General features: G+C 44.1%; 39 protein-coding genes and 3 pseudogenes (1 of these 42 running past the window's edge). 23 read left to right on the top strand and 19 right to left on the bottom strand.

Going from position 1 to position 57,671, the window contains the following annotated elements; all coding sequences use genetic code 11:
* Both L4D76_RS15880 and L4D76_RS15875 read left to right on the top strand, forming a co-directional pair.
* A protein-coding gene (locus L4D76_RS15880; RefSeq protein WP_428441871.1) for a flagellar assembly protein A crosses the window boundary here: on the top strand, positions 1-1,364 show its 3' portion. The gene continues 295 nt to the left of window position 1, outside the view; 1,364 of the gene's 1,659 nt are visible here — the last part of the coding sequence; its start codon lies off the left edge, out of view; its stop codon occupies positions 1,362-1,364.
* Positions 1,365-1,725: 361 nt separating this feature from the next.
* Positions 1,726-4,647 carry an alkaline phosphatase family protein gene (locus tag L4D76_RS15875; RefSeq protein WP_428441870.1) on the top strand — a complete coding sequence of 974 codons (2,922 nt, stop codon included), beginning with the start codon at positions 1,726-1,728 and terminating at the stop codon, positions 4,645-4,647.
* Between the two features lie 71 nt (positions 4,648-4,718).
* On the opposite strand, the gene L4D76_RS15870 is transcribed toward L4D76_RS15875, so the two are convergent.
* The 4 genes and pseudogenes from L4D76_RS15870 to L4D76_RS15855 form a co-directional block, all read right to left on the bottom strand.
* Complete coding sequence (locus L4D76_RS15870; RefSeq protein ID WP_428441869.1) at positions 4,719-6,836, bottom strand: VIT and vWA domain-containing protein; 2,118 nt, start codon at positions 6,834-6,836, stop codon at positions 4,719-4,721.
* A 135-nt stretch (positions 6,837-6,971) separates the two neighbouring features.
* Positions 6,972-7,721, bottom strand: a pseudogene (locus tag L4D76_RS15865) (helix-turn-helix domain-containing protein).
* 98 nt (positions 7,722-7,819) lie between these two features.
* Entirely contained in the window at positions 7,820-9,172 is a 1,353-nt protein-coding gene (locus L4D76_RS15860; RefSeq protein WP_428441868.1) for a sigma-54-dependent transcriptional regulator, read from the bottom strand.
* Positions 9,172-10,986 carry a sensor histidine kinase gene (locus L4D76_RS15855; protein WP_428441867.1) on the bottom strand — a complete coding sequence of 605 codons (1,815 nt, stop codon included), beginning with the start codon at positions 10,984-10,986 and terminating at the stop codon, positions 9,172-9,174. The genes L4D76_RS15860 and L4D76_RS15855 overlap by 1 nt, the downstream gene beginning before the upstream one ends.
* Before the next feature lie 238 nt (positions 10,987-11,224).
* Between L4D76_RS15855 and pdxH the strand changes: the two genes are divergently transcribed.
* The gene (pdxH, locus tag L4D76_RS15850; RefSeq protein WP_428441866.1) at positions 11,225-11,860 is read left to right on the top strand and encodes a pyridoxamine 5'-phosphate oxidase; all 636 of its coding nucleotides are present in this window, start codon (positions 11,225-11,227) and stop codon (positions 11,858-11,860) included.
* Positions 11,861-11,956: 96 nt separating this feature from the next.
* Here pdxH and L4D76_RS15845 read toward each other — a convergent pair whose 3' ends face one another.
* The 3 genes and pseudogenes from L4D76_RS15845 to L4D76_RS15835 form a co-directional block, all read right to left on the bottom strand.
* The gene (locus tag L4D76_RS15845; protein ID WP_428441865.1) at positions 11,957-12,127 is read right to left on the bottom strand and encodes an addiction module component; all 171 of its coding nucleotides are present in this window, start codon (positions 12,125-12,127) and stop codon (positions 11,957-11,959) included.
* A 255-nt stretch (positions 12,128-12,382) separates the two neighbouring features.
* Complete coding sequence (locus L4D76_RS15840) at positions 12,383-13,093, bottom strand: helix-turn-helix transcriptional regulator (protein WP_428441864.1); 711 nt, start codon at positions 13,091-13,093, stop codon at positions 12,383-12,385.
* A 524-nt stretch (positions 13,094-13,617) separates the two neighbouring features.
* Positions 13,618-13,906: pseudogene (locus L4D76_RS15835) on the bottom strand (putative manganese transporter); the annotation flags it as partial.
* Positions 13,907-14,689: 783 nt separating this feature from the next.
* On the opposite strand from L4D76_RS15835, the gene L4D76_RS15830 reads away from it, so the two are divergent.
* The 7 genes from L4D76_RS15830 to L4D76_RS15800 all read left to right on the top strand — a co-directional run bounded on the left by L4D76_RS15830 (position 14,690) and on the right by L4D76_RS15800 (position 24,113).
* A complete protein-coding gene (locus L4D76_RS15830; RefSeq protein WP_428441863.1) occupies positions 14,690-15,475 on the top strand; it encodes a helix-turn-helix domain-containing protein in 786 nt (261 codons plus the stop codon).
* Positions 15,476-15,881: 406 nt separating this feature from the next.
* A complete protein-coding gene (putA, locus tag L4D76_RS15825; RefSeq protein ID WP_428441862.1) occupies positions 15,882-19,007 on the top strand; it encodes a bifunctional proline dehydrogenase/L-glutamate gamma-semialdehyde dehydrogenase PutA in 3,126 nt (1,041 codons plus the stop codon).
* Positions 19,008-19,041: 34 nt separating this feature from the next.
* The gene (locus L4D76_RS15820) at positions 19,042-19,737 is read left to right on the top strand and encodes an aldehyde dehydrogenase family protein (RefSeq protein ID WP_428441861.1); all 696 of its coding nucleotides are present in this window, start codon (positions 19,042-19,044) and stop codon (positions 19,735-19,737) included.
* Positions 19,738-19,901: 164 nt separating this feature from the next.
* Positions 19,902-21,398, top strand: coding sequence for a sodium/proline symporter PutP (putP, locus tag L4D76_RS15815; RefSeq protein WP_428441860.1), 1,497 nt, complete (start codon positions 19,902-19,904; stop codon positions 21,396-21,398).
* Positions 21,399-21,538: 140 nt separating this feature from the next.
* On the top strand, positions 21,539-21,922 hold the full coding sequence (locus tag L4D76_RS15810) for a DUF2784 domain-containing protein (RefSeq protein WP_428441859.1): 384 nt from the start codon (positions 21,539-21,541) through the stop codon (positions 21,920-21,922).
* Complete coding sequence (locus L4D76_RS15805) at positions 21,919-22,677, top strand: alpha/beta hydrolase (protein WP_428441858.1); 759 nt, start codon at positions 21,919-21,921, stop codon at positions 22,675-22,677. Before L4D76_RS15810 ends, L4D76_RS15805 begins: the two co-directional genes overlap by 4 nt.
* A gap of 149 nt (positions 22,678-22,826) precedes the next feature.
* On the top strand, positions 22,827-24,113 hold the full coding sequence (locus L4D76_RS15800; RefSeq protein ID WP_428441857.1) for a tetratricopeptide repeat protein: 1,287 nt from the start codon (positions 22,827-22,829) through the stop codon (positions 24,111-24,113).
* Between the two features lie 22 nt (positions 24,114-24,135).
* Here the strand turns inward: L4D76_RS15800 and yieH are convergent, their stop codons facing one another.
* On the bottom strand, positions 24,136-24,792 hold the full coding sequence (gene yieH, locus L4D76_RS15795; protein ID WP_428441856.1) for a 6-phosphogluconate phosphatase: 657 nt from the start codon (positions 24,790-24,792) through the stop codon (positions 24,136-24,138).
* A gap of 330 nt (positions 24,793-25,122) precedes the next feature.
* Here yieH and L4D76_RS15790 point away from each other — a divergent pair, with 330 nt between their 5' ends.
* Entirely contained in the window at positions 25,123-25,785 is a 663-nt protein-coding gene (locus L4D76_RS15790) for a CatB-related O-acetyltransferase (protein ID WP_428441855.1), read from the top strand.
* Positions 25,786-25,862: 77 nt separating this feature from the next.
* Here L4D76_RS15790 and L4D76_RS15785 read toward each other — a convergent pair whose 3' ends face one another.
* The 6 genes from L4D76_RS15785 to L4D76_RS15760 all read right to left on the bottom strand — a co-directional run bounded on the left by L4D76_RS15785 (position 25,863) and on the right by L4D76_RS15760 (position 33,871).
* Positions 25,863-27,893, bottom strand: a complete 2,031-nt coding sequence (locus tag L4D76_RS15785) for an oxidoreductase (RefSeq protein ID WP_428441854.1) — start codon at positions 27,891-27,893, stop codon at positions 25,863-25,865.
* 186 nt (positions 27,894-28,079) lie between these two features.
* The gene (locus L4D76_RS15780) at positions 28,080-29,105 is read right to left on the bottom strand and encodes a helix-turn-helix domain-containing protein (protein WP_428441853.1); all 1,026 of its coding nucleotides are present in this window, start codon (positions 29,103-29,105) and stop codon (positions 28,080-28,082) included.
* Between the two features lie 670 nt (positions 29,106-29,775).
* Positions 29,776-30,483 carry a type 1 glutamine amidotransferase gene (locus L4D76_RS15775; RefSeq protein ID WP_428441852.1) on the bottom strand — a complete coding sequence of 236 codons (708 nt, stop codon included), beginning with the start codon at positions 30,481-30,483 and terminating at the stop codon, positions 29,776-29,778.
* A 224-nt stretch (positions 30,484-30,707) separates the two neighbouring features.
* The gene (locus L4D76_RS15770) at positions 30,708-31,349 is read right to left on the bottom strand and encodes a TetR/AcrR family transcriptional regulator (RefSeq protein ID WP_428441897.1); all 642 of its coding nucleotides are present in this window, start codon (positions 31,347-31,349) and stop codon (positions 30,708-30,710) included.
* A 550-nt stretch (positions 31,350-31,899) separates the two neighbouring features.
* Positions 31,900-32,922, bottom strand: coding sequence for a linear amide C-N hydrolase (locus tag L4D76_RS15765; RefSeq protein WP_428441851.1), 1,023 nt, complete (start codon positions 32,920-32,922; stop codon positions 31,900-31,902).
* Positions 32,923-33,097: 175 nt separating this feature from the next.
* Entirely contained in the window at positions 33,098-33,871 is a 774-nt protein-coding gene (locus L4D76_RS15760) for a hypothetical protein (protein WP_428441850.1), read from the bottom strand.
* Between the two features lie 620 nt (positions 33,872-34,491).
* Between L4D76_RS15760 and L4D76_RS15755 the strand changes: the two genes are divergently transcribed.
* The 5 genes from L4D76_RS15755 to L4D76_RS15735 all read left to right on the top strand — a co-directional run bounded on the left by L4D76_RS15755 (position 34,492) and on the right by L4D76_RS15735 (position 40,562).
* The gene (locus L4D76_RS15755) at positions 34,492-34,704 is read left to right on the top strand and encodes a hypothetical protein (protein WP_428441849.1); all 213 of its coding nucleotides are present in this window, start codon (positions 34,492-34,494) and stop codon (positions 34,702-34,704) included.
* Between the two features lie 34 nt (positions 34,705-34,738).
* Positions 34,739-35,800: an acetyl-CoA hydrolase/transferase family protein gene (locus L4D76_RS15750; protein ID WP_428441848.1), complete on the top strand. Its 1,062-nt coding sequence runs from the start codon at positions 34,739-34,741 to the stop codon at positions 35,798-35,800.
* Between the two features lie 26 nt (positions 35,801-35,826).
* On the top strand, positions 35,827-37,971 hold the full coding sequence (fadB, locus tag L4D76_RS15745) for a fatty acid oxidation complex subunit alpha FadB (protein WP_428441847.1): 2,145 nt from the start codon (positions 35,827-35,829) through the stop codon (positions 37,969-37,971).
* Positions 37,972-37,985: 14 nt separating this feature from the next.
* Positions 37,986-39,149, top strand: coding sequence for an acetyl-CoA C-acyltransferase FadA (gene fadA / locus L4D76_RS15740; RefSeq protein WP_428441846.1), 1,164 nt, complete (start codon positions 37,986-37,988; stop codon positions 39,147-39,149).
* Between the two features lie 771 nt (positions 39,150-39,920).
* Positions 39,921-40,562, top strand: coding sequence for a TIGR04219 family outer membrane beta-barrel protein (locus L4D76_RS15735; RefSeq protein WP_428441845.1), 642 nt, complete (start codon positions 39,921-39,923; stop codon positions 40,560-40,562).
* A gap of 118 nt (positions 40,563-40,680) precedes the next feature.
* Here the strand turns inward: L4D76_RS15735 and L4D76_RS15730 are convergent, their stop codons facing one another.
* A complete protein-coding gene (locus L4D76_RS15730; protein ID WP_428441896.1) occupies positions 40,681-41,853 on the bottom strand; it encodes a cyclic di-GMP phosphodiesterase in 1,173 nt (390 codons plus the stop codon).
* Between the two features lie 259 nt (positions 41,854-42,112).
* Positions 42,113-43,036, bottom strand: a complete 924-nt coding sequence (locus L4D76_RS15725) for an NmrA family NAD(P)-binding protein (RefSeq protein ID WP_428441844.1) — start codon at positions 43,034-43,036, stop codon at positions 42,113-42,115.
* Positions 43,037-43,140: 104 nt separating this feature from the next.
* On the opposite strand from L4D76_RS15725, the gene L4D76_RS15720 reads away from it, so the two are divergent.
* Positions 43,141-43,674, top strand: coding sequence for a LysR family transcriptional regulator (locus L4D76_RS15720; RefSeq protein WP_428441843.1), 534 nt, complete (start codon positions 43,141-43,143; stop codon positions 43,672-43,674).
* Between the two features lie 781 nt (positions 43,675-44,455).
* Here the strand turns inward: L4D76_RS15720 and L4D76_RS15715 are convergent.
* Complete coding sequence (locus L4D76_RS15715) at positions 44,456-45,352, bottom strand: LysR family transcriptional regulator (RefSeq protein WP_428441842.1); 897 nt, start codon at positions 45,350-45,352, stop codon at positions 44,456-44,458.
* 227 nt (positions 45,353-45,579) lie between these two features.
* On the opposite strand from L4D76_RS15715, the gene L4D76_RS15710 reads away from it, so the two are divergent.
* The 4 genes from L4D76_RS15710 to L4D76_RS15695 all read left to right on the top strand — a co-directional run bounded on the left by L4D76_RS15710 (position 45,580) and on the right by L4D76_RS15695 (position 52,620).
* Positions 45,580-46,674, top strand: coding sequence for an alcohol dehydrogenase family protein (locus L4D76_RS15710; protein ID WP_428441841.1), 1,095 nt, complete (start codon positions 45,580-45,582; stop codon positions 46,672-46,674).
* A gap of 413 nt (positions 46,675-47,087) precedes the next feature.
* Complete coding sequence (locus L4D76_RS15705; RefSeq protein ID WP_428441840.1) at positions 47,088-50,915, top strand: nSTAND3 domain-containing NTPase; 3,828 nt, start codon at positions 47,088-47,090, stop codon at positions 50,913-50,915.
* Between the two features lie 609 nt (positions 50,916-51,524).
* Positions 51,525-51,992, top strand: coding sequence for a hypothetical protein (locus tag L4D76_RS15700; protein WP_428441839.1), 468 nt, complete (start codon positions 51,525-51,527; stop codon positions 51,990-51,992).
* 139 nt (positions 51,993-52,131) lie between these two features.
* Positions 52,132-52,620, top strand: a complete 489-nt coding sequence (locus L4D76_RS15695) for a HEPN domain-containing protein (RefSeq protein ID WP_428441838.1) — start codon at positions 52,132-52,134, stop codon at positions 52,618-52,620.
* 424 nt (positions 52,621-53,044) lie between these two features.
* Here L4D76_RS15695 and L4D76_RS15690 read toward each other — a convergent pair whose 3' ends face one another.
* A complete protein-coding gene (locus L4D76_RS15690) occupies positions 53,045-54,166 on the bottom strand; it encodes a hypothetical protein (protein WP_428441837.1) in 1,122 nt (373 codons plus the stop codon).
* Entirely contained in the window at positions 54,159-55,127 is a 969-nt protein-coding gene (locus tag L4D76_RS15685; RefSeq protein WP_428441836.1) for a hypothetical protein, read from the bottom strand. Before L4D76_RS15685 ends, L4D76_RS15690 begins: the two co-directional genes overlap by 8 nt.
* A 1,203-nt stretch (positions 55,128-56,330) precedes the next feature.
* Here L4D76_RS15685 and L4D76_RS15680 point away from each other — a divergent pair.
* Both L4D76_RS15680 and L4D76_RS15675 read left to right on the top strand, forming a co-directional pair.
* Positions 56,331-56,840 carry a hypothetical protein gene (locus L4D76_RS15680; protein WP_428441835.1) on the top strand — a complete coding sequence of 170 codons (510 nt, stop codon included), beginning with the start codon at positions 56,331-56,333 and terminating at the stop codon, positions 56,838-56,840.
* A gap of 276 nt (positions 56,841-57,116) precedes the next feature.
* Positions 57,117-57,671 (top strand): annotated as a pseudogene (locus L4D76_RS15675) (transposase); the annotation flags it as partial.

The raw sequence follows: 57,671 nt of genomic DNA, 5'->3' as shown, positions 1-57,671 counted from the left end.
CGATTGCCGGTGCTTATGGCGGGGCGCCTGTGACTGGCAATGCCCTGGTTATGGCATTGAAAGAAAATCATATCATCAAAGGTATTCGAAAAAATCAATTACAGGAACTTTTAGCTACAGCTCAAGCGTTGGATCCTGGTGAGAAGTTTACCTTACCAGTTGCTTTTGGCCGTCTACCTGAGAATGGTCTCGATAGCCAGTTCGAGCCATTAGTTGAAGATGCCAGTCACCGTGTATTACGGCCACAGGCGACAGATGATGGCCGGGTTGATATGCGAAATTTAGGTGAGATGGTTACGGTAAAAGCGAGTCAGGCTATTATGCGCCGTATTCCTGCCACGCAAGGTCTTGCGGGCTTTAATGTTATTGGTAACGAGCTTGCGGCCGTACCGGGTAAAGAGGTCACTTTTGATGTGGGTGAAGGTACTGAAATCAGTGACAGTAATGAAAACCTACTGGTAGCGTCAAAAGCTGGTATGCCGATCATCAAAGGTAATGGCATGCAAGTTGATGATGCCCTGATACTTAAAGGGGTCAATGTCAGTACCGGCCATGTTAATTTTGATGGCAGTGTGGTGATTAATGGCGATGTCATGCCTGGCATGAAGGTGATCGCGACAGGCAGTATTACGATCAGCGGCGTGGTTGAACTCGCTGAACTCAAGGCTGGCGGTGATATTGTTGTTGCTGACGGGCTTATCGGCAGGCAACAGCAAAAAGATAAGGATCTGGCCTGTTATCTCAAGGCGGGAGGAAAAGTTTCCGCCAAGTTTGCTCAGTATGTTGAGATTGATGCGGGGCAGGATGTGGCCTTTTCGCTCCATGCGCTTCATTGCCAGATCCGAACGCAAGGAGAAGTGACGGTTGTTGATCCGTCAAAACGCCATGGTACATTAAGTGGTGGCTGCATTACTGCCGGTTATAGTGTTAAAGCGGTAAATATTGGCGCTACTGCGGGTACAAATACCGAAATTACTGCGTTCAATAATTATCATGTGTTGCGTCGCCAGCTGGCTGATACGTATAAGTCTCTTGAGCATGAACGGGAGCAAATGGATAAAATCCGCGATGCGCAGCAGAAACTGTTGAAGATCCCACCATCTCAACGTCCGGCAGAATTAGTGCAGAAAGTTATTGATACGCGAACCCGACATATAGAGAAAATCAAATCGCTTAAAGCGCATTACACTTGTTTGAAAAGCGAGTATGACGAGTTACGCACGACCGTATCAATTACGGCGTTTAACCATATGTATACTGGCGTGAATTGTCGATTAGAAAAATTAGTGATGAATGTGAGCCAGGAACATGGGCCATGTAAAATTGTCTACAAAGAACAGCTCCTTGAATTAGCCCCTTTATAATCTTGCTCTCACATGATTTACACTGTAAATAACGCGAGGGCTGTTTTATTTCTCTTCGTGAAATTTACACTGTAAATAGTCTTCATACTGCCGTTCGCTCGTTGATATGATAGACGAAAATCCCTTCAGAATTTGCTTTATCCTGCTTTTTCAATTGATCCGGAACGTCGTAAGGGCTCATCCGTAACGATTTTCTCGACTATTTTTTCAGTCTGCCACCCATTTATAAGCAAACAATTTACTCCCGACCCGAAATTGGTTTACTGTGCAAATATTCAAGCTGCAGAATTCATTAGCTTTTCGTCAGGCAGCTATTTGGATATATATCATCCGTCATCAAATTCAGCGGCATCGAGTGGCAATGAATAGTCAATTTACTAAAAACTTTACGTCTACTCTTTTTTCTCTCGCGTTTGTCAGTAGCAGTGCTTTGGCCGATATTGGCAGTGCTCCTGTTATCGGTGCTCTCTATAATTCAACCCAGGTTATTAAAGAACACATTGTTGCCGGCATCGACCGTACCGCAACAACAACGCGTGACGCGGCACTCTTTACCATCGGAGGACTGACCCTTGATGCCTATATTTTAACGCTACCCGTAGAAGCTAAGGTAAAAGCGCGGGTGATCAGCCAATTGTCAAATCCCCGCTATGCTATTCAGCTGGGTCATTTTCTCTATCTGTTTTATGATAGATATACCGGGTTGGAAAACACCGATATCTTTAAGCGTGAATTGAAGTCAGTCTATAGCAAGCAAGAGTTAGTACAGTATCAACACTCACTGTTTACTTATGATGATGGCGATGATTCGCCGCATACCATTTCTGAAGCAAGTGAAAAAAATGACAGTATTGCAATTAACTCACAGCTAATTGCTTCAATGGTGACGATTTACGATACCCTTTTTAACAACGATAAATGGTTGTTTGGTGATGAGTTACCCGAACAGTATCAATACCTGATTAAAAACCCAGACGATATTGCCATCATCAACAAAATTCAGCCATTGATCATTGAGCTATTAACCCAGTACAGCCAGACAATTGCAAATGGTGAGATCAAATCCGCTATCGTTGCGATCATTGATGACGCTAAGCCGGAGAACGCGGACAAGATCAACAATAAGGCGGAGGCGATCACCGTTACGCTTATTGATTTTGTCCGACTGAATGCTCTCAAAGGTTATCGGCAATTTGCACTGGAGCAACTGCGTATCGATGCTTTTGATGCGTGGATGAAAAATGCGTTTAACCATCGACCCGATGAGTTAATTCAGTTTTTAACCAGTCAGAATAACAAAAGATATGGGGTTCAAATTACGGTCGATGGCCTGCAGCAAGGTTTACTTAAAGCCCTTACCCGTGAACAGCAAACCCCCTTTATTCAGCACGTTTATCTTAATCATAAAAATCACACCCAATATAAGCCAGAGACAACGCCAACAGTATCACCCGCTCATCAGCAGCAACTGAGCTTCCTTACCGTACTCGCCACCTCGCCTGAAAGTGACGCACAGTATCTGCCATTTTTTAAGGGGCTTTATAGCAACTATTCGCGAAGCATTGCCGAAAACGGTATCTCTTCGACACCGACCATCAGCGTCCGTAATCTGCCTATTATTATGACGGGGGCGAATGTTGCGGGTAAGGGTGGAACGGGTATTCCCAACTTTCACTTTGTTGATCGTACGCTCGACCGCGCCTATTACTTCTTTGGAAATGATGCGCTCCAACTTGATCGCTTGATGGAAGATAACCAGGTACAAACGATGTTTGACCGTTTAAGTTATTTGAAAACCCTGAACTGCAATGCTCAGTATGACTGGAATGCGCAAGTAAGTTACGACGGACTGGTCAATTTGGCTGTCGGTGAGGCGCTCCGAGATTTTGGTGAACAGCGTTGCCTGCGGGAGATCAGCCTGCGGGCAAAGGTAGAAAAAAAAGTTATCAAAGAACGTGCTGAGTTAATTGAAGAGATCACGCAATATCAAACGATCAGCCTCTGGACTCCGATAACGAAATTCACCAAGAAGCAGTTCATCAAAGAAAAGATCCGGGATCTGGCGGAAAGCGCCGAAGGCGGTATGCCCGATTATGTCTTGATCTATAATCCGTGGCCGGATCATTTTGCCCATTTTAAAGGGCCGTTCAGTGATGAAATCATTTCCCCGACCGGTGAGCTCAACCGACTCGACTACTGGCTAACGCAGTATAGTCATGCCTATAAAGACGCCGGTATTTATCACAATACCTTATGGGGAATGGCGGGGGATCATGGTTTAACCCCGGTTTATTACGCGTTGAACCCTGAAAAACAGGTTCTCGCTGAACTTCAAAAAGAGCGGGATCTTTCTTTTAATATCAAGAAAATTTCATCTGACGAAGGTGAAGGCCCAAAGATCACGAATGCGTTAAATTATCCGAGTAATAAAAAGGTTGATGTTGTTGTTGCCTCGACGGCTGGCGGTAACTTTATGATGGACTTTTTCAATTCTGCACAAGGTTGGCAATATCAGCCTCGCTACAGCGAGTTGGTTAAGTGGTTACCTTTAGAGGCGGCAAGAGATTTCACACCGATTGATATGATCAGTGAGATTGCTAATCGCTTAGAAGAGACACTGGATTACCTGGTAGTACGCGAGACAAATTGCAGTGTTAATGCTTGTGATGTCCGTCTGGTTGCTCACCGTGATGGTAAACGTCTGGACGAAATTATTAAGCGCAGTGGTGACCGTCTTTATTACGGCTCGGCCAAAGAGGCGGAAGGATCGCCAAACGCCAGCCAGACTGACTTGCCGCGCCTCCTTGATATTCAGGCCGTCAACCCGTATACCGGCTCATTATCAGCGCAAGAGCAGAATGAGAAGCAGCAGTTAGTCAAAAAATGCCTGTCAGAACCCCAAAGGAAGAATAATCAAACCTGGTGTAATGAGGCTGAATGGCGGCAGTTAACCCGTTTAACACCAAGGCCTGATTCGGTTAACCAGCTTGCTCATCTTTATGATGAAGATCGGGCCGGCACCGTTAACCTTTTCCCTAAAGAAGGTATTGGTTACAACACGATTGTTCCGGGCCGCCATGCAGGAGAGCATTATCTGGAAAAAGATGCCTTTATCGGTTTCTGGGGTGAACCTGTCGGACAGGGAGAACAGCTAAAATCGGTGGCCAACGGCTCGCTGGCACCGACTATTTATGAATACCTTTCCGGCGATAACGTCGTTGTCGGTGAAAATGGCTGGGGATTCCCGTCACTACTTAGTGAGTTAGCGATACAAAACAGATAATTAATGTATTTGGTATAAGCAAGATGAAAAGCCCGTTTAACGGGCTTTTCATTTTCTACTTTAGTTACTGGTTAAGATTGGCTGCGCCATCGTAGACCCATCATGGCCATTAATAGCAGTAAACCACCAAAACCAATACTGCCGCCGCCGCTGTTATTATTGTGTGTTGGTGCCGGAGACGTAAACATAGGCTGCGCTTCATCTGCACGCGTAGATGCTTCTGTTGTTGTCCTTTCTGCAGGTTGTGACTGTTTACGCAGCTGCCGTGCATGTTGTTCGCGTTCAACACGCTGTTTATTATTGCGATCAATACCCAGCTGTTTGAATAGCTCTTCTTCGACCACCAGCAGCGAGGTGTGATCGGTTAGCAAACCATATTCAATGGCAATGTCTTGCATCGCCTGTTCAACATCAGCATCCTTTTCGCCTAAATAGATCATCTGCTGTTCAAGATCGCGAATCGCTGAAAATGCCCACATCCGTTCAAGCTCAGGATTCGAGGTGGCTGTCTCGGGAAAAATGACCCGGGTTTGATATGTCTTCGTTTCACTACCAATGCGGGCAGTTAAGCTGATCTGTGATTCACCGGCTTTAAAGTAGTGACCAAAGACATTGAGCTGCTCACCACGATAAAGGCTGTTGATCGAATCCGGTGTGACATCTTTCACTTTTACCCCGTTAATTTTTAATTCTATGTCTCGTAATGCCTGGTGATTGATCTTGCTGGTCGCGTTTAGCAGATGACCGATAATGTCATCGGAATTAGAAATGTTTTGTGCAAAACCATTAGAGACTTTGGTCATCTGCTCAAGAAGGGGCTCATTCGCACTGTTTCCCATAATAAAGGTAAACAGGCGAACATCGTATTTACTGAGCAGTTTCAGGAAACTCTCTTTTTCTGTTACGCCAACATTAGCGACACCATCGGTGATCAGAACAATACCCGTCGGGCGATCGGCATCGAGTTCGGATACCGCTTCTTCAAGACCACGGTAGAGGTTAGTGCCCCCCTTTACGCCGTCCTGTTCAATTTTGGCTAAAATACGCTGAATGTTTTCGTCAGCCACAGGTTGATAACCGTGAGTAATATCTTCGGCGTGATTATTAAACGTGACCACTCGAAACATATCGCTTGCAGGAAGCTGACTCAGCCCCTGACGAACGCCCTCTACCAAGGTGTTGTACTTTCCTGACATCGATCCTGATTTATCGAGTACAAACACCCAGTTTCGCTCCTGTCTGATGGCAGGAAGATCGTCCCCTGGGGTTAATGTCAGTTTAAATGTACCTTTATTGCTTTGCTTTGGATCTCGATAACTCACCAGATCAACACGGCCCGGCAATCCTTCGGTATGACGCCAGTAGATCACGATATCCTGATCGAGTCGAAAGGCGATTTGTTGTGTTGGTGTCTGATATGATCCTTCTGTGGCCCCTTCTTCATCGGCAGCGGCTTTCTGGGCGCTATTGGAGAAGCTTGAAACCCATACACCGTTGCCGGACTGCTGGACTTGTGCCTGAGGATGTTTCGGTAAGCGCACCCCGTCAATAGGATAGCTGGAACGTAATGTCATAGTAAATGTGAACCGATCCTCAACCGCATCATTACGCTGCCAGAATGCCGCTTTTAGCTCATCGACGCCCCCTTCTTCCATCGGATAGACATAGCGGCCAATACCGTGATCCAGCAATGCATCTTGCATATACACTAAACGTACTTTTACAGTCTGATTAGGCTGAATCGGGAAAACCTGCATCTCAAAGGTTTTATAGCTGTCTTTTTCTGTCAGCGCGGTGGCATTGCCCTGGGCTTTCTGATCGTTGTAGATCTGCTTCGCTTTGGTCTTTTCTACCGCTTCGGCAATAACCGGCTGGTCATTAATCCAGTAAATGAACTCACCGACAACGGCATGTTTGGGGACGGGAAATGAGTACAGGGCTTCAAGTTCATCACTGTTGGGGTTGAAAAACACCTGATCGATGGTCGTGGTCGCGTAGCCGTCTTCAATGACGACGTCGACATGGTGTTCTCTGATCTCTAAATCCTGATATTGGCTGCCTTGCGGTTTTAACAGGCCGCTTGCGTAAGCCTGACTGCTTAATAATATCGCCGCAAAAAAAGCGACAGTAAAACCGGGTAAATTGAAAACCGCTGCAATCATTGATCTTATTCGTTGATATGTCGCCATATGGGTTTCTCCTCTGTGAACGGGTCAAGTAAAACTGACTACGGGCTGTTGAGCGCAAGCATGCAGGGTTTGATCAGCGAGGAAAAGGGCAATAAAAAAGGTCGCATAATATGCGACCTTAAGGTGTATTTGTTGCTACTTCTGAGGCGGTTCTGCTTCAAAGTCATCAAATAGTTTGAATTGCCAACGGCGAATTGCCACGACCATAGAGGTGCCGTGACGATCTTTTATGTCTAACTCGCCATCGTCCTGACAAGCATCGTAAAACTCAGTAATAAGACGCTGCATCCGGGCCTGAATTTTATTATTGCCGACCATCGAGAGTAAGCCCGTTGCCATAACGAGTTTTTCATCCTGATCATCAAAGCGTGATTGGAAAAACTCTTCTTTAACCTTGTGCTGGAAAAATTGCTGGATGGGGCCGCCGGATAACTATGAAAAGTTAGGTGAGATCCGTAATTTAATTTTATTACCTGGCAACAGTTCAATGACATTCAGTCGATCAAGCTGAGCCATTTTCTGGATCAACTCCGTATCGGTGAATGTGTATTGGTGGGTAATTTGTTCGAAGCTATAACCGTTAACAACACAAACGGCAACTAACAGCAGCCCTTTATCTGCGATTATCTGCTGTTCTTGCTCTAGTGTCAGGGCGGAGATCAGGCGCTGTTGATTGGTCGCCAGCCTAAAGAGTTCCGCCATATCCAGCTGAATAAGTTGGCATACCGCTTCAAGCCGCTCAAGCGTTACTGCATTTCCAGACGAGAATAAACGTTTGACGGATGCCTCACTCAAATTGAGTACTTGAGCCACATGTTGATAACTCTTGCCGTGAAGCTTTAACTGACGTTTAAGCTCCGCAATAAGCTGAAGGCTTTGTGACATAACATCCTTATCCTAAGTCATAGCGGGTTTAATACAATCTGAAGCACATTGTTGCACAAGTCCCCGTTAACATTGCGCCCGTTAACAGGGATTGGCCACTAGTGGGTTATCTTGAAATCGTCTTTATCAATACCGTGCTTTTTCATTTTGTCATACAGGGTCTTACGCGCGAGCCCAAGTTCTTCCTGAACTTCTTTTAAACGACCATTATGACGCTTTAACGCATCGCAAAGTAACGTAAATTCGAATTGATTGATCCGATCTGTCAGGGTGAGGTTAACTTGGTCATCACTGATTTGACCATCATCACTCAGGCCTGAGGTATCGCCCATTAAGACTAAACGTTCAGCCAGGTTGCGTAACTCCCTCACATTTCCCGGCCAGTCATGTTCCAGCAATTTTTGTTGTTGTTCCAGACTGATCGCAGGCGGTTCGATACCGTAGCGGGTAGAGGCAGAACGAGTAAAGTTCTGGAATAGCATCGGGATGTCATCTTTACGAGCACGTAATGGCGGGATGTCTACGCTGACAACATTCAGGCGGTAATAGAGATCCTGGCGAAATTCGCCGCGATCACCCATCAATCTGAGATCTTGTTTTGTTGCCGCGATAATTCGGATATCGAGATCGATGGCCTGGTTGGTGCCTAACGGTTCAACCTTACGCTCTTCCAAGACTCGCAATAGTTTTATTTGCAACAGCATTGGCATCGATTCAATTTCGTCCAGAAACAGCGTACCGCCGTTGGCATGAGCAATTTTTCCCACCCGCTTTTTCTGGGCACCGGTAAATGCCCCAGATTCATAACCAAATAATTCGCTTTCAATCATGGTTTCAGGAATAGCGCCACAGTTAATCGCGACAAAAGGTTTATCCTGGCGAATACTGTGATCGTGTAAGAAACGTGCGACGAGCTCCTTACCGGTTCCGGTTTCACCATGGATCATCACATCCGCAGGGGTGTCTTTAATATGGGTCAGGATCCGTCTTAATTGTTTGATTTTCGGGTTGTTACCGAGAATTCGAGGACCTGGTCCGCTTTGTGCCTCCAGTTCTCGTCTTAATTCACGATTTTCCAGTACCAATTCGCGTTTATCACCCGCCCGTTTAACAACATCGAGTAAGTTTTCTGTTGAGAACGGCTTTTCCAGAAAATCATAGGCGCCGTTTCGCATTGCATCGACAGCGGTCGATATATCGCCATGGCCAGTCAGTAAAATGATCGACAGTTCGGGATCAATAGCCAGCGCACGTTTTAAAAAGGTGATCCCATCAATACCGGGCATATTGATATCGGAGATGATAACGCCGGGAAAATGGTTCTCCAGCAACGCTAAAGCCGGCTTGGCACTGGCAAATAGTGTTACGTCGTAGTCTTCAAGTTCTAATGTTTGCCCCAATGCATCGCGGATTGGTTTTTCATCGTCAATAAAAATTACTTGCTTGTTCATTATGCATCCTCGGTACAGCGGGGCAGGGTAATGACAAATTCTGCGCCACCACTATTATGATCCTCAATAGTCAGGCTACCGGAGAAGGAATCTATGATCCTTCTTGAAATGGTCAGCCCGAGTCCTAGCCCCTCTTTTTTAGTCGTAAAGAAAGGGGTGAAAATCCGTTTTTTCTGATCGTCATCCAAGCCCGGACCATTATCCCAGATCCGTATTTCGACCATATCCCCGAAGGGTTCTAACTGAACACCAATTTGCGGGGAGCGTGCATCGCTAAGAGCCTGAATGGCGTTGTGCAGCAGGTTGACCAGTACCTGTTCAAATTGAACCGCATCAGCGCGAACCAGTAGATCGGAAGGCAGCTCACCAAGGCGTAAGATCACTCCTTGCTTGATTAATTTATTACGCAGCAGGCTGACTGCCGAGCGGATAGAGTCGGCCGCCACCGTGCGATTGTTGTTCTCGGTTGTTTTTCGGGCAAAGACTTTGAACCGCGCGATAATGTCCGACACCATCTGGTTCAGGTTGATGATCTCGTCAATGTTACTGGCGACAGCCTCATAACGATTTTTTTGCAACAGTTTTCGGGTATTTTCCGCGTAGGTCCGCATAGCTGCAAGGGGCTGATTAATTTCATGATTAATGCTTGCTGACAGCTCTCCGAGCATCGCAAGCTTGGCCGCTTGTACCAGTTCGCTCTGTGTCTGTTTCAGTTCAGCCTGGCTGCGTTCGTATTGCTCAATGGTATCGCGCAACTGCTGGTTGGTTTCCATCAAATTACGGGTACGTTCAATCACCAGCTGTTCAAGCTTATCATTGAGCTGTGCCAGTTCTTTTTTGGTTGTGAAGGTTTGAAACCAGGACATAACAGCCAGACAAAGCAGCATGTAAAAGGCTGTGAAGACAAACAGTGCCTGGACCACATACTGATAAGCGGCGTGAATTGGGCTAAAGCCATAAATTGTCCAGCCCGCCTGTTCCATATTGTGGCTGGCGATCAGAAAGGCTTCGCTCTGATTGATACCGGGGATGATGATATTGCTGATTTCTTGTTGATTAAATTCAGTCAGGCGAGGCAAGTCACTCAACGGCTCCAGCTTAGTCTGGCCGTATTGACGGGAAGAGAAAATCTGTTGTTTTTGTTCGTCGTTAAGCACGACCAGAGAGCGGTATAACCAACTGTCTTCCGAGCTGTAAAAAATCACGCCGAGTTGATCGGCGATGGCATATTCGATTTGATCGTATTGCCAGATATCTTCAACCAAAGACAGATCAACTTTGATCACCAGAACCCCGATGATCTGCTGGCGTTGGTAAATCGGGGCTGAAAAGTAATAACCGCGCTTGTCTGAGCGGGCACCTAAAGCAAAATATTGACCGAGTTTGCCAGCCATCGCATCTTGAAAGTAAGGACGATAAGCATAATTCTGACCGACAAAGCTATTCTCTTGTTGCCAGTTACTGGCTGCCAGGGTGTCACCGGCACGGTTGAGCAAATAAATTGTATCGGCACTTAAGTTGCTTGCCCATTCCTGTAACAGCAAATTGGTTTGCGGGTTTTGCTCAGCGGCAGGGGCTTTGGAGGGGGTATCTACCATCAATGGTGATATCAGGCGTGGATCTTTGGCCAGTACTTCCGGCAGCTTACTGTATCGTGATAGCTGCGCATCGAGCTTCTCACCGAGTCGGCTGACGTCATTGTTAATTCTTTCTGATAAGTGCTGTTTAACCTGCTGGTAGGTGATGTTGGTGATGAGACCACCGAGGATCAGGCCGAGGATGATAATAAGGCTGAGAAATTTATTCTTTTGCACGGGATCTTTCCGATCATTTTTAGTACTGAAAACTAGGGCCAGACCCTAACAAACTTAGCGATGAGAAAACACGAACTGGCTTGCAGGGATACGATGTTTTTACTTTCAATACAATAAAGTGGACCTGAAATACTTATGTGGTGGCTATGAGAGAGCTTTGCGCTTGTTTTTCCAATAAGCAAAGCGCACAATTTCGGTCAATGCCATATCGGTTCATGTTAAATAAGCGGAGATAACAATGGAATTGTCTGATATTCGTCGTGAGTACACGAAAGGTGGGTTACGTCGTCATGATTTACCAGATGAGCCGCTGCCTTTATTTGCAAAATGGCTTAAACAAGCGATTGCTGCAAAAATTACTGATCCTACTGCGATGACCGTCGCGACCGTGGATGAAAATGGACAGCCTTTCCAGCGTATTGTTTTATTGAAACACTTTGATCATGATGGTTTTGTGTTTTATACCAACCTGGGAAGCCGCAAAGCCCTGCAGCTGAGCCATAATGCTAAGATAAGTCTGCATTTCCCATGGCATGGTATTGAACGCCAGGTACATGTGACGGGAGAAGCGGAAAAGCTGTCGACATTAGAAGTGATGAAGTACTTTTCATCGCGTCCGAAAGAAAGCCAGATTGCGGCATGGGCAAGCAAGCAGAGTAACCGAATTTCAGCACGTCAGGCGCTGGAAGGGAAGTTTATGGAGCTGAAACAAAAATTTGCTAAGGGCGATGTTCCTTTTCCGACATTCTGGGGTGGGTATCGAGTGAAAATCAATTCGATAGAGTTCTGGCAGGGGGGAGAGCACCGTCTTCATGACCGTTTCTTATATTCTAAAGATGCGTCAGAGTGGACGATTGAACGATTAGCCCCTTAAGCGGTTTTGGTTTGAAATAAAAAAAGTGTAGCTTTTGATATAGCTACACTTTTTTTATGCTCATAATGTATCGGCGTTCTATTTGAAGGGCTTATCTTATAAGGCGGCTTCATTGGAAGTAACAATGCTTACTCCCTCAGGGTGGCGAACGGTCAGCGCTTTTTCTGCATCTCGAATGGAGTTAATTTCATTAGTTGCAGTGATTTCGTATTTAAACGGAATATTAAAGTGCGGATGTACAACGTAAGTGATAGTGAACTGTTTCATATCTTCTGCCAAAGTGATTCTGGTACGTAACCTGATTGGTTACGACTGACAACCATGTTTTGATCATGGTTAATTACATTCGCAGCGATTGTATAAATAAACAACGAGCGTTAATTTGATCTGAAAAATGAATTTCTGAACAAATGCTTTCAAAAAGTAAAACTCATTATGCAGAAAACAGACATCGGTACTCATTGTTATACCCTACTAGCTCAAAATGCGAGATTCTCGCCGAACTCTGCACCTTGAGGTGGCCTATTCTTTGAGAATGACCGACAGTTGGCTTTTCAACATGCTTTCAGGAATATGGGAGCCAAAGCCGAGATCTAACGCCAGATCGATGAGCTCTCCCTTCGAATTGGCATTAAATTTTTCGCGCAGACGAAGTACATAGTTCTCAACAGTTTTGACTGAGACATTTAGCACCTTGGCAATATATTGCGGCTTTTTGCCATACAGTAATAAAAATAGAACTTCAGATTCACGGGTGTTTATCGCGACCTTTTGATTATGCAGATCTAAGCTAAAAGATGTTTGGTCTCTTTTATTCAGCCCGGCAGCGCGGCAAATCCAATGTCCCACTTCTAAAATGGCCGTATCTTTTAATTCAACACCAGAAAAGATAGTGCCAACGACATTACCGTCTTCACTTTTCCAGGGGGTCTTAGTGAATAAATGTGCACGCCAGCTACCATCCGAATAAGGATGAATATCAAGTATCCGCATGCGTTGTCCTGATGAGATCACCTGGAAGTCTTGTTCCCGGAAAGAATCGGCGCATTCAATTGTCGGGCTTGGCATATCAAAATCTGTTCTGCCAATACAATCTAAATGATGGTCGACACCAATAATCTTTCCATATTCTTCATTTGCATAAACAAATACAGAGTCTTTATCTTTACACCCCCAACAACCAGGGAGTTGATTAAAAATATGTAGAAGGGATGGATCGACTTTGTCTTTCACTAGTCTCGCCTAACGATATCGCTCAGATTAATCTGATTGTAGAGAGTTTAGTTGACTGGGTAAATGTCACACAATTCGGATGCCGGGTTATTAGACATAATTGTGAATATTGGTAAAAAAAAAGCCGGTCTATAAGACCGGCAAAGACAAGAGTTTGACTCCGAAGAGCACAATCCTGTACGACGTGTAGAAGAGGTATCCAATTAAGTTTAACGCTTTGATATGAGGGTATACATCAAAGAAACTTCATTGGCATGTATCCAATGCTGGATACTGCAGACAGTTAACAGTGAAGTGCGTTCCCTGTCTACGAGAGAAACTATAACGAAGTGTGCTCTAACAAAGAAGGGGGGAAATCACCTATTGACAGTTATCCCTCATTGTGATTTTGAATTTTGCAAGTATTCCCCCTGAATATGCCTTGTATGCTGCTTATTTGTTGTTGTTATTCGCCTTTCCTGGGTTGGTTAAAAAACAAAAGGAGAGATCAAAATATGCTCTTTTTATGCTGGTTATGTGATTTGTTATTCGAAGATAAAATAATAGCCATAAGCGAAAAACAGAACGGGAACGGATGAATAGAGGGTCGCCACGAAGGCGGCTTTAGGCGCCAAAGCAAGGGCTGGAAACAGTGCATCACCATCATTACTAATGGTATTGCCTAGTTGTGCAGACATTGGCACTGCCCCTATATATAGAGGCCGGTTACTAAAATCTGCGGGCCATACACCCCGGTAATAATCCAATAACAACACCCATCAGCGGTAGGAGTGTCGGCCAGTATGAGAAAAGAGCCGCCAGATCAAGGCCTGCCCAGTAAACCGTCAGTTCAACCGGTAAAACAAAGTCATAATCCAGTGATCATTTGCCAATACCGAAGTGATACCCATGAAAGCATGATCAAGTGTTTGCCGTTGGAATATTAAATAACTTGTGAGCCTGGTGAGCACAGGTATACCGTAGTGCCTGTGGCGCGTGATGGATGACCAGGCTTAGCAAAACCGCAGGTCTCAATAGATAATAAGCGAAAGAACATGGCAGCATTGAGACTGATAACGATAACGAAAGGGTATATATCTTATTGTTACATGCTACGGCTGGGCATATACGGCTTGCTTATACTACCGGAACAATGATCAAGCCGAGATAAATAACGGGCAGTGTCATTTCAACTGGAACGATGATCAAGCGGGATCCTGACTGATGATCAATAAGAATATGGAAACATGATCAAGGTATGATCATCGTTACCGGAGAATGCAAATTTGATCTGGCAGTAATAAACCTTTTTCATACGGAAGAATGATCAAGGTTGAGAACGCTGTAAGTTATTGATATTTAAAGCTTGGTGTAATTTAATTCCGCTTTGCTGGCATTAAATGATAGAAATTCGTTAAATCGGATTTATCGCTCTGAAGCCTTATAGAATAAGGGCTGTAGCATGATCAAAGAAATTGAAATGACAAATGCCGTAAAAAATGATGTCTTGATCACTTTTCCGGGATAGAAGCGCTATGTTTAGAGTAAGCCCGCACTGGTGTCTTGCTGCTGTTATTGAGACAATAAGATATCTCCATTTGGATTGTATTGCTTTACATGAACGATAAGTTTAAACCCTCAGAGATTGTCGTGTTACCGGAACTGATGGAACATCATAACCACGGTTACAATCAGGTCGTTATTGGCCTGTCGGGGCAGACAGAATTTGATATTGAAGGCTATGGTAATTTGGTTTATCCGGGCCAGGGCTGTCTGGTGACAGCTGACTCAGAGCATGCGTTTTCCGGAATAGGGAAAAATGAGATCCTGGTATTGAATCTGCCGGTTGAGAGTTTCTCTTTTGATCAAACATTACCCTCTTATGCGAATGAACGGATGGAGCGTTTGTTTGAACAATCAGGCTATTTTCACCTTGATACTCAGGCACAAAACCTGATCAAGGCACTGACCGCCGAAATGATGGCTCACCCGGATGACTTGCTATTGAGCAAAGCCTGTACCGATACCTTGATGTGTATCTTGCAGCGTCATTTTAAGCCGCTGGCATCAGACCGCCATGTCTCTCGCCTTAATATGGATGTTATCGATCAGTACATAATTCAGCATCTAATTCGTAAAATATCGATAACACAACTGGCTGGATTAGTGTTTCTCGGCGAGAGCCAGTTCCATTTATTGTTTAAAGAACAAACAGGGATCACTCCGCATCAGTATGTTTTGAAAAAACGTTTGGAAATGGCGAAACAGCTAATGGAAGAGTCGCAACTCAGTCTGGCGCAGGTGGCACAAAGCTGCGGATTTGCCAGTCAGAGCAGCTTTACTCAATCGTTTTCCCGTTTATACGGTATGCCGCCGGCGCGGTTTAAAAAAGAGCATTTGTAATATCCCTCGCCACACAGTTCATCTTTTTATTTTTTAATTCATGATCTTATGGTTTTGTTGGCGGTCTTTTTTACCGCCTGAAAACGGTCTTGTCTGGGGTGGCCTGGCTTCATACCCCTTGGCTTACCCCTCTCTTCTCCCATGACTCTTTGCGCATGAATATCCCAGCCTCCTCCTTTAGTAACATAATTCATTGTTTACGGAATTTGTGCTGAATTAAACGTCAATCTAGATATTTTGCTGATGATTTGTGTCTTATTTTGTTAAAAAACGGACTTTTTCTAAAAATTATCGGAGAATATAGCAAGACTATCAGAGCTGCGGAAAATAGAATCCCCTCAATAGTAACACTGGTATAACATTTAGACTGAATGAGAATTCAGAATATATTATTGAGGATACGATTATGTTCAATGCGGCAGATGTACTTCAGCCATCGTTTATTGAGCGGCCATTGGATGAAATTTGGCAACTGATTTCACCGCTTTATTCTGCAGATGAGTCACAGTGGCTCGAACAACTGCTTCCTTTGGCTGAGCCTTCAGAGCAAGAACGTAAACAGACCACAGAAACAGCAGCAGAGCTGATCAAGCGCGTGCGCGCAGATCAAAATGCAATTCAAATGATCGATGCGCTGCTGCTGGAATACAGCTTAGATACCAAAGAAGGTATTTTACTGATGTGTCTGGCTGAAGCCTTAATGCGTATTCCTGATGCCGCAACCGCTGATGCACTGATCCGCGATAAGCTCAGTGTTGCCGATTGGAAATCCCACCTCAAAAATTCTGACTCTCTGTTCGTCAATGCCTCAACCTGGGGGCTGATGCTAACCGGTAAAGTGGTCAGTATGGATGCCAAAGAAGATGGCACGCCTTTGCATGCGATCAACCGCCTGGTCAATAAAATGTCTGAGCCGGTGATCCGTCAGGCTATGCATCAGGCCATGAAGATCATGGGTCATCAGTTTGTGTTAGGCAGAACCATTGCGGAAGCGATGAAGAATGCTAAGGACAAGCGTGATCAAGGGTTCACATACACGTTTGATATGTTGGGTGAGTCGGCGCTGACGGCCCATGACGCCCAGAAGTATTTTAAAGACTACATTATGGCGATCGAAGCGGTTGGTCGTGATACTTACCATAGTCAAAAGCAGAGCAATCGGAAATCACCGGATCCGACGGTATCGATCAAGCTATCTGCGTTGCACCCGCGTTATGACGTGGCAAATGAAGCGCGTGTACTGGATGAAATGTATCACTCGGTACTGACATTGTTAGAGCGCGCCCGTGAGCTGAATATCGGCATTACCATTGATGCCGAAGAAGCTGACCGTCTTGAACTGTCGCTGAAGCTGTTTGAAAAACTGTACCGATCTACCGTGGTACGAGGCTGGGGACGGTTTGGTCTGGTGGTACAGTCTTACTCTAAATGCGCACTGCCGGTATTGGCCTGGATAGCGGCGCTAAGCAAAGAGCTGGGTGATGTGATCCCAGTGCGTCTGGTGAAAGGTGCATACTGGGATAGCGAGCTGAAATTATCACAGCAAAAAGGTTTTTCCGCTTATCCGGTCTTTACCCGTAAAGAAGCGACCGACAGCTCTTATCTGGCATGTTCCCGCTTCCTGTTGTCTGAACACCTGCGCGGGGTGATCTATCCTCAGTTTGCCAGCCATAACGCGCATACCGTATCGGCGATTGTGGCGATGACGGATCATCGAGATTTTGAATTCCAGCGTCTGCATGGCATGGGTGACGCACTGTATAACCATGCGATGGAGATGTATCAGGCTAACGTGCGTATTTATGCGCCAGTGGGTAGCCACAAAGATTTATTACCCTATCTGGTACGCCGTCTGTTAGAAAACGGTGCCAATAGCTCGTTTGTTCACCGTCTGGTCGATGCAAACTGCCCGATTGAGACTCTGACGGAGCATCCGGTCGATACGTTACGTTCACGCCCCACATTGCATAACAGTTTGATCCCGTTGCCACCGCAAATTTTTGCTGACAAGCGTAAGAACTCGGCGGGCATTAACATTGATATTGAATCACAGTGGCGTCCGTTTAATGAAGCTATTCAGGCCTTTAGCCAGCATCAATGGCAAGCGGGTCCGATTGTCAACGGCGTAACCTTGAATGGTGAGCTCAATACGGTGACGGCGCCGTACGACCGTGGTGAAACAGTCGGTCAGGTTGCGTTTGCCAGCCAGAGCCAAGTGGCGCAGGCGGTTGAAGTGGCGGCAGCCTGTTATCCAAGCTGGTCGCAAACGCCGCCGGCTGAGCGTGCGCAGTGCTTGCTGCGTCTGGCGGATCTGCTTGAACAACACACCGGTGAGCTTGTTGCGCTGTGTCACCGCGAAGCGGGTAAAACCATTCAAGACAGTATTGATGAAATTCGTGAAGCGGTCGATTTCTGTCGTTTCTACGCGGTTCAGGCGGCAACAGAGTTTGCTGCACCACAATCGGTTGCTTGTTTTGATGGTTCAACCAAACAGCTGAGCTATCAGGGGCGGGGTGTCTTTGCCTGTATCAGCCCATGGAACTTTCCGTTAGCGATTTTCTTGGGTCAGGTTTCTGCCGCTCTTGCTGCGGGTAATACCGTGGTGGCGAAACCGGCAGAACAAACCTCGCTGATTGCCTTCCGTGCCATTGAACTGATGCTGGAAGCGGGTGTGCCTGCCGGCGCGATCCAACTGCTGCCAGGTCGTGGTGCTGAAGTGGGCGCCCCACTGACGTCTGATACGCGTATTTCGGGTGTTGCGTTTACCGGTTCGACAGAAACCGCACAACGGATCAACCGCTCGCTGGTCGCTCGCGATTGCGAACCTGTTCCGTTTATCGCGGAAACCGGAGGTCAGAATGCAATGATCGTCGACAGTACTGCGCTACCAGAGCAGGTTGTGCGTGATGTTGTCCGGTCGGCATTTGCATCGGCGGGCCAGCGTTGTTCTGCATTACGGGTATTGTTTGTGCAGGCTGACATTGCCGATCGTATTGTTGCACTGATCAAAGGGGCGATGGCCGAACTGTCGGTTGGCCGTCCCGAATTGCACAGCACCGATGTTGGTCCGGTGATTGATATTGATGCGAAAAGAAAGCTGCTGACGCATATTGAGGCGTTGAAAAATACGGCCAAGCTGGTCGCACAAGCAACGCTTGGCGATGACTGCAAGGCGGGTGATTTTGTTGCCCCGACTGCATTTGAAATCAGCAGTATTGATATCCTGAAAAATGAAAACTTTGGCCCGATCCTTCACATTGTGCGTTTTAAAGCGAATGAAATTGATCAGGTGATTGACCAAATTAATAACACCGGGTTTGGCCTAACGTTAGGTGTGCATAGCCGTAACGAACGTACCTATTGTCATATTGAGCAACGTGCTCGTGTGGGTAACTGTTATATCAACCGTGATCAGGTTGGTGCCGTTGTCGGGGTTCAGCCGTTTGGCGGTCAGGGCTTGTCTGGTACTGGCCCGAAAGCGGGTGGTCCGCATTATTTGTACCGTTTTACCCAAGACATGTTCAACGCGTAATGGCAGCTAATCTAAGTTGAAAAAGGAATAAGTCATGACAATAGGTATTCAATCGATAGTGGGTAACAGTTTAGCCGCATGGGAAGGCTGGAACGGGCTTGGTTATGAAAAGCGCATCCAGATCCTAAACCTGTGGGCAGAGCAACTGGAGCAATCCGCTCAGGCGATGGTGTCTTTTCAGTGCCGTAATGCATCAGAGCATGTTGGTGAAACCTTACTGATGCCGGGCCCGACAGGTGAGACTAACGAGCTTTACAGTGCCGGCCGTGGCGCATTTATTGTCACCGCCGATGCTGATGTTTCGATTACCGCTGTTATAGGCCAGATCACCGCAGCATTAGTGACCGGTAATACACTTTTAGTTAGCTTGCCGTCAGAGTTTGCGTTGTCGGCTGGCGAATTAGTCGCACAACTGGAGAAAGCGGGTTGTGCACGCGGTGTGATCACTGCCATTGATAATAATCAACTTGCCGATTTTACCAACCATACCGCGATTGCTGGTGTGGTTTATGCCGGTCAGTTATCGACATCACAGTCGCTGGGGCGTCAATTGGCTGCAAATGACGGATTATTGGCTCAATTGATCTGTGAAACAGATTGTGAGTCGTTACCCGTGATTGGCAGCCCGACCTATTCGTTGAGGTTTGTGACCGAAAGGACGCGAACGATCAATATTACTGCCGTCGGTGGTAATGCCACTCTGCTGGAGCTGGGGAGTGGCGAGCACTAATTTCTAAGTAACTGTTCGGCTCATAGCTATTCACTCGAGCGATTAGCGATTGAATGAACTTGCTGTGAGCTGAGCAGCGACGTAAATATGCTGGATAGTAAGTTCAGCAGATAAACAAAGCCCCTGCAATGAACAGGGGCTCAAAAAACTGAGGGAACTCAACAATGATAGAAAATAGCTTTGCTATTACAGGAACGTTTATTGTCTACTTGATTGGCATGATGGCGATTGGATATATTGCATATAAGCGCACGTCAAACTCATCAGACTATTTCTTGGGTGGCCGTACATTGGGACCATGGCCTGCTGCGCTTTCTGCGGGTGCATCTGATATGAGTGGCTGGTTGCTGCTTGGTCTGCCGGGTTATGCTTATGCGGCTGGTCTGGAATCGCTCTGGCTGGCTGGTGGTCTGCTACTAGGGACTTGGCTGAACTGGCTAATTTGTGCCAAGCGTCTGCGTACATACAGTATCACGGCTGATAACTCGCTGACCTTGCCTGAGTTTTTAGCGCGCCGCTTTGACGATAAATCTAAACTGATCCAAACTATTTCAGCATTCTTTATTTTGCTGTTCTTCCTTTTCTACACCAGTTCAGGTTTAGTTGCCGGCGGTAAATTGTTCGAAACGGTATTCGGCCTTGATTACAGCATTGCTGTGATTGTCGGTACTGTTTGCGTTGTATCATATACCTTATTTGGCGGATTCTTAGCGGTATCCTGGACTGACCTTGTTCAGGGTTTACTGATGTCTGCAGCACTGGTTATCGTCCCCATCGCTGCAATGCAAGGTGGTATTGGCGATCTGACGGCTGCACTTGAAATGAAAAACCCGGAGCTGCTGACGCTGTTTAATGATGTGAAAGGTCAGCCGTTGTCAGCGATTGCGATTATCTCTCTGGCTGCATGGGGCCTTGGCTACTTTGGTCAGCCGCACATCCTGGCCCGTTTTAAAGCAACACGTTCTAATCGTGATATTGCGACAGCACGTCACATTGCCGTAGCATGGACAGCCATTTCTATGGCGGGTGCAACCTTAGTTGGTCTGGTTGGTATTTTGTATGTCGATAACCAATTAGCCGGTGAACTGGCTGATGGTGAGAAAATCTTCATGTTGCTGGTCAACTCTATTTTCCACCCGGTTGTTGCGGGTATTTTGCTGGCGGCAATTCTGGCGGCCATTATGAGTACTGCTGATTCACAGCTGCTTGTCTCATCTTCTGCACTGGCTGAAGATTTCTACAAGCAGGTCTTCCGTCCTCAGGCGTCTACGGAAGAAATCATGATGGTCGGCCGTGCGGCGGTGATCATCCTGTCTATTGTTGCCTTAATGCTTGCAATGAATCCTGACAGCACAGTGCTTGGTTTGGTTTCTTATGCCTGGGCGGGCTTTGGTGCTGCATTTGGTCCGGTATTACTGCTAAGCCTGTTCTGGAAGCGTATGAACCGTAATGGCGCGTTGACGGGTATCATTGTGGGTGCGCTGACCGTGGTTATCTGGAAACAGATCACCGGCGGTATTTTCGACCTGTATGAAATCGTACCGGGCTTTATTTTTGCGACTTTATCGGTTGTGATTGTTAGCCTTACAACCGGCGAGCCTTCTGCCAAGGTACAAAAGCAATTCGATGAATTTGAAAAGAACCTTGTTGAGCTGGATTAAGCTTACTTAAACCAGGCGGTTTGAGTTAAAAGGTATTAGTGATAAAAATGCCAGTCCTTCCGGACTGGCATTTTTTTTAAACCAGATTAATGGCTAAGTTGAGCGGGTGGCACCAGACTGAAGATTAGGAGGTGAATACCATGATTTATCGAATTTTGGCGGATCTTGTCGTGATCGTGCACCTGCTGTTTATCATTTTTGCACTACTGGGCGGACTCCTGGCGATTGTGCGAAGTTATCTGGTTTTTGTTCATCTCCCTGCCGTCATCTGGGTTTTTGTGATCAGTTTTAAGGGCTGGATCTGTCCGCTGACCCCATTGGAAAACCAGTTGAGAAATGCTGCGGGTAGCGAGGGATATACGGGAGGATTCATTGAGCACTATATCATCCCCATCATTTATCCGTCCGCGTTAAATTTCAATTTGCAGATCGTGTTTGGCTTGGTTGCCGTGGTGATCAATATCGGTATCTATTCTTTTGTCTATTATAAGCTGATGACAAGGCAAGGCAGGATACGAGAATGAAAAGTGTGCTGGTAACGTTACTGTTGCTCTATATTGCCTTCTGCCTCGTTCTCTTCGCGATGCAACGTAAATTTTTGTATTTTCCGCAACCGGCAGGTGGACTGATCGGTGCGGCTGAAATCCACTTCGAATCGGATGGCGAGCAGCTGAACGGCTGGGTAGTCAATGAGGGGCACCCCAAGGCGTTACTCTATTATGGCGGTAATGCCGAACGCATCGAAGATAACATTCCTTTTTTTGAGGCGGTACTGCCGGACTATACTGTGTATTTAATTCCCTACCGGGGGTACGGCAATAGCACCGGAGAGCCTACCGAAGAGGGTTTATACAGCGATGCGCTGCATATTTTTGAGCAGATCAAAGCCAGGCACGTGCTGATTTCGTTGATGGGACGGAGTCTCGGCTCCGGCATTGCCACCTATGTGGCGGCTAACCGAGAGGTGGAAAAACTGATATTGGTAACGCCTTTCGATAGCATTGAAAGTGTCGCGAAAACGGTCTATTGGATGTTGCCGGTCTCTTTGCTGATCAAAGATAAATTTCAGTCATTACACCGAGTTAAAAACATTACCGCGAAAACATACATCTTCATTGCGGAAAATGACCGGGTGATCCCCCGGGCCAGTACTGAACGGTTAATTGCTCAGTTCACCGATCAACTGGTGACCATTACCGTTATCGCCAGAGCCGATCATAATGATATTTCGCAATATCCCGAATATGTTGCAGGGCTTAAACACGCGCTGGAACAATGATCAATGCAGAGATGATTACATCTCCAGTATCTATCTATCTATTTCTATAGGGAATTTTATTAAAAGCGTCTTATCTGAGATTTAAAAGCTATAGAATTACCGAGATCGGCCGTTACAAAGAGGGAGTTATTCTATTTACCTGGGGCGTTATGTCAGACATTGTGATGGGGTTAGGCCTGCTTGGGATCCCACTGATTTGGTTAGTGATACGATATTTTATGGTGTCCAAAAAACAGCAGGAAGCCGCAAGACTGCAGGCTTTGAAAGATGAAAAATATAGGCTTGTGTTGAAAAAAGCAAAAATATCTGAGCGCGAAGAAAAGGTTTTCAAAGGACAAACCGGCCATATTCCAAGCCAGCTATCTTTAGCTAAAGAGTATGAGCTGACGAATATACGCGAGGCAATTAACTGGTATCAGAAAGCTGCAGATTTAGGCAATGAAATCGGCCAGCATGCGTTAGCTCGCCTGTGTCGTCAGGATGTTGATGATCCACAAGGTGAAGCGAGATCTCAATATTGGGATGCCGTGGTCAGATCGAAACGAAAAGAGCCTGAAGCGCTGTTCAACCTTGGTCACTATTTACTTCAGGGTCATGGCGCCGATGTCGACTTTGATGCCGGCATCGAAAATATCACTGCAGCCGCAGAAATAGAATATATCCCGGCGCAGCTTTTTTTGGGAGATTGGCTTGTGGCTGATCCCAACCCTGTAAAACAACCGCATAACGCGTTTTGCTGGCGTTTACGGGTGGCAAGAAATAATGATGTCACGGGTTTTATGAAAACAGCTTACTGCTATCAGACAGGGGTTGGCGTGAATAAAGATAAGCAGTGTGCCATTTATTGGTTAGAGCGTGCTGCCGAGCAAGGTAATACTGAAGCGCAATATTTAGCCGCTAAAATGCATCTTGGCTCTGATGCCAATGATGCTGCGGTTGCTTATATCTGGTTTTCTATCGCGTATGCTTCCGGTAATAAAGAAGCAAAAAAGGATCGTGACGGTGTGGCGCAAATCATTGGTATTGAGTCGATTCTTAGCGTCCAGAATGTGGCAAAGTCTGTCTATAAAATCTTGCGGAATAAACCGGTGACTGAACATTTTGTGATTCACTTGTTGGATAAAGTGTATGGCCGTAGTGGTTATCATCCTACCGGTGAGCAATTGAATGCACTGATTGACGGAGAGAGTTCCGCAGGTGGTGAACCAGATAACACCGTACAGACGGATGATTTTTCTGCAGAAATATCGGTCAAACCGATCTCTTTACCTGAGCAATCAGAGCAAGAGGATAACAGTTGTACGTCAGTCGTTGGGACAAGTCGTGTAGCGGAAAACAATGCAACAGCAAAGCAGCAATACCAGCAGCAAAGCTGGGCAACATCCTGGGATACATTGATTGCTGATACTGAGACTCAGTCAGATAAGTCATCGTGACTGATATGGCCGTAAACAATCCCTAAATATACTCAAGTAACTGAGGCATTTCGGTAAGCGTCGTGACATTAGGGTGATCTACCCGCACTGACTCCGGTGTGGTCAAAAAATGAAATGTGCGGATCTCGGCGTTTATACCAGCCTGCACACCTTTCACCGTGTCATCAACAAAAGCACATTGCTTGAGTGATACGCCCATATTCATGGCAGCAAAATGCAGTATATCGGGTTCTGGTTTCCAGCTGTTGGCTTCGAATGCACTGAATAGCTTACCTTCAAAATAGGGTAACAGGCTGGTCAGGCGCAGGGCATGCTCAATTTTGCTGACAGGGGCATTGGAAGCGATGCACATTTCATAATCATTCGCGACAAGCGCTTCGAGCAGCTCTGGTACTCCCTGAACCGGATTCAAACCCTGCTCAAATAACCGTGCACATTCCTGGCGATAAAGGGGGTCGAGAATATCAATAGAAATCAATAAGCCGACTCTTTCGCACGTATCTGCCAGAATATCAGCCAATTTGCCACCCTGAAAATGACGTAAGCAGTCATCAAGACTGAGAGTGACACCAAAACGGGCAAAAATATTGACCAATGCCTGATTACATAGCTTTTCACTATCAACCAAAGTGCCATCACAATCAAAGATGATACACCGGATATTATTCTCTCTGTCCATAGCGGTGGATCCCAAGTTGTATTACGTTCTTATATACGGTTAATACAGCACTAGTGTTTCCACAATGTGCATATTGTGTATTTGTTAGCTTAATCGGCTAAATGGACGAGGTAATGTGAAAAATTGAGAGACAGAGCCTGCCATTCCTGCACACATTTCGCTTGAATTGAATCTCCAGAGGAAGCTCTGAATCATGCCTATTGAACTGGTTTGGGTATATACTTTTGGGAAAAAGCAGAATAAACAGGCAATACCATAAAACTCGCCCTGCAGAGCATTGACTATCAGATCTGACTTGAAAGCACTAGGATAATAAAAAAAGGGGTAATTATGTCATCATCAATTTTTCCGACCTGGCTTGGCGGATATGAAATAAAAGAGCACATTACCAACCCGAATATCCAGGTCGGTGATTACACCTACTATTCAGGTTATTACCACGAGAATCATTTTGAAGATCAGTGTGTACATTATCTGTTGGGCGATGCCTCGAGCAATAAGGTATGGGAGTCAGGGGTATTTGGCGAGGTCGATAAATTGATCATTGGCAAGTATTGCTCAATCGCTTCTGGGGCCATATTTATGCTGGCAGGCAATCAGGGACACCGGCACGATTGGATATCCTCCTTTCCTTTTGACTATGAAGTGTTTGGCGAAAAGGTAAAATCCGGTTTTGAGCGCGCTGGCGATACTATCGTCGGCAATGATGTCTGGATTGGCAGTGAATGCGTCATCATGCCGGGTGTCACCATTGGTGATGGTGCCGTAATTGGTGCCCGTGCGGTAGTCACTAAAGATGTCGAGCCTTATACCGTTGTGGTCGGAAACCCGGGAAAAGCCGTTAAGAAACGTTTTACTGAGCAGCAAATCGCGATGTTGCTTGATATGAAATGGTGGTCTTGGCCGCTGGAGAAGTTGCAGGATAATATGGATTTAATGTGCAGTTCTGATATTGAAGGATTGTTTGAACGTTACCGGCAATTTGAACAATAAAAAGGACCGCCCGGTTATAAATCAGGCGGCCAAACTCATATTTAGTCGTCAGCATAGACTAAATAATAGAGACAATTTTATAAAGAACGAGCTACCTCGTAGCCATCCCAAATCGCTGCCATAATGGTGCGTGCCTGCTGGCTGTCACCAATATTGAAGATTTCCTCGGCATCCAGTTCATTAACCAATGTTTCGTGAAGGCTGTTTTCAGCCTTGTAGCCCAGAGCCAGAACGATATGATCAGCCTTCAGCGGTTGGCATACATCACTGTCACCAGCCGGATGAACAACAAGGCCGGTATCTGTGATGTGCTTAAGGAACGTCGAAGTTTGGACATCCACATTCTCTGCCACCAACAACTCTTTTAGCATCTGGTAGTTGGCAAAGCAGGTACCGTGAGGGCCGCCGATGATATCGTCAGCACCTTCGATTAAAGTGACACTCTTGCCTTTTTGTGCCATCCAAAGGGCCGCTTCTGTACCCACCAGGCCACCACCGATAACCACGACTTGTTGACCCGTGATCAGCTCAGGCTGCATCAGCATATCTTCGGCGACGATGACATGCGGTTTGTCTTTGCCTTCCAGCCACTGTGGCTGAACCGGGCGGGAGCCAGTGGCAAAAATGACACTGTCAGGCTGCTCGGCTTCAATGGTCTGCTTGGTCGCGGTAGTATTCATGCGAACATCGACCTGCTTGCGATCCATTTCACCGGCAAACCACTCGAGCAGTTGCTTATCGTCGTGTTTAAATGGTGCTTGGCCGCCAGGGATAACATTGCCGCCGAGGGCTCCGGATTTCTCCATCAGTACCACATCATGGCCACGATCGGCTGCGATACGGGCCGCTTCCATGCCGCCGACGCCGCCGCCGATGACGACGACTTTCTTGCGCTTATACGCCGCCGTCAGCTTGTACTCTTCTTCCCGGCCACAGCTCGGGTTGACAGCACATGAGATATTACCCACTTCCGCCATGCGGCCAAGGCAGCCTAGATGGCACGACAGGCATGGACGAACTTCTTCAAAACGGCCACGACGGATTTTGTTAACGACTTCCGGATCGGCCAGCAGCGGGCGACCCATCGAAATGCCGTCGGCAATGCCTTCATTAACCGCGTGCGAAGCCAATTCAGGATCTTCCATACGCCCAGCCATCAGGACGGGAATATCAACCACTTCAGAAACGGCTTTACAATATGGCTGATACATACCTGGTTTGAAGTAGTTAGGCGGATGGTTCCAGTACCATGAATCGTAGGTGCCGGCATCGACGTTAAGGGCGTCAAATCCTGCATCTTGCAGATATTTAGCTGCTTTCAGACCTTCTTCCATATCACGGCCGACTTCTTCTGCCTGTTCGCCAGGCAGGATCCCCTGACCAAAGCCCTTCATATTACCTTTTACGGAATAGCGCAGTGATACCGGGAAATCTTTACCACAAATAGCCTTGATACCCTGAACGATTTCAACGGCAAAGCGGTAACGGTTCTCGAAGTTGCCACCGTACTGGTCGGTACGCTTGTTGAAGAAACTCATGGTGAACTGATCAAGCAGGTAGCCTTCGTGAACAGCGTGGATCTCAACGCCATCAAATCCGGCTTTCTGGGCAATCACGGCAGATTCGATGAACTTACCAATGAAGTATTTAACTTCGTCTGTTGTCAGTTCCCGGTGGGTGATCGATGGGTCGAAGCGGTTTTGAGCTTCTGACGGGGCAATAGATTTATCTTCCGGGGTGAAGCCCGGAATGCAAGAGCGGCCCCAGCCAGCGGTGAGCTGGGCAAAGATTTTGGTACCGTAGGCATGAACACGCTCGGTCATTTCCTTGGCGCTGCGGATATACGCAGTCGGCTGGTAAGTTGGGCAAGGCAGCGACGGCATCGGGAACTGTTCAAGTTCGTTTTCGACCATCTGGACGCCGGTAATGATCAGGCCAACTCCGCCTTTGGCGCGAGCAACATAGTAATCAACACCGCGGTTGTTATAGGCGCCATCGCCATCCACACAACCCAAGGTACCCATCGGGGCCATGGAATAGCGGTTTTTTAGTTTTAACGAGCCAATATTCATCGGCTCGAATAAAACTTTATGCCCTTCTTTCATCATTGCTAACGCTCCAGTAATTTTACGGCGGCTATTTTGGTTAACCGCACTAACTGGCACGTATTAAAACAATATCTGATAGTCCTGACTTTGCTGTTTGGGACAATGACATTACATTTACCGCCATTGTCTCGTAGTTTGATTCAGATCATGCTTATTCAGTGGCTGCTTTTCTTAAGATTATGATTGTTAGTTATTTAAATGGGTTGGGCTAGTGCCGGTCCAGCGTTTGAATGCGCGCGAGAAGGCACTGAGATCTGAAAAACCCAACTGAAAAGCAATTTCAGTCATGTTGATGTTGGGCTGGTTTAACAGCTGCAGCACCTTCTCAAGTTTATATTTCTCTACCACACTTCGATAGCTGGTATTGACTTCGGCCAGGCGACGATTGAGGGTCCGGATACTGATCAGCATTTCTGATGCGACTTTATCGCCGGAAATATCGGCCAGTGTCGGTAGTTTATCGAGGGTATTATAGATCTGTAATACCATATCGTCGGTTTTTAATTCTGCCGTGCGCTTGCGAAGCAAGGCCCGTGTACTGGGGTAAATTTCAGCATCGCTGGTGACTAAGGGCGCAAACAAGTACTGGCGTTTAATACAAAGCTTCCGAATGGGGGAGCCTAAGCTTACCTTGCAGTTCATGTAGTTTTCGAAACGAGGAAGAAGCTCACGGTCAAACGGCCAGTTGATCAACTGAACTTCCAGATCCGGTATATCATGGGCTGAGGTTTGGCGAATGATCTCGATCATGGTGGCGATGTACAGCGTTACCCCGACATACGTCACGTGGGACTCTTTGTTGAGCGGCTCGTTATTGATCAGCCAAAGTTCAACATCACCCTGGGCCGTTTCGTGAAAACTTACCCGCATAGGGGCTCCGATAAAAATACAGTATTCGCTGATATCTTTTAGCAAGGTGTACAGATTGGGGGCAGTCCAAAGCGTCAGGGTAAAACTACCGAAGGTCAGCGGGTTGACTTTTTTTGCGGCCACTACTGAAAAAAGGGGATCATTGATATCATTCGCCATCTGGTGATGAATGTGGCGGACTGTGCGGACATCCCAGAGGATCGAGTCTTCTCTGTCGGTTTCCAAAGGCGTGAAGTAGTCTTGAACGTTTAGCTCATACTCCTTGGCTGTTTGCTTTAATAGCTGTAGCCACCCCTTGTGTATGGATAGTTTCGGATGCGGGAGTTCGACGTTCGTTTTCATAGCCTATTAAATACGGCTCTTCATAATATCTAAACTGTGCAGAGCCAATTCGTCATCATGACAGGTCTTAGGCTCAAGGTAGATAAGCAATTAATCGTATCAGCGACGCTGACTGACTCCCTTTCGGTGACCTTAACGTTTTGATTGCGCAAGGTTATATGTTGAACAACAAGGTGTTCGAAAAACAATCCATGTATCGCGCTTGTCTATCTCAAGTGAATGAGCAGAGATTTATGAGAACAATATAACCTTTTGAGATATAAAACATATAAGGATAATAATACTTTTTTTGAAAGATTAAAAAAGGTGCGGCTGTTTTTGAGGGCTTGGTAACATTTTATTTTTTGTTTAACCCTGTCCTTATCCGCTGAGACAGCTCTTTCTATCTCACTGGCGCTGATTTCGCTTTGTCCGCAGAATACCCTCATGCGGTATTTAAGATCGAGGGCACCCGTTGGTTAATCGTCATAATGCTAAAGATAATGGGTGCTGAGGAGATCATCACTCAGCACTCCAGTTTGCGACACAACCACATTAAGGCCGTTATTATGTCTCGTTAGGGTGTAAAACAACCCTACGGCTAAAAGACCATAAGTTAAAACGTAAACATATAAGACCAAATTAATATTGTCGATTATTGTTGACATGGGTTCCCTTCCAATTCAGTTGTTTAGTACTTGATAAGAGCCAACCACCGTTCCGCTAGTTGCTGACAAATAATGTGCTGAGTGGAAAACTCCGCAGTGGTAAATTCAAGCATTTGTTGCGCCATGTCATGTCCCTTTTCCCCAAGCGCCTCGCGAACTGAACCTGCCCAATCGCGAACTATTTGCTCGGTAACTTCTGGATGAAATTGAACGCCATAACTCCACCGGCCAGCCCGAAAGGCCTGATTACTACAGTTTTCGCTAGTCATCAGTAGTTGACTGTTTTTGGGTAGATAAAAGCTGTCCTGATGCATTTCGTACAAACGGCACTCTTGTGGCAAGCCGCTGAAAACCGGATCCTGTTCGCCTGCTACAGTCACATTGATATCTGTAAAACTGAGCTCCCAGCCATGATTGGAGCGGAAGCCCGTATCTAAGGCTCTTGCCAACAGTTGGGCACCCAAACAGATGCCAAACACCGGTTTTTGCGCGAGGTGAAACTCGTGAATCAAACTGATCACATAATTTAAGAACGGATTTTGCTGATCATCAAATGCCCCGATTTTGCCACCGAGAACCACCAATCCGTGATAATCAACGGAGCTGCACTCTGACAGACGATCCCCTTGATAGCTGTGTAATGTTTCTAGCTCTGCGCCAGAAGATATTAATGACTGACCAAAGTGTCCAGCAGGTGCCAGTTTGTCATTCTGAACAACTAAAATTTTCACCAAAACTCACCACCGATGTGTTTTCCATTAACCGCTACTTAGTTATCTCCTAAGCAATCAGATCAAATGTAATATTTATCATGTTTATTAAAATATAATATTTATCACATTTGTGAAGTGTTTTTTTTACAAAGATTCAAAAAGCAGAGGCGGTAGTGCACAGATCAGTGTGCACACTTGGTGATATTCGAAGGGGCAAACAAGGTTAATAAGAGTTTGGAGTGTTAGACAGCTGAAGTGGATTTGGTTGGTAGAGACTCACCCAAATGGGTCGTAAGATAACCGATAACGGCTTTCAAAGCTTCATCGTAGTAACCTGGACGGATTTCGTCATACAGTGAAAGACTTCGCTGAAAAGCGGCATCTGCAACATTCACGGAGATCGCAACTGGATCTTTCAGGGCGTCAATATCTTCAATAACAAATCGCTGCTCCAATTCAACGCAAAACCATTGAGAAAAAGTGGTTAAACGGCAAGCTGCGCCCATACGCACATTCAGGGTGGTATCCATCCCTAGAAACAGACGCTCATTGACAATATTTGATGTATAAAAGCGGTAAGAAGAAAGCACTAAAATCTCCGCTAGCTGTTGCCAACGAGAAACAACGGCATTTTCAAGCCGCTTTTTAAACCCTTCCATCAATTCATGAAACTGACGTTCAGCTAATGTCTCAAAGATGAGTTCGCGAGTAGGAAAGTATTGATATACGGAAGCGGCCGGTAGCTTTGCCCGTTCAGCGATCCGATATGCAGTTGTCTCTTGTATCCCCACTTCCGCAATCAGCAACTTGGCAGCAACAAGTATACTCTCATAGCGGGCAATCCCCCGGGGCTGAACCGGTCTTCGTACTTTTTTAAGCTTCACTTTTTCCAAAATTCCTCCATCAATAGGGTGAAGATTGATCAACAGACCCTACAACAGTAGGTTTGCGAAATAAGATAACATGCTCTGCGTAACACTAGTCGTAGAAAATGATAGTAATTACAAAGGTGATAATTATCATGTTTTAAGTCTAGCTTAGAATTTCTCAAGGGTTGACGTGCTCAATTATGCGTTGTTTACATTAAAATCACCTATTGGTCATTTTTTGGTGTACTGCGTTGATCGCCATGTGCGGCCGGCCAGCGTCCTTCTTCAAGCCTGGGCATGTTGCCAAGAAGTATATTTAGAGTCAGTTGTTTGAAAAGTTTACAGAAGATATGGATGTAAAATTAGATGAGCGGTTGGACATCAAGCGCTATCCTAACTTTCAACTTGCTGCCGAGGTGGACGTTACTAACGGCATTCAGTTAAGTACAGTAGATATGACCAGAAGTGGCGAAACACTGTAAAATAGGGCACCAAAGGCGGCGTTGCTGTGTGATGGATGATGTAATGGAAGTAAGGCTGCTGGTATCAGCAGCCTTAAGCTATTTTATTTACCAGAAGCGATGATTTGCGACGTGATGTCACCGCCAAGTTTAGGATCATCCATCTTGAAGCTGATGTCTTTTCCTGATTCTAGAATGTCATAGAAATTAAACTTAACATTGGTCCAGGTATCGCCCCACAGGTATTCCCAAACTGCATCACCAGTGTTGAGGTTCTGGGTCAGAGACCATTCTGTCGCGTAACCGGCCATCACACCATTAACTTCTTTGTTAGAAGCATCATGCGGGATCCGGAATGCCGTTGTAGCCAGTTTCATCATACCGTTGATAGATGAGCTTGGTTGTTTTAGCTGCTCGCTGAAATAAGAAGCGTGCAGGAAGCGGTCACGTGGGTTGGTGTTACCGGTCGAGCCAAAGTCGGCCTGGCTCCAGGTTTTGGTGATTTTGCCAGAAGCATCTTTCCATGCATCAAGGTGAGTTTGCTGGCTTGGCTGGTTGGTCATCACCATCGCTTCTTCGCCGCGATAAAGTGAAACACCATCTTTATCATGCTCAATAACCAGACGGTCGCCTGATTTATCTGTCAGTGACCAGTGGAATGTTGGCGCCGCAGGTATTGCTGGGTGTGAGACTAGTTCTGCTTTAATCTTATTGATGCTATTGGCTATCTCTTCAAGCGTTGCGAAGTTTGCGATCAGGTATTCACCGAATGCCAGCTGAGAGACGCTACCTGCACCTTCATCATTCATGTTCATCGGGGCATAATACAGGGTATTAACTTGCATACCTTCACTGTTAATTCCATCGTGAACCAGACCGCCATATGAAAGAATGGCTAAAATGTCATATTTGGTTTTATAAGTATCACCGTTGCCTTTTATGCCATGGTTAAAACGCTCTGTGCCCGCCTTAATGGTACCAAGCACCGGGGATGTAGGTTCCACCCAGTCATTAGTTCGCGTGGTCAGCACACCCGAGTCGGTATTCCATGCAATAGCGGTACACGCTTGTGAAACAGCAGTGAATGAGGCAGCTGCAATGGCAGTTGCAAGAATAAGTTTTTTCATGTTTTTTTCCTATGGAAATAAATTTACAAATTCAAAACAAGGTTTATTATTTTTATTGATAAATAAACCTTGTTAGTTAAATTACTTATGTTTCTCCCGATTGGTATAAAAAACTAATATACAAAGCTTGTCTAATCAAAGCACCACCAATAAGCCCGGTGAATAGCAAGGTGGATTACAGGTAATATTTTAATCCCATTTCGACACGGGATGTATTTTGCCAGTCATTATTACTATCCGCTATAGTAAATTTTGACTCCTGGTGTTCAAATGTGCTGGTTAACCATAAGCGGCCAGTGTCTGTAATGGGGGTGGCAAGTAGAAGTTTAACCTTAAAACTCTCTCTTTCAATGTCGCCACCGGATAGAGACATATATTCAGGAAATAAACCAACATAGGCACGATTAGATGAAATACGGTGAGTGATATATAGGGCTGACATATAGCCATCTACATCTTCACCATACATTTCTCCTTTCGTATAGGCAATATTTGGGAATGCCATAAATTTGCCCGTATATTCCTGACTAATCATTGCAACCGTACCTAAAGAGATGATGCTCATATCATCACCATAATGCGGAATTTCCGGTAATTCACTGTGAATTAAGTCAGCAGAAAAGCCTATTTTAGGTAAAGCGGAAATACTGGTTGTCTTGGCCTGAAAATACTGCAGTCGGGTATTGCTATAGTCAAGTCCATAATCTTCATCATGAAAGTGAGTATCACCGAAAACAGCTTCACCATATAGTAAGAAGTTGTCACTGTTACTGTATGTACCTGATAATGAACCTAGCGCCTTTATATTACTGTCGCTATCAATACTGGCACCGACCTGAGTGTACACCTTAGTCATATCACCAGGGTCAATACTGCTCTCTTCATTAGCATAAAGCGTATTGTTATAAGATAAAGCCAATAACCCAGTTAATAAAATAGATTTTCTCATTATTTATAATCTGCATTGTTAATAAAATCTGGCGAAAGTCTAATCGTTGAAATGACGAATTTATTTGACCTGCATCGCTATTTGCGTCTCGTGACCTGTCAGGTCAAATGAATGTCTCAAGCAATCAAATGATTGTGTCAACACCAACTATCTTCGGAGTGTAATTACCATTTGGGCTCTCTAATAGTTGGTCGGTTTGCGCTCATGTTGACTTGAAGTTGTCAGCGAGAAAGAGAGTGTTCAAGCATTTATTCATCCAGCATCTTGGTAATCTCGGAACATAATTGGTTAAATGTTTCATTTCTGGTTGATTTTGTTGCTAGGGGGGAATGTTTATTCAGTGATCAATGTCTTATTTGTAATGAATATAAATCATGCATTTATATATATGTGAATAAAGTCTACCTTTCTATTCTTGACGTATGCGGTCATCTGATTGGCCGGAAATGCAAAGTGATACTTCTTGAATGAGGATATATTAGCTGCGTCAGAACAAGAAATTGTTTTCTGACCCCTACATTAACGACGAAGATAATATTACCAACCTTATTTAAAGGAATATAAATAAATTAAAGGTGGTAATAATCATAATGCTTTGTCTTACTCTCTGAGAGGCTGTTATGGCACATTGGCAAACGAACTATGAAAATAAGATAATTCCATTATCTGATGCAGTAAATATAATAAAGTCTGGTGATAAAGTTTGGGCCGGCGGGTATTTGTCTGTACCTGTTGGTTTCTTGATGGAATTAGATAAAAAAGCATTAACGCTTGATGGTACTGATATCTATGCCGGACTTTTAACTTATCCGTATAAGTTTTATAAAACCTGAATATCGAGGTCACCTGACTTATCGCAGTTTGTTTATGGGGCCACTAGAGAAAAAGTTCCAGCATAAAGGTAACGTTGAAATTGTAACCTATCACCTTTCTAACGTAAAAGAAGTGCTTGACCGCGTTAAATGTAATGTGATGGTGGTAGAGATGACGCCGCCAAACGCCGAAGGTTTCATGAGTATGGGCGCATGCGGAGGTGTTGGTAATGAGGTTGTTCTCCAACATGCTGACATGATCATTGGTGTTATCAATAACCAGCAGCCATTTGTTGGTAATGCTGAAAACTTGATCCATGTCGATCAGGTCAATTTCCTGACCGAGGCTCATCACCCGATTGCCGGTCCTAAAGCGGCCGAACCTTCCGACGTTGAAATTTCAATTGCAGAGCATGTGCTGCCTTATATTCAGGATGGCGCAACAATTCAGATTGGTATCGGGACTATTTCAAATGCGCTGGGTATGGGTCTTAAAGACCGCAAGAACCTGGGCATTCATACTGAAATGTTCACCGAATCAATGATGGAACTGTGTAAAGCCGGTGCAATTGACGGCACAAAGAAAAATTATAAGCCGGGTAAAATTATTACGGCTTTTGCGGCAGGTTCACAGGAATTAATCGATTATATTGATGGCAATCCGGATATTGAAATTGGCAATGTTGTTGTCGTCAATGATCCCTCTGAAGTTGCTAAGAACGATAACTTTGTCTCTATTAATACCTGCATTATGACCGATCTGACAGGCCAGGTGGCATCGGAAGGTGTTGGTCATATGCAAATTTCAGGTTCTGGCGGCCAGGTCGATTTTGTCCGTGGTGCCCGTATGTCAAAAGGCGGTTTATCTATTATTGCCCTGTCTTCTACCTATAAAGGAGCCGAAGGGATTGAATCAACCATTAAAGTGTCATTACCCGAAGGTACACCTGTTACTACGTTACGTAACGATGTGCAGTTAATTGCCACTGAACACGGTGTTGCTGATTTGCGCGGTCTGACAACCGTCGAGCGTGCTGCGGCATTAATTGATATTGCACATCCTGATTTTAGAGAATCCCTTCGCAGCCAGGCTAAAGCCTGTGGCCTAGTGAAGTAACCTGATAGCCAGTTGAGGAAATAAAAATGTATGTAGGTCAATATTTTCAGGTTGCAGAACGCGGCCAGTTTGCGGAACTGATTTTCGATGCCAAAGCCGACAGCGTTAACACGCTTCGTAATGATGCTCTGATTGAACTGAGTGAATGTGTTGAGACGATCAGAAGTAGCAGCGCGCGAGGTTTGATCATTCGTTCTGGCAAGAAATTGTTCAGTGCCGGTGCCGATGTGAAAGCGTTTCGTGAGCTGTTTCATGATGGTGAAGAAGCCGTTAGTGAGTACATGCAGTGGGTGCATGGTATTTACAACAGCATTGAAGATCTTTCTATGCCAAAGGTTGCGATTATCAATGGCGTCGCAGCAGGTGGTGGTGTGGAACTCGCATTACTGGCTGAATACCGTTTGGCGACAACTGATGCAAAAATCAGTCTGCCAGAAGTGAAACTTGGCATTATGCCGGGGTGGGGCGGTATGACGCGACTACCTCGTGTGATGGGGCTGGATACGTCGCTGCAGTGGCTGACAACAGGCAAAAACTTCCGTGCTAACGATGCATTGACTCACCATTTCGTTGACGGCGTACTTGACCCGCGACAAGTTGATCTTTTAGAAGAAGCGGAAGCTATTTTAACCGCTTGTCTGGCTGGTGATTTTGACTGGCGCGCACGTCAGAAAGAAAAACAGTCACCGCTTAAACTAAGTGATTATGAGCTGGCGATGTCACTGAATGTTGCTCGCGGCATGGTAGCAAAAGTGGCGGGTAAACATTACCCTGCGCCAACAATCATGCTAAATACCATTGAAAAAGCAGCAAAATGTCACCGTGATGAGGCGTTAGCGATTGAGCGTCAGGGCATTGTTGCATGTGTTGATACCGGTGTTGCTGATGCGTTGGTTTCCGTTTCCCTCAGTGACATGGCGGTGAAAGCAAAAACCAAGTCACTGACCAAAGGTGCCGAGCCAATCCAGGAAGTCGGTGTTATCGGTGCCGGTATTATGGGCGGGGGGATTGCCTATGTGACAGCAGATAAAGGCGTTGATGTAGTAATGAAAGACATCAACAAGTCTGGTCTGGCACTGGGTCTTGCAGAAGCGAATAAGCTACTGGCCAAGCAAGTAGAGAAAGGCCGCAAAAAGCCTGCGGCGATGGGGGACACGTTAAACCGTATTCAGCCAACCCTGCACAATAATGCGCTGGAAACCAATGATCTGATCATTGAAGCCGTTGTCGAAAATCCTAAAGTAAAAGAAAAAGTACTGGCGGAGCTGGAGCAGGTTGCGCCGAATGCAATCATTGCGTCGAACACATCGACATTGATGATCAGTGGGCTGGCCCATGCGCTCAAGCAGCCTGAGAAGTTCTGCGGTATTCATTTCTTCAACCCTGTACACCGTATGCCATTAGTTGAGGTTATTCGTGGTGAGCAAACCAGTGATGAGACCATTACGAAAGCGGTGAAGTACGTCAGTCAGTTGGGTAAAACACCGATTGTGGTGAATGACTGTGCAGGCTTTTTGGTCAACCGCTGCCTGACACCTTATTTCCATGCGTTCAATCAGCTGGTTGCTGATGGTGGTGATATTCCGACTATCGATAAAGTGATGAGCAAAGGTTTCGGCTGGCCAATGGGCCCGGCATATCTGCTTGATGTCATTGGTCTTGATACTGCTGCACACTGTATTGACGTGATGGATGAAGCGTTCCCGAGCCGTATGAGCAAGCCAGAGGTGAACGTTATTCAGCAACTCGTCGATCACAAGTGGTTTGGTCAAAAATCATCACAAGGCTTCTATGCTCATATCGCCGATCGTCGTGGCCGTATTAAGCCGCAGGCATCGCCTGAATCTAATAACCTGATTGCAACGTTACGTGACGGCACTAAAGAGTTTGACGCCGATACCATCACGTTACGCATGATGTTGCCAATGATGTTTGAAGCGATCCGCTGTCTTGATGAAGGTGTTGTTGCTTCGCCTGCCGAAGCCGATATTGCAATGATTTATGGCACGGGTTTCCCTCCATTCCGTGGTGGCCTGTTCTATTACATGGATCAATTTGGCCTGGAAAAACTGGTACAGGCTGCAGCGCAGTTTAAAGACTTAGGTGCATTGTACGAAGTGCCGCAAGGTCTGCTTGACCGTGTGAATAACAACCAGAAATTTTACGCATAATTGGGGATATGATGATGAAAAATGTAGTAATTGTTGATGCAATTCGGTCCCCAATGGGACGTTCGAAAAATGGTGTGTTCCGCCACACTCGTGCAGATGATCTTTCTGCTAACTTGATGAAAGCAATGTTTGAGCGCCAGCCGAATGTAAAAGCGGCTATGGTCGACGATGTTATCTGGGGTTGTGTACAGCAGACTGAAGAACAAGGCGTGAATATTGCCCGTAATGCTGCGCTGCTTGCCGGCTTACCGGTAGAAGTGCCGGCAACGACGGTTAACCGTCTATGTGGTTCGTCAATGGATGCACTGCATATGGCGACGCGTGCAATCAAGGCTGAAGATGCTGATATCATCCTGGTCGGTGGTGTTGAGCACATGGGCCATATCCCAATAAACAAAGGCATTAACCTCAATCCTGCCAATGATAAATATATGGCGCAGGCGTCAGCCATGATGGGATTAACCGCTGAAGCGTTGGGTAAACTTCATAAAGTGAGCCGAGAAGAGCAGGATACATTGGGCGCGCGATCTCACCGTCTTGCTCAGCAGGCGACTGATGAAGGCCGTTTTGATAATGAAATTATCCCGATGATGGGCCATGATGCCAATGGTCGTCCAATCCTAGTTAAGCATGATGAAGTGATCCGCCCGGAAACAACGGAAGAATCACTTGGTCAGCTTCGCCCGGTGTTTGATCCTATCCATGGTACGGTTACCGCAGGTACATCTTCAGCACTGTCTGATGGAGCTTCTTGCCTGCTGGTAATGAGCGAAGAAAAAGCCAAAGAACTCGGTGTGATACCGCGTGCCCGTGTGCTGGCAGCTACGACGGCCGGTGTTCCAGCTGCAATCATGGGGTATGGTCCTGTTCCTGCGACAAATAAAGCGCTGGATAAAGCCAACCTGACGATTGCTGATATTGATTTTGCCGAAGTCAATGAAGCATTTGCCGCGCAGGCAATTCCATGTCTTCGCGACCTGAAGCTGTGGGATGAGCGCGAATCGAAAGTAAATTTGCATGGTGGTGCGATTTCTCTCGGCCACCCTCTGGGTTGCTCGGGCGCCCGTATCGTCGGCACGCTAATCAATGTGATGGAGCAGCGTGACGGTCGTTACGGTCTGGCCACCATGTGTATCGGCATGGGCCAGGGGATTGCCACGATTATTGAACGTATCTGATACGATTTTTGACCGTAATAATAGCTAAATAAATAAATAAATATCTACCTACCTTTTTGGGCTCTTATTGAGGAGCCCTTTCAGATAGGGACTTCTTCTTTTTGGTATCTGCCGGAGAATGACAGGATACGCAGGCTTACTAATGGCGGGAGCTGTGACTCGCATCAATGTAATCGATTGCATTTGAGGTTATTTTAGCCTTGATTATCAAACTGTATGGAGAGAAAGATGGATCTTTTACGTTGTACTATTTCGTCTGATAATATTCCGACGCATTTTCACTCAGCGGATACCGCTATTGGGTTTATTGAGAAAATCCTTGAGGACGAGACGTTTTTTAGGGGCTCAATTGTAGTGCGAACTCAATCTCAGGAGGCGGAGTTCAGGTTTAAGAGTCAAGAAAACATGCTGGAAAGTCTGATGAATTTATAACGTTCTCTGAACAGGCGTTCGCTATACCCCCACGATGAACATCCTCTTCGTATGCATGGTTACCTTGGTGACCATGATTTTTCCTCTGCCTCTGAAAAAATGAATATTTTTTAAAGCGTGAATCGGATCCAGTTAAGTCAGGTTTATCAAGTAACTGGAGGAGATAAATCGCTGCTGTGGGATTTTGAGCCAGCATTCACCTCAGTGATAAGACCAGTCTCACTATTGATAATGATGATAATGTGGCAGCTGCGAGAGCATGATAGTGACAAAGTGATTTTGTCACGATGCTCTGGCCTGACTGCAAATTACAATTAGAAATTATCAAGGACAATAAAAGTGAAAAAAACAATGTTAGCCGCTATGTTATCGGCCGCTCCGTTTATGGCTTCTGCTGACGTGATGCTAGGTGCGGATGTTGAAGTTAATATGTGGCAACAAACACACAATTTTGCAGGTTCGGAAGTTGATGGTGATGACTATAGTTACACTTTTGAAGCTTCGCTAGAGCACTTTATCCCACTTATCCCAAATTTTAAAATAGGTCAGTCTGAAGTTGATAACGATGATTACGCTTATACTAAGCGTGATTACACACTGTATTATGAGTTTTTGGACAATGACTTAGTATCGCTGGATGCGGGTGTTGGCATTACTGAATTTTCTGATGGTAAAATCATCGGTGTTTCACTTGAGAAGTTTAGTGGATTTATACCGCATTTGTATGCAGGAGCAGAAGTCGGTATTCCTGGAACGCCGCTGTTTGTGTTCGCAAAAGGTAATGGTATAGCCTACAGCGACAACCACATGATTGATGCGTCAGTCGGTATTCAGTATGCAATCGGCCTTTATGCTTTTGATCTTGAACTACAAGCGGGATACAGAGTTCATCAACTTGATTTAGTGGGATTTGATGACTTGACCACTGATTTGGATGCTAAGACGGATGGTTTGTTTGCGGGCGTAAATTTCGATTTTTAAAGACTACCCCTTACGACATTGACACGGAAATAGGTCGCCCATGGCGGCCTATTTTGTATCTGCGTAATCATTGGGGAGATTTAACGTTATGGGCTCGTCCCGACAGGCGGATCCAGAACTATCGAAACGGTGTCGGATCAATACCAATTTTCCCCGGCGTTAGCCCACCTTCAATGTTTAACTCACTTTTAGCAAGGTTGATGTATTTAACCTGGCGATAGCTATTGAATTTCAATGAATAAAAGCATTTAACGACAGGCTTGGTCATCTCTTTTTTATTTGATTTCCAGACCAGGCCTACCAGGCCATCAGACAGTTTAACTAGCGATCCGACAGGATAGAAACCGACACAACGAATAAACTGTTTAAGTAAAGAGGGGTCTAGATGATGCGGGGCTAATCCCATCATCAATTTGAAAGCAGCTGCCGGGCTCATGGCTTCCTTATAACATCGGGTGGCGGTTAAGGCGTCGTAAATATCAGCGATACCGCTCATACGTCCCACCAGAGTGATGTTTTTGTCTTTTAATCCGTTCGGATACCCACTACCATCCAGCTTTTCATGGTGCATCAGGCTAACGTCTATACTGACTCGGGACAGGCCGGGAAAGCGTTCTAAAATGGGTTGTGACAATACCTGATGAAGCTTCATGTGTTCAAACTCTTCCGCCGTGAGCTTGCCAGGCTTATGTAATATTTCGTCTTGAACCTGGGTTTTACCTATATCATGAAGCACTCCGCCGACCGCAAGATCTTTCAGTACAGCTGGCTCAAAACCGAGGAAACGGCCAAAATTGACCAGGAGAAAAGCGACATTCAGCGAGTGTTCCAGTAAGTAACAGTCTTTATTTCTGAGTGCAGCCACACATTGAAAGGCATCGGGGCTATGCACAATCGAATTAACGATGCCATCAGCAAGATCTTTAATAGGCTCAATATCGACACTTTTGCCCTGATAGACCTCCTCCAGTACTTTCCCCAGAAGATCTTTCGATTCATCTATCAGGTGGCGCGCCTGATCTACATCAACACTAAAGCTAATATTATGTCCTGATCTTGAAGCTCTGGGAGGATTACGACTTTCCACAGAAGCTGTAGGCGTACCACTTATTTCAACGAAGCGAGCCGGATCGATCCATACCGACACAATTCCTTTATTGCGTAGATTTTCGAGAGCCTTCTGATGCTTTACTACTCCCGGGTTGGACACTGAAATTCGTCGCTCTTGATCTTCAACGTCAACAACGAACATTCCAATTTGAATTTCGCTAACCGGTAATTTTTCCAACATCACTTAATTGTTTCCATGCTAACTATCTCCCCAGGTCATTATAGGCACAAATTATTATTACTCCTGGCAATAATGCACAATTTTGTTTGATCACACCTCTTTTGATTCCATGAGAGAGTTATTTCAGTAAGAGTTGCTGACTATATAAGCAACGTGTGAAGTGGGCCATTTTTTTGCGCCAGGTAGCAGTAGGGGATAAACATTCGTACGTTTGAGTTATTTAAATCTGGATCGCCCTGCCGTCAACCCGCGGCATTTTTTATTTTTTTTGCCAGCAACGCTGGAGCGCCAGTTCCAGTGGGGTATGAATGAGCTTGCTGTTCGATATTCCATTAAAGGTATTGTTGGGGAGTTTAAAACCTTGCTGCCAAAGGCTTCGCATTTTTAAAAAGCCCCGGAACAGTGGTGAAAACAATGCAATCAGTTTCATTGCAGACCAATGTAAACGGGTAATGGCAACGGGTTTTCCGGTACTCAATTCCAGACAACGGGCAATCTCGTTCATACTGGCTTTATGGCCAGGGTAGTAGATCATATCAAAAGCGGCAAAATCTTGTTGTTTATGAGTTACCAGTTGCACCAGGTTTTCAGCCAGATCAGGTAGATAGGTCCAGTGGTGTGCCAAAGCTCTCGGGCTAGGTGATTGAATAATTAGCTTGTGTTCGGTTTCTTTGATTAACATGCCCAGATAGCAGGTGTTATGGCTGCAGCTTAAAGTGTGGCCGAAACATAATACTAAGATTTTTGCTCCGGCCTTTTCGGCTTGTCGCAATCGGTTGGTGAGCCTGGGTGAAATACCTACTTTAACGGGGTATTTGTTATTCCAAAAAGCAAGCGAAGGTCGTGAATTCGGGTTAATGTTATATTTATTTGTCGTAATGATTAGCTGCAAATGAAAATGCTCAGCTAACGCTATGATCTGTTTTAACTGAAAAATGAGGTCGCGATTGTAGATATCAGTTTCTTGTTGGTGGAAAAAAATCGCATCGACGTCCTCAGCAAGCTGATAAAGAAAATCGAGATCGTTACGTGCTAACTCAACTAATGTGAGGTTACCTGTAATGGGGGCGTTAACGTCACTATTTTTTACTATGCCAACCACTTCCCAGTCATGCTGGACTAAAGCGTGGCAAAGATTAGAGCCCATTTCCTGACCGACTCCGAATACCAAGGCTTTTCTCATTCGTTAATCCCATCCGTGCGACTTATATCATTATTTCTTTTAATCAGTTTGTCCCGTGTTAGCGATATAGTAAAGCTACATGCAGGCATAGCAGGTATACGAATATGAATAGTATGGAATGGAATAGTATTCGGATATTTCTTGCAGTTGCTGAACAAGGCAGTATGTCAGCAGCGGCACAAGTCTTGGGGATGTCGCAACCGACGGTCAGTCGACATATTCAAGCTCTGGAAGAGAAAACCGGGCTTAATCTTTTTGATCGCTCAACCAGTGGCTTGAAAGTTACTGATGTGGGGAGCCGGCTATTGGAATCGGCGAGGGATACCGCGTCAGGCGCTGAGCGATTTTCGCGTCACGTGAATGCGAACTCTATGGATCTCGGTGGACATGTTCGGCTCGCGGTGAATGAATTGATGGGCTATTACTTTCTCCCTGAAGCGATTTCAGCGTTTCAACGAGAGTATCCATCCATAGAGGTGGAAATTTTAGTCTCCAATAGCAAGGTGAACTTGAATAAGCGGGATGCGGATATTTCAATTTGCCAGAATAAACCCGAACAACCGGATTTGGTTGTGACCCATTTGGCGGATAAACCGTTAGGTTTTTCTGCTTTATCTCTACAAAAAACACCCGCTTGAGTGGGTGAGTGAGTGAACGAACTCAGGCCACATAAGGGCTGGTCTTAGGTAGCTCACTACAAATTCCATTACAAAAGTTAGCAGTTTTGTAAAGGACGGCTTTTCAGTTCATAATCCCCACCAAATCTCCCCCATCTTTTGTCTCAAATCCTTTACACTTTTACCCACTAACGCAACCACCGATCTGCCAGTAAATTCAAAATTACTTCGATTAATGTGGCAGCTACAGTAGTGACCACTACGACAATTTGAACGCTGTTAGTCCGCTCTATAGCTTAGCAGGGGGCGCATTGCTGCGCATCGAACTTTGCCCCTTCCTGTACGTTACCGCTTCGCGGGGCTTCGGGCGGATTTCAATCCAACGCTCTTCAAACGTTCTTTCCGCCCTTACATCGCTGCTGCGCGATAATTACCAATCTTCTAGCAAATTTCTAATCACACCAACATGCCTATCTGCCAGTAATTCTCACCCCAGTTTTAACGGTAGTAAACCAGCAGTCTCTGTTGCCCACGTCCGTTTAAGTTCGCTTTTTCCCACAAGCGAGCATTGTCATTAAGTGGTTTTTGCCCCATTCCTGCTTAGAGTTTTAGCTCATTAATATCCTGTTCACGTCGATTTTCGATATTTGAAGTAATGTGGTGACGGGCGATTACTGAGAGTCGGCAACGCTCATAACTCCCATTTGTGAGCGTTGCGCAAAATTCTTCAGTTCAGGTGCGTGGTGTTTTTTTTTGTCCGCTTTTAGAAAAAGCGTGCGAGAGAGTCTTGCTCGAAATTTCCCTAAACAGATGTATTTCCTAACCGTTGGGTGGTGCTGGCTAGCCGCAAGCATTCTGCTATTTTAGTTAGTATTGGTTCGTCTATCATTGGTGAATTAATCATATTCATATTGAGCACTAAATTACTTTTTAAAATACTTGAAGATACCTCTTGGATTTTGCAAGCATCAAACATCGATTCTGGTAACAGCGATATGGCRAAACCGGAATGAACGGCGGTGGCGACATTTTCGAGTATTGAACTGCTAAATACCTGCCGATATGAGATATTGGCTTTTTTCAATCCACTGATACATAAATCGCTAACGATGCAGTTATCATCATAAATGGCGACAGGTACTTCTTTCAGTTCTTTCAAATTGATATGGGTAGAGGCTGACCATATCAATCGCTCACTCCAGAGCAATAGCTCATCTGTGTAGTCTGCTTCCCCTGCAACAATAGCAATATCCAATTCGCCAGCTTCCAGCTTCTCTCGTAAGTTTCGACTACGGTCACAGACTATTCTCGCTTCAAGGTTTGGAATCTCACGGGTCAATACTGGCATAAAGTAATTTAAAAAATCTTGGGCATAGTCCGTCGGAACGCCAAAATTGAACTGACCGGACAGGTCTCGCTCATTTAATGCCGAAAAGGTTGCGTTATTGAGTTTCAGAAACTGTTCGCTGTAGCCGAGTAAGGTTTCTCCGGCATCGGTTAATTGTATCCCCCGGTTGCTGCGTTCCATCAGCGTGCAGCCAACCAATTCCTCTAGTCTCTTCATCTGCATACTAACGGCTGCTTGAGAGCGGAAAATGGCTTCAGCTGCTTTCTTTAATTCTCCGGTCTTAGCGACCATGACAAAGGTACGCAATAACTCAAGATCGAGCAATAGATCCATTTTCAACCTTTTATCCATCTCAGCTATCTCTTCTGCTTTATAAATTAGATGYTTACGATTCARTTCATAAATTCTGAATCGAAGGTTAACTATTATTCGTTTGGTTGAAGTATACGTTTTTTTTATTGTTATAGGTAGTTGAGCTGTTCCGGCTKTCAAGCGCTGATACGTGAAGAAAGAGTTGGAATAGCAATAATGTGAACAAGTTGTTGTCGTTCAATGAGATCGAGGAGAGTGATATCACAATGAACAAGCTACCTAAGAAAATGTCTGGYGTTCTATTGACTGGTCACGGAGGTTTAGAAAAACTGGAGTATCGCACTGACTTGCCAGTACCAACTCCAGAAAAAGGTGAGGTACTTATYAAGGTTGGAGCWAGTGCGGTGAACAATACCGATATTAACACCCGTATCGGGTGGTATTCAAAATGCGTAATAGAACAAACCAATGCTGGCGCTTTCGATGGCTTTCAGACTATTAATGACAATGATGCCAGTTGGTCTGGTATTCCAGTTAAGTTTCCCCGGATACAAGGTGCTGATTGTTGCGGTGAAATAGTAGCAGTCGGAGAACAAGTCAGCTCTGACCGAATTGGAGAACGGGTGCTGGTGCGAACTTTGCAGCAAACGGTAATGACAGAGGCTGAGTACAGTTGTATTACTTATGGCTCTGAGTGTGATGGTGGCTTTGCCCAGTATACCAAGGTACTGGCAACGGAAGCGTTTCCGATTCGAAGCTCGTTGAACGATGCTGAATTAGCTTCGTTTCCATGCGCGTACTCAACGGCTGAAAATATGATCGATCGGGCCAACGTTAAACCCARTGATACAGTTCTCATTACAGGTGCATCCGGTGGTGTTGGGTCAGCTGCGGTGCAATTGGTCAAACGACGTCATGCTGAGGTCATTGCTATCTGTAGTGAAAATAAAATGGAGCAACTTATTGCGCTCGGGGCAGATAAAGTGATTCCACGTGGACGAAACCTGCTTGATTTCTTGGGGCAAGACTCAGTGGAYGTTGTAATTGATCTCGTTGCAGGGAAGCAATGGCCAGAACTCCCCGRTCTACTACGAAAAGGAGGCCGCTATACTGTTGCAGGAGCAATCGCGGGGCCAATAGTGGAACTGGATGTCAGAACGTTATATYTAAAGGATTTGAGTTTTTTTGGYTGYACCTACCARCCTAGATCAGTGTTCGARAACCTGATCCGATATATTGAACGTAGTGAGCTTCAMCCCTTAGTCGCAAAACAATATTCATTGMAAGAAATTAAAAGCGCACAACAGGAYTTTATGGYTAAAAAATTCGTAGGRAAGCTGATATTACTGCCGTCTCAGTAATATTGATTAAATTCGTTGACACCTTTGTTTCTTTTCGTTTGCCCAACACAGTATATATGGAGTTGCCGAAGGGYTAAAACGCTGGCTAAGCATATAAGGGCTTGAACAAAAGTTTAAGTTTTCAAGATACTTTTCCTAATGTAAATCAACCTTGTTGGAGTCGCAACTCTAACAAGGTTCTGTCCCTCAATGATTTAGAGCAGAAAGTCTAAGTGATTTCTGCCCCATTGTGTGTTTCGGCTACTTGATACCACACTGCACCAAAGCATCATTTGACCAAAGTTTCCTAACCGGTGTTGTGTCGAAGGACGTACCCTAAACCACTTCAACTCACTGTACAGAATCCACACTTTCATTCTATCTGTATGATATCATGATAGAAATAGAGAATTTTTTATGTTGGTGTGTGATTTATGTCTATAGCTTTGACTGGTCCTGGCAAGTATGACTTTCAAGACCTTGTGTGTATCAACTACATCCTTAAGTTCTACGATAAGGATGGTGTGAAGTTTTTAGTTGAACCTAACGGAGGAGAAGATGCTGAGTTATCTTTTCTTGACGATACTGGTCAGTCACTCCAATTTGAAATTCAGGTAAAAGGTTCTGAAGAACCTGTTACTTATGAAAAAGTTGCTGAATGCCTTGGGCATTTCCCTGCATACGGTACTAATGATTTTTTACTTGAACGTCTTCTTTCAAATAAAAACGCTCGCGCTGTATTAGTTATGTCTGGTAGAGCGAGCGACTCATTGCAAAAGTATCTTCCCAGAGGTGACTGGGACGGAAGCATTCATAAAACGACAGCGTTCAATCAGCAAGAAGCCCAACTAGTTTTAAATGCCGTTAAAGCTTATGCGCACTCACTACCAGATACTAAAACAAATATTAGTCGTAAAAGTCATATTGACCAGTTCATTAAATCTGTAAGTGTCAAAGATGTTAGAGAAGCGCTTAGCCGTTTGATTGTTTTAGACAACGTAAGCAATAATTCTCTTACTGATAGCTGCCGTAGAATATTGAGGAAAGACTTTTATATCCCAGATGATATGTTTTCTGATACCATCAATGGATTAACAACCATTATAAAGGATGGCAAAACATCTCAAACAGATACAATTGTTCCCTTCCTACAGAAGCTTAATGAGAAGCCTGTACTCTCTATTCAACCCAAAAACTACATCACAAGAAATCAAGAAGATGCTTGGCTGGAGCAGTTAAGAAAGGATGACCACCTGCTGCTATCAGGAAGACCTAGGGTAGGTAAAAGCAATACCGCCAAATGGATCGCTTCAAAATATCAAGAAGAAGGTTATTCCGTATTGCTGACCCAACATGTTGACGAGGCGGAACGTTTTCTACTTGATCCAGTAAGCGCTCCTAGATTGGTTGTACTTGATGATCCATTAGGCGGGGTACATCCTGTGAATAAGCCAAATGAAAGTCTTGGACTATTGAAGAAGCTTATCACTAACTTACGCCCAAACCGGAAATTAATTGTTTCTCAAGGACAAGAACGATTACTAGAGGTTACTGAGACCGAAATACTTGCTGATGCTGGTATTGGGGGAACCCACTGGGTAGACCTCTCTGACGTACCAGTAGATCTCCTTCTTAATTATTGGGAATATTTGAGAGGAGAATTTTCTATTTCAGATAACATTTTCACTATGGTACATGATTCGTTAAAACAAGGACAATTTAACATTGAACTAGGATGTTTAACTTATTTGGCGTCTGAACACAAAAAAATTCAACATAACCCAAGTATTGATCAAGTCTTACGCTTTGCTAGAAAAAATGCTATTGATTTGGGTAAGGCTCTTAACGAAGAAGGTTGTAAAAATATATTAATGGGTCTCGCGATAACCAGCAGTAATTTAGAGCCTGTCGAAGAAAAAGATCTTGCTTATGCATTAACAAATTGCGAGCCAATCACGTATGGTTATTCTCACATAGCTACAACCTACAGCTCTTTTGGTAAAACAAAAGATAGAGAAATTCACGTTTTTCCCAAATACAGTCATAGCCCAGAACTTTCAGAAGCCGATTCAGATAGCCTTGATTTATTAGAGCTACGTTGTATGGTTGAGTATAATGATTATGACCAAGCTACTTTTTCTCATCCATTCTACCGCTCTGCTGCCGAGTCACTATTCAAATTTAGCACTCGAAGAATATTCCCTAAAATTGAACAGATTTTAACAAACGGAATTTTTTGTCTATCTCCATCAACCGCTAGGGCGAGTGCCAGAAACCTCAACTGGATTTATGAACGGGTAAAAAAAGACTCCGATAAAGTTAAAGTATTTGAGCTTGCCAAACTCGGTCTAAATTCTAGCTATCCATCAGTGCGAGATATATGTTTTGAGTTCTTGATTGATAATATATCAAGTTTTCCTAATGAATGTAAGAATGAGCAAAGTAAATGGATTTATAAAGTTAATGGGAAAGACCTCACCATTTTGGAATGGCTAGATGGACAGCCATGGTATCCGATGGGTGAAAACATGCACCTAGAAACACCGTGGTTTAGCACTTGTAACGAAGATAAAGCTATTCAAATACTTTCTTGCATTAATAATGATGCTGCAATAGTTATTACTCCAAAAGATGCTTATTATGTACTGACTTACTTAGAAGACAAACCTGAAGAGTTGACTCATGGCGCTATATCTAGAATATTAAGTATTAACGAAGGCTTAATTCGTGCACTTGCTGTAAAACTTTGGATTAAAGCAAACCGAGTAAATGATAGTCAAATACTTGACCGTATTTTTAGAGATAGACATCCCGCTGTAGCTGAATCAATATTCAAATCGGCAATCCGTTCTTGGAATCAATTTAACTCTGAGCGTCAGAACTACTTATGTACTGGGTTAGTAAAATTAGCAGACCAACCTGTGCTAGCAAATGCGATTATTGATGATCTTGTTGTATTCGAGCGTCCACATAAGATGGGAGAAAACCCTCCATGGAAAGTATTTGCTCAACTCTTACCAATCGCATTATCATCCCTACCACCTAATGCGAAGTTTGATTTTGGACGTTTAGGCTGTGTGGTAGATGAAGCTATCAGAATTTTAGACCTAAAGTCCATCATTCCTATTATTGATGGTTGGATAACGCTACTTGAGAAACTCGCGGTCGAAAAGCTCCCAGACGATCATGCTCTTGCTGTTACGGGTACACTGCTTAAAATAACTAAATCGAACGATAAAGCTAGGGCAGGGCTCATAAGACGATTGTTATACATAAAAGGCACAGGACCTCTTGTACGCGTCATTTCAGATTTAATGTATGACTGGGCTGTTCTAACAGATGAAGAGAAAGAACTTGTTATCGAACTACTATGCACAGACAGCGAAGATAAGTATTGGCGACAAGCGGCAGTTTTAACTTCACATAGAGTCCCTTATGAACTTCTAAAATTAATCGCTCCTGATTGCCGTTGTCAATCTTCAGACATGTTGCAAGCTGAGGATATCTTGATTTTACCTCCCAAACTTCTATCATCAGCGGTTAAAATGTATATCGGAGAGCCTCAACCATTGTGGTGGATTGGAACCCATCACAGAGAACAAAACGTTTGGCCTAAGGTTATCGAATTAATCGCACATAGACCTTCGCACCCACTTTTTAAACAAGCTTTTAATCAACTAATGTTCAAAGGGGCTTGTACACAACTTTGCCTAATTGTTACTAAATTTGGAGCCAACCACTCGGATGTCTTATTTGAATTAATGTTTCAATACAAACTTGACACAAGTGGAGAATTTATGCCCGAAGTGTGGGAAGCTTTATTCAATGTAGCTCCAGATACTAAAACATGTTCAACATGGATAGAGAAGATGGCTTCACATTCATTAACTATTCTGAATTCATTAGAAGAAGCTAAAGAATGGATACCAAAAAATTTCTTAAATGAGTTTTATTCCTACTTTAAAAGTGACTTATTGATAATAAATGCCCTCGTCAACTTTGTTCGGTTAAACGATGAAGAATCGGAATACTTGACTAAAGATCATCTACATCAGATAAAGGCTGGTATAGCTGTACTATTCGAAGAACATCCACCTTTACACTATGATACATGTAGCTTTGCTCAAAGAATGATGCAAAAGCTGGGTTACTCATCACAGGAGACTCAGTTTATTCAGACGAGGCGTGATGAGTTAATCGAAAAACTAAAAGCAGACAACAGTGTCACTAAATCAGAACAAATAACAGATTGGATTTTTTGAGGTGATATTCCAGATTAAAATTACACTTCTACTATGTAATTTATAGACGTGACATAGTGATTCCAAGCACTTTGCCAGTACATGATAGAGTAGTAGCTCTGATGGACCTTTTTTAGAAAGGTTCCATTAGGCTACAATCTACAGTAAGAAGTTGCTCAATAGTACGCAGCAACTTCTTCTTTTCTATTCCGCTCCCCCTCTTTAGGTGTCGTTTGCACTTCTTGCCAACCTAGTTAGATAACTAAGATTCAACTACGCAGAGATTAGCTAATTAGGACACAAAGCGCCGAAACCGTAATACCATTCTTGGCTATATCGTTTTTGTCCAGCTCTGTGCAAGGTCTTCAAGCTGGCACAGTTTTGCCCCAAAATCATTTAGTGCAAAAGATCATACACATCCTATTAATACGTATTTTCCCTACCAACATTTATCCGAAAGGGGCGTGCTACGAGCATGGAAAGAAATTATGCCTCAATGTCGAATCTAACCATCACTTCGTCATGCTAACTTATTGATTGTCAATTGAACTGCTGAATGAAAGACGGCATCATAGCAGTATAGAAAACGGCTGGCAGCCGTATAGAAGGCGTGATGAGTTAGAGGTAATTATGGAATCTTCAGCAAAGCAAGGGTTTAGATTTGCTCGCTTTATGAGGCTACTTCCCGTAGGCGAAGATAAGGTCTTAGTTGTCCTTAAAGGGCATTTATTAATCGAAGAACTTTTGAGCGATATTTTAAGCCGCCACCTGAGCTTAGATAATCCTCTAGGTATAAAAATCACTGATAATATGATGTTCGCCAAAAAATTAGAGTTATGTTGGGCACTATCGAAATCTACAGAGTTACCCGATGAGTTTTGGGTTGCAATGAAAAAGCTGAATACGATTCGAAACAAATATTCGCACAATATTTCACCTTCAGGGATTGATGTAAAAATACAAGACTTCACTTGTGAAGTTGAGCGACTTGACCCCTTTGGTTATATAAAAGATGGTGAAGACTCTAAGTTTGAACTTTCAATCAGTTGCTTATACATTATGCTAAATGAGCAATTGGGTGCTTTGCGAAACTCATAACAAGAGACTAAGGCAGATTCCCAACGCTTGGCATTCTCAGTTCAAGGTTGGGTTTTGTGTTTAAGGTGCAATAGGTTAGGTGGTGGCGTTGCACACTACTTAACGCGACGTTAGCCTTCTTAAGGAGTATATAGATCAAATGTCAGTTCAAAAAATGCATGGTGGGGCGATCCATACGGCTGAAGAGTTTGTGTTAGCGGGTTTAGAGGCATCAAAGAGTGTTGAAAATAATCGTTTAGTAGCTCCTGTTATGGTCTGTTTCGCTTTTGCATCAGAGTTATTCCTTAAGGGGGAGTTAGCAAATCAAGGAATTGACCCTGGTAAGGAGCATAGCCTTTGGAGCTTGTATAAACTACTTCCAGAAGATAGGAAAAACTGGGTAAGACGAATGTATGTTCACCTAGTTGATGATATTGAAAAAGCTAGTTTTGAAAGAGAAATACAGCGTTGGTCTAAATCATTTATAGAGATTAGGTACTGGCATGATCAAACATCAAAAGAGCAGGCATATTTTGATTTTTCTAACTTCATACCAAATCTCGCGATCAGCTTATATAACGCTTACTCACACATAGACGAATTTCCAATATTTGAGTTTCCGCAACTTCGAGGAAAACATAGCAAGTAACAGAATGCTAACAAGCGTTTAAATTTTCAAGATACTTTTTCTAATCTGGTAGAAACGGTTTGGAGCAATACTCCTAAATCATTCCTGTCCAAAGGTGTGCTGACGTGGATGTGTAACACACCTTTGCCCCATAATAAGTTGGCCAGGTTTGACCGCTCAGTTCACCAAATAGTCTCTGACTTACTTTTTCTCATACAAGTAAAGTGTCTACAATGTTCAGGACTTACCAGTTGTTTACAAGCAAGGATTTTGAGTAAGAAAATCACATACGCTACCTTTGATACAAATATTCTTAACTGGCCTATCAGGGTGAAAGATTTGCCACTACTTGATTTAAAAAGCAATGACAAATCAATGGAAATGATAGTGCTAGAGAGGCTGTATCTAAATTGAAATGATAAGCAACAACAGACTTAAATGAGCATTATTTTATACGCTTACGTATGATTTCATGAATGATACTCCGAGCATCATCTTTGAATGGATCATCTCTCTTAAGTCTATGAAAAATGTCATTGCGTATATTTAATTGTAACTCAGTTAAAATTTCAACTGCTTCGTCAACAGTATCGATAGTCAAGTTTGTTGCTAGATGAAATTTTCCAGTTGATGTCTTATTAATGTTAATTGCTCGATTAAGCGCTTTATTATCTCCCTCTGGTATCATTGAGCAAGTACTTGGACCATATACCTTACCATTACCACCACATAGTAAATCTTTGTCTAATTGCATTCCTTTCCAGTTCTGAGCGTAATACCACTTTGCGAAGTTTTGAAAATTATGCCACTCCTCAACTACTATCACGCCTTTGTATGATGGTTGACGTAGCTGGTTTTTTTCGCTGTAACACCTTGTGAGCATATTACTCCACGCAAAGTAGGCACGACACTTAACTCTTCCTGGTTCAAAAGGGTTATTCCCGTCAGTATAAGTCGATTTATAAGGTCCAACACCATGATAGCCTATGGCATGTATTATTGGCTTTATCTTGTCCCAAACCTCACCATTTCTTATCTCATGAGCTGAAGCGGTTGTATTATAACCAGTTTCGACAAATTTAACATCAACACATTTTGCATGATGGTATGTTATTACTTTTAGCTCTCCATAATTTTTTGTTTTGTGGAGATAACCTGGCTGCATATCAAAGGGGACTTCAATATTTGGTTTCCCAGCCGCACTACCTGGCGGTTTTAATACCCCCTCGTAAATTCTTGTCACAGATGATTTTATTTCATCGCCAGTGTTTAGAAACTTAACAAGTACATCAGTACCGGAGTTATATTTTAAAACTTCAATGTCGCCATGATAATTTGTGGGGAATATATCACCTACCTTTATAGATGGTTTATTAGGTGAGGTACGGGGCAGAGACGGGTCATGAATATTACCTTTTCTTAAACATGAACTAAATGTCCACTTTTCTACTCCAGTATTATCAAATCTTGCTAATATTTTTTTAGAATTAATCACTTGAATAACTTCAATCATCCCACAGTTAGTAGTGTTAAATCTGTCGCCTACTTTAATTGGATCCTTAATCATGCTTAAGTTGCTCCTTTAATGACTTGATAATTCTTGTCTTTATAGTTCTATACGGGTCATCTAAAGGGTCTACCTTATTTATTTTTTTAAAGATAGATGCTCTCAATGCCAGTTCATTCTGAACAGCGTACTCAATAGCATCATCAAACTCATCATACGTCTTAGAGATGATAATCCTGCATTTTCCAGATGTTTTAGTTTTGTCTACTAATTTGATATAACCTAAGGTATTAAGCATGGAGTTGTCGCGCTTTGATAACATGACGCAACGGTCAGGCGAATATACTTTGTTTACTCCTAATGCTAATAGATCTTTATCAACAGCCTTTCCTCTCCAGTCTTGTTTTTCAAACCAATCTGCAAAATTTTGGAAGTTGTGCCAAATCTTATCGACTTTGACATTACTATAGGTAGGTCTTTTGGCTAAAGATTTAGGACAATAGCAACGCTTCAGAATACCAGACCAAGCATCGTAAGCTGGAGATCTTGTTTCACCAGGGAGATAAGGGTTATCAGTAACATATGCTGTTTTATGCCTACCAATACCTATAAATCCAACATTGTAATATCTTTTGGCCATTGGGTCGTAAGCAGCACCTTTCCTTATATTTCCAGATGAAAAACTCTCACGATAACCAGTGTCAATAAATTTTACTCTGACATCATTAGCAGCCTTATACTCTTCAATAATCAACTGACCAGAGACGTTGGTATTATGCACAGTACCAGTTTGCATATCATCAGGAATATCTTTTTTTTCAATACCATATGGTTGTTTGGGATCTCGAATCCCCATGCCAGATCTAATGTTATATGCTGAAGTCCACTTTTCAGTTCCGGTGCGCTTAAATCGTACTAATACTTTTTTTGCAGTTAAGTATTCAACAACAACTATTGTTCCATAGTGTTTTGTTTCATATGATTTTCCTTCTTTTATTGAAGGCTTTGAACCAGATTTCATGATATTAAACTCCTTGGATCAAACATCAAACCAGCTATGTCTGAGATGTTTTTACTGGTCAGATTTTTTTCATACCGTAATAGTAGATGAGATTTTTAACTTTGCCGTATAATTTTAACTGTTCTGATTGAGGCGGATTTATACTCCTTCCTAAATAGCAGCTTGCGTCTGAATGATCGTGTGCAAGTGATGTATTGGGGCTACCTCAACCCTTTACAGAAGCTTGACGATAATATGGAAATGAAAGTGATGCTCGAAAGTGTATCTATGTACAGATTTACTGATGTTCGACGGGAAAGGAGAGATGATTTGGCAATAATCTGCCACTTTTACCATATGTAATAAATATCACTAGATTGTGTTAGTGAAAGAGAGAAAATCAATTTATGGTTACTAAGTTAATAACTCATATACCGAACTCGGTAAATAAATCAATGCTTAATGACCTGCATCACTGGATAACCTCGCAAAAGGTTGTAGGCTCGAGCCAGTTTGGCAAAGCCATTAAGGCCAATGGCCGAAGCTTGAAAGATACATAGAAGGTGACAATCTTACTAGCGATAATCCCCGCGCTGTAAGGGTTAGTCAAGCCTGAGCCCGATATAGGCGCGTTACTTCCCAGGAACTTCAGGCATTAATATACGCCCCATGCGAGCATGGGGAGCTTACCGAAAACGTGCCTAACAAATAGAATAAGTGGTGCGCAACCGGCACGTTATTCGAGTGTTGTACAAGCCTGTCCTCCAATATTAAATTAAGTAAATTGCTCGGTTGAACACTGAAGAGGATGAAGCGCATGGCTGTTTTCAAGGTGAACGCTAATCAGTTTCGGTCAGACAGGACAGTTTGTTTGCGATTTTCCATACTTGTCGTAATTCATTAATTCCTAATTTAGCAAAGTCACTGACACGTAAATGTCCACCTTTGAGTCAGCGAGACCTTTGCTGACTCATTCATGCCCCAGAATTATTTATGCCTCGACATGACAAATTACTTATGTGGTCACTAATCCCTACAACGCCATGAGATTTGGATCCCACTTTCTCCCAAGAAGTTTCAATCACTCACAGCATAGTGAGTAAGTAAACTAGCCTTAAATACATAGACTTATGAGTGCTTAGTAACTATCTAGGTTTTAAAGCTGGTACTAGGTTGTTCTAGGAACATATTTTTGAACCATTTTGCCCAAGAAGGAATAGAACAATGATACTGAAAGAGATGGAATTACCTGAAATTCGTAATAGTAATCCCTTTGGTGATGATACTCATGCGAACCTCAACTTCAATGAGTCTAGCGTTGGTTTCTACTTTTACCCTGAAGATTTTGATAATTATGCCATAACCATACAATCACCTAACATTCCTTTTCTATTCGTGTGCGCAACAAATAGCTCAAGTCGAGAGGAAATTGAAGGTACCTGTAGTATTGAAACTGCATCTGCATTTACGGATGATAGTGAACAATACCATCAATACCTTTATGTTCAATTTAGTAATGAGGATGTACCTAACGCGAAGCCATTCATTTGGATAGGTCTTCGACTTAAGGACTTAGAGGAAGGGGCATATTTAACACTAAGGACAAATCATCGCTATAAAGCAATCAAAGTAGTCCAGTACAATGAAGCTACTTTTCAACTTGATACAAAAGCAACATTTGAGGACTGTAGCCAAAGTATGAAGCTCTACCTACATGACGAAGTAGCAAAGTAATTCTTCATACCGAAATTTAAAGTTGAGCTGTTCAAAAGGGATGTAGCGAGACGGGCTGGACTGCACAGACTTTAATAGATACTTTTCGCCTATTCTTGGAGAGTCTATGAAAGCATCGCTATGTCTTTTTTTACCATACTAAATGTTATTGATAGAAAGCTAAATCAGAGAGGTCACTGACACGTTTTTGTCCAGAGGTACCCCCTGTGTCAGGATAGTTGTCACCCCTTAGTTTTCATCTAATTGCTAAAACAGGGAGCGGTAACCTAGGTTGTAATGAATCTATATTCTCCAGAAAGAAAAGAGGCGGTTTTAAGCAAAGTTCTTCCACCTCAATCACGATCAGTTAGTGAAGTTGCACAAGAGGAAGGCATTCCGTACCACACCTTGTATCATTGGCTAAAACAGGTAAAAAACAATGGTAGTGCAATGTCGAATTCAACATCCTGGTCTGCTGAGAAGAAGTTTGCTGTAATTGTTGAAACAGCCCCGTTGACTGAATCTGAGTTAGCTAAATACTGTCGTGAAAGCGGGTTATATCCAGAGCAAATTAAGGCTTGGAAAGCGGATTTTTTACAAGGTGTTCAAGTAAAGAAAACAACAGGGAAAGCTGACCTCAAAGAGGCTCAAGCAGATAAAAAAGAAATTAAGCAACTCAAGCGAGAACTTCGTCGTAAGGAGAAAGCACTGGCTGAAACAGCGGCGCTATTGGTATTGCGAAAAAAGTTGAATGCGTTCTGGGACGACAACGAGGAGAGCTAACTCGGCTACCTGAGCGCAACATGCTGATGTCATTAATTAATGAGGCGTATACCGCTGGCGCAAGAAGAC

This window comes from Photobacterium sagamiensis (genome assembly GCF_050337085.1).
In the GTDB taxonomy this organism is placed as follows: domain Bacteria; phylum Pseudomonadota; class Gammaproteobacteria; order Enterobacterales; family Vibrionaceae; genus Photobacterium; species Photobacterium sagamiensis.
The sequence above is the reverse complement of the archived record's forward strand: the minus strand, read 5'-3'. Positions and strand labels throughout refer to the sequence as shown.

Excerpts from the sequence above, each read along its gene's own strand:
- L4D76_RS15810 (WP_428441859.1), top strand. The coding sequence starts at position 21,539 with ATGATTTATCGAATTTTGGCGGATCTTGTCGTGATCGTGCACCTGCTG.
- L4D76_RS15785 (WP_428441854.1), bottom strand. The coding sequence starts at position 27,893 with ATGATGAAAGAAGGGCATAAAGTTTTATTCGAGCCGATGAATATTGGC.
- L4D76_RS15680 (WP_428441835.1), top strand. The coding sequence starts at position 56,331 with ATGATACTGAAAGAGATGGAATTACCTGAAATTCGTAATAGTAATCCC.
- L4D76_RS15720 (WP_428441843.1), top strand. The coding sequence starts at position 43,141 with ATGAATAGTATGGAATGGAATAGTATTCGGATATTTCTTGCAGTTGCT.
- L4D76_RS15875 (WP_428441870.1), top strand. The coding sequence starts at position 1,726 with ATGAATAGTCAATTTACTAAAAACTTTACGTCTACTCTTTTTTCTCTC.
- fadA (WP_428441846.1), top strand. The coding sequence starts at position 37,986 with ATGAAAAATGTAGTAATTGTTGATGCAATTCGGTCCCCAATGGGACGT.
- L4D76_RS15845 (WP_428441865.1), bottom strand. The coding sequence starts at position 12,127 with ATGAAACAGTTCACTATCACTTACGTTGTACATCCGCACTTTAATATT.
- L4D76_RS15725 (WP_428441844.1), bottom strand. The coding sequence starts at position 43,036 with ATGAGAAAAGCCTTGGTATTCGGAGTCGGTCAGGAAATGGGCTCTAAT.
- L4D76_RS15700 (WP_428441839.1), top strand. The coding sequence starts at position 51,525 with ATGGAATCTTCAGCAAAGCAAGGGTTTAGATTTGCTCGCTTTATGAGG.
- yieH (WP_428441856.1), bottom strand. The coding sequence starts at position 24,792 with ATGGACAGAGAGAATAATATCCGGTGTATCATCTTTGATTGTGATGGC.
- L4D76_RS15830 (WP_428441863.1), top strand. The coding sequence starts at position 14,690 with ATGAACGATAAGTTTAAACCCTCAGAGATTGTCGTGTTACCGGAACTG.
- L4D76_RS15790 (WP_428441855.1), top strand. The coding sequence starts at position 25,123 with ATGTCATCATCAATTTTTCCGACCTGGCTTGGCGGATATGAAATAAAA.
- L4D76_RS15685 (WP_428441836.1), bottom strand. The coding sequence starts at position 55,127 with ATGAAATCTGGTTCAAAGCCTTCAATAAAAGAAGGAAAATCATATGAA.
- L4D76_RS15755 (WP_428441849.1), top strand. The coding sequence starts at position 34,492 with ATGGCACATTGGCAAACGAACTATGAAAATAAGATAATTCCATTATCT.
- L4D76_RS15780 (WP_428441853.1), bottom strand. The coding sequence starts at position 29,105 with ATGAAAACGAACGTCGAACTCCCGCATCCGAAACTATCCATACACAAG.
- L4D76_RS15730 (WP_428441896.1), bottom strand. The coding sequence starts at position 41,853 with ATGTTGGAAAAATTACCGGTTAGCGAAATTCAAATTGGAATGTTCGTT.
- L4D76_RS15820 (WP_428441861.1), top strand. The coding sequence starts at position 19,042 with ATGACAATAGGTATTCAATCGATAGTGGGTAACAGTTTAGCCGCATGG.
- L4D76_RS15870 (WP_428441869.1), bottom strand. The coding sequence starts at position 6,836 with ATGGCGACATATCAACGAATAAGATCAATGATTGCAGCGGTTTTCAAT.
- L4D76_RS15800 (WP_428441857.1), top strand. The coding sequence starts at position 22,827 with ATGTCAGACATTGTGATGGGGTTAGGCCTGCTTGGGATCCCACTGATT.
- L4D76_RS15805 (WP_428441858.1), top strand. The coding sequence starts at position 21,919 with ATGAAAAGTGTGCTGGTAACGTTACTGTTGCTCTATATTGCCTTCTGC.
- L4D76_RS15695 (WP_428441838.1), top strand. The coding sequence starts at position 52,132 with ATGTCAGTTCAAAAAATGCATGGTGGGGCGATCCATACGGCTGAAGAG.
- L4D76_RS15690 (WP_428441837.1), bottom strand. The coding sequence starts at position 54,166 with ATGATTAAGGATCCAATTAAAGTAGGCGACAGATTTAACACTACTAAC.
- L4D76_RS15705 (WP_428441840.1), top strand. The coding sequence starts at position 47,088 with ATGTCTATAGCTTTGACTGGTCCTGGCAAGTATGACTTTCAAGACCTT.
- L4D76_RS15760 (WP_428441850.1), bottom strand. The coding sequence starts at position 33,871 with ATGAGAAAATCTATTTTATTAACTGGGTTATTGGCTTTATCTTATAAC.
- pdxH (WP_428441866.1), top strand. The coding sequence starts at position 11,225 with ATGGAATTGTCTGATATTCGTCGTGAGTACACGAAAGGTGGGTTACGT.
- L4D76_RS15765 (WP_428441851.1), bottom strand. The coding sequence starts at position 32,922 with ATGAAAAAACTTATTCTTGCAACTGCCATTGCAGCTGCCTCATTCACT.
- L4D76_RS15860 (WP_428441868.1), bottom strand. The coding sequence starts at position 9,172 with ATGAACAAGCAAGTAATTTTTATTGACGATGAAAAACCAATCCGCGAT.
- fadB (WP_428441847.1), top strand. The coding sequence starts at position 35,827 with ATGTATGTAGGTCAATATTTTCAGGTTGCAGAACGCGGCCAGTTTGCG.
- putP (WP_428441860.1), top strand. The coding sequence starts at position 19,902 with ATGATAGAAAATAGCTTTGCTATTACAGGAACGTTTATTGTCTACTTG.
- L4D76_RS15750 (WP_428441848.1), top strand. The coding sequence starts at position 34,739 with ATGGGGCCACTAGAGAAAAAGTTCCAGCATAAAGGTAACGTTGAAATT.
- putA (WP_428441862.1), top strand. The coding sequence starts at position 15,882 with ATGTTCAATGCGGCAGATGTACTTCAGCCATCGTTTATTGAGCGGCCA.